Here is a 55,774-nt window from a genome sequence, read left to right on the forward strand (position 1 = left end):
CTGGGTCGCCGTCGTGCCGGAGTGCAGCGCGCCGAGGATGAACCACACCGGGCGGCTGCCCCCGTGCTCGGCGAGCGCCCTGTCGAACGCGCGTGTGACGCGCTGCACCGTGTGCCAGAGCACCGCTGCCACGGGGAGGTTCGCGCCCGGTTCCATGGTCCGAGCGTACGGGTTACGACTCAACCGTAGACATCTAATGATTCGATGCCTAAGGTTGTGGACACCGGCAGGACGGCCAGACGGAGGCAGCGATGACCACGATCGATCGAGCAACCCACGAGCTGGAGAAGACCTTCGGGGGGCGGCTGCACCTCGCGGGCAGCGAGGGGTTCGAGGAGCGGGCGGCGGTGACGTTCGCCGGCCCCGCGCGCACGCCGGCCGCCGTCGTGCGGCCTGTCGACGCCGGCGAGGTCGCCGCGGCGCTCGCCGTGGCGGCTGAGCACGGCCTGCCCGTCGCGGTGCGCGCAGGGGGCCACAGCTACGCCCGGCACAGCGTCGTCGACGGCGGGCTGGTGCTCGACCTGCGGCTCATGGACGCCGTGACGATCGACCCCGGGACCGGGGTCGGGACCGCCCAGGGCGGGGTGCTGGCGGGCGCCTACACGGACGCCGCCGCGGCGTACGGGCTCGCCAGCCCGTTCGGCGACACCGGGTCGGTCGGCATCGCCGGCCTCGTGCTCGGCGGCGGCATCGGCTTCCTCGGGCGGCGCGACGGCCTGACCGTCGACAACCTGCTGGCGGCCGAGGTCGTCCTGGCGGACGGGACGCAGGTCCGGGCGGACGCCGAGGAGCACCCGGAGCTGTTCTGGGCGCTGCGCGGAGGCGGTGGCAACTTCGGCGTCGTCACCAAGCTCGAGCTCCGGCTCCGAGAGACGCCGGTGGTCACCGGCGGGATGCTCGTCCTCGCCGCGACGCCCGCGGTCGTCGCCGGGGCGCTCGCCGCGGCGTCGTCGGCGCCCGACGAGCTGAGCGGGATGATCAACGTGATGAAAGCGCCGCCCATGCCCTTCTTCCCGCCGGAGGTCCACGGCACGCCGGTCGTGATGATGATCCTGTGCCACTCCGGCGCCCCGGCCGACGGCGAGGCGGCGATCGCGCCGTTCCGCGCCCTCGGCACCCCGGTCGCGGACACGGTCGCGCAGCAGCCGTACCCCGCGCTGTTCGCCGGCGGGGGGCCGCAGCTGGCCGGGATGTTCGCGGAGACCCGCACGGGGTTCGTCGATCTGCCGGACGAGGAGTGGGCCGCCACGGCGCTCGGCCGCGTGCTGGAGAACGTCCCGGCGTCGACCGTGCTCAACCTGCGCACCATGGGCGGCGCCATCGGACGGGTCGCGTCGGACGCGACCGCGTTCGCCCACCGCGGCTACGGGCACATGCTGACGATCGCCTCGATGTGGCCGGACCCGGCGGCCGCGGCGTCGGCGCGGGCCTGGTTGGGAGGCACGGCCAGGGACCTCGGCCTCGGGGACGCCGGCTACGTGAACTTCATGTCCGGGGCTGAGCGGGCGAACGTCCGCGCCGCGTACCCGGAGGCGGTGCTCGCCCGGCTCGCCCGGGTCAAGGGGGACTACGACCCGGCGAACGTGTTCCGGTCGAACCACAACGTGCTGCCAGGGTGACGGGAGCGTCCTCGGCGGGCGGATCGACGTTGCGCAAACTCTCAGAATGAGGCCGGCAACGAGATCTCGCCCGCTGGGGGCGCAACTTCACCCGAAATCTGGACAACGTTTCTGGCACCGCATGCGTCAATATGGTCGTGAGCAGCGACGTCACTCCAGGCTATGCGCCTGGCAGGCCCCCAGTCCACGCCATCATCCTCGGTGGCGACTCCGGTGCGTACAGTCTCGCCCGGGCGTTCCACGAGGAGTTCGGTGTCAGGTCGTCCGTGGTGACGATCCGACCCACCCGCAACGTGCAGTTCTCGACGATCCTGACGAACGTGGTGGAGCCCGGGCTCGACGATCCTGACGTGATGGTGGCGACGATCCGCCGTCTCGCGGAGTCGGGCCCCGGACCCGCCATCGTGGTCACGTGCGTCGACTGGCACGTCCGGGCGCTCTCCGAGCACCGTGCGCGCCTCGAGGACCTCGTGGTGGTGCCGTACACCTCGGTGGACCTCCTCGACCGGGTGATGGACAAGCAGCGCTTCTCGGAGCTCTGCGCCGAGGTCGGCGTGCCGCACCCGAGGACCGCGACGCGGCTCGGCGGTGAGCAGGTCGGCGACCTCGACCTGCAGTTCCCCGTCATCGCCAAGCCGGGCGACAACGTGGCCTGGCACCACACCCAGTTCTCGGGCAAGCGCAAGGTGCACCTCCTGACCGATCGCAGCCAGCTCCAGTGGCTGCTGTCGGCCGCGGGGGACGCGGGGTACGGGGGCGTGTTCATCGTCCAGGAGTACGTCCCGGGCGACGACTCCCAGATGCGCATCATGACCACGTACTCCGACCGGGCCGGCGAGGTGCAGATGGCGTGGGGCGGGCAGGTGCTCCTCGAGGAGCACACGCCCGGGACGCTCGGCAACCCGGCGGCGATCCTCACCCGGGCGCTGCCCCAGGTCGAGGCGGACGCGCGGCGGCTGGTGGAGCACCTCGGCTGGACGGGCTTCGCCAACTTCGACATCAAGGTGGACCCGCGCACCGGCGTCGGCTACTTCTTCGAGCTCAACCCGCGGACGGGCCGCTCCAACTACTACCTGACCGCGAGCGGCATCAACCCTGCCGCGTTCTGGGTGGGGGAGCACCTCGAGGGCGGTGTGTACCCGGTGGTGGAGCCCATGTCGGTGCTGTACCGGATCGTGCCGTCGTTCCTGCTGGACCAGTACGTCACCAGCCCCGCCGACCGCGCCGCGGTCAAGATGGTCCGCAAGGTGGTCCACCCGCTCAAGTACGACCGGGACCGCTCGCCGAAGCGCGACGTGTGGGTCCGGGCGGCCGAGCTGAACCAGGTGCGGAAGTTCGCCCAGCACTACCCCCAGGCGGCCGAGGCAGCCAGTGCCTGAGGCCTCCGAGGTCGCGGCAGAGGCCGCGGCCGGTCCGGTCGACGATCCGCCCGTCGGTGTCATCGGGGGAGTGGGGCCGCTGGCCACCGCGTACTTCCTCGAGCTCGTGGTGCGCCTCACGGAGGCGGAGCGCGACCAGGACCACGTGGACCTCGTGGTGCTCAACCACGCGACGATCCCGGACCGGACGGACTTCGTGCTCGGGCGGTCCACGCTGGACCCCGGACCGGTGCTCGCGCGGGACGCCCGCCGCCTCGAGGCGTTCGGCGTGTCCTTCCTCGTGATGCCGTGCAACACGGCGCACTACTTCACGCGGCACGTGACCGACGCCGTCTCGGTCCCGTTCGTCTCGATCGTCGAGGCGGTCGTCGAGGCGGCCTGCGACCGGGTACCCGGGCTGTCGACAGTTGGGGTCCTCGCGACGGAGGGCACGGTCGCGTCGGGCGTGTACGCGGACGCCTTCGCCCGGAGCCGCGTGAAGGTCCTGGAACCGGACGTGGCCGACCAGCAGATCGTCTCCGCCGTCATCTACGACCAGGTCAAGGCAGGGCGTCCCGTGGACGTGGACGCCCTGCGCGGGGTCGCCGGGCGCCTCGCCGCCCGCGGCGCCGCCGTGGTGGTCCTCGGCTGCACCGAGCTCTCGGTGGTGGCCGCCGACCACGGGCTGCTCGACGACCCGCTCTACCTGGACTCCCTCGACGTGCTCGCGCGCGAGACCATCACACGAGCAGGTCGGCGGGTTCGGGGTCGGGCTCAGGTTCCTGCTGCTTCCGGGCCGCGCGCCGCAGGGCGCTGAACGCCGCCCAGGTCACGGCGGAGAGCGGCACGGCCACGACCGCGCCGAGCAGGCCGAAGAGCACCGTGCCCGTGGTGACCACCAGCGCCATCACCACCGGGTGGAGGGACACCTGCTTGCCGGTGATGAGCGGCTGGAGGACGTTCGCGTCGATCTGGGCGATCGCGACCATCCCGATCGCGACGATGAGCGCGGTCCCGGGCCCGTCGGCGGCGAGCGCCACGACCGAGCTGATGACGATCGCGGCGACGGGTCCGACCATGGGCACGAACGCGGCCATGAAGACCACCACCGACAGGGGCAGCGCGAGCGGCACCCCGACGATGGTCAGGAAGATCCCCGCCAGGACGGCGTCGGTCAGAGCCACGAACGAGATGCCGCGCGTGTAGCCGGAGAACGTGGCCCACCCGGCGCTGCCGGCGGTCCGCCAGCGCTCGCGCCCCGCGGCGGGGAGCTGGCCGAGGAACCAGCCCCACATCGCGCCGCCCGTGGACAGGAAGAACACGGTGCAGAACACGGCGAGGACCACGGCGGTGACCCCCTCCGTGACGGAGCCGGCGCTCGCCAGGGCGCTGCCCATGAGGGTGTCGCTGTTCTCCTGGACCCAGTCTCCACCGTTGGACAGCCAGTCCTGGGGGTCGCCGAGCTGTTCGGCGAAGGGCAGGCCCTGCACGAGCGGGACCAGCTCCTCGATGCCTGAGCCGAGCTCGTCGACGAGGTCGTCCCAGCGGCCCACAATCGAGGTGACGACGTACGTCCCCAGACCGCCGACCACCACGATCGCGGTCAGGAGCGACGCGAGCGTGGCGAGCCCGCGGGGCATCGCCCGGTCGTAGAGGTTGCCCAGCGGCATGAGGACCGCCGTCAGCATGAACGCCAGGAAGACGGCGACGAAGACGAGCCGCACCAGCCCCACGACGTAGAAGACGGCGGCGAGGGCCGCCAGGATGCCGAGCAGCCTCCAGGCCAGGTCTCCCGTCGTCCGGAGCCATGCCGTGCTGTTCCCGGGTGTCGGCGATTCAGTCGCCATGCCCCACTCCCCACGCTGGTCTGCCGCCACTTTGGCGGACCGGACCCTAGCGGTCGGACGTCCCCGCCACAAACGCTGTCCGACCTGCGGCGTCACGGATCGTCGCGTCGGTCGCCTGTCGCGGGGCCGGTCGATCTACCGACCGACCCCGCGACAACCGACCGACCCCGCGATCGGGGCCCCTGAAGCCTGGCGGGCGGCCGGCTCAGGCGCTCTCGGCCTGCGTGGCGGGCGGCGCGAACAGCACCCCGGCCAGCGCCAGGCCGACGGCGCCGCCCACGAGCTGCGCCCCGACGAACGGGACAACCGACTCCGGGGAGATCCCCGCGAAGGTGTCGGAGAAGACCCGCCCGACAGTCACCGCCGGGTTCGCGAACGACGTCGACGACGTGAACCAGTACGCCGCGCCGATGTAGGCGCCGACCGCCGGGGCGGCCAGCGACGCCCGGCCCGTGCGCACCAGGCCCAGGATCACGAGGACCAGCCCGGCCGTCGCGACCACCTCGGCGAGCAGCGTGCCGGCGCTGACGCGCTCGGTGGTGGCGAACGTCGTCGGCGCGGCGAACATGGCGTTCGCCAGCACGGCGCCGCCGATCCCGCCGAGGACCTGGGCGCCGACGTACGTGGCCGCGCCCGCGGGGAGCGGGCGTGCGGGGTCGCGCCGACGGGCCAGGAGCGAGTCGGCGAGGTCGACGAGCGTCACGACCGGGTTGAGGTGGGCGCCGCTCACGGGTCCGAGCACCGCGATCAGGACCGCGAGACCGAGCGTCGTGGCGAGGCTGTTCTCCAGGAGCTGCAGCCCGACGTCGCCGGGGGAGAGCCGCTGGGCGGCGATCCCCGAGCCCACGACGATCGCGACGAGCAGGCCGGTACCCAGGGCCTCGGCCACGGCCCGGCGCCAGAGGTCCGGGCGGGCGGGGGCGTCCGTCGTCGGGCCGACGACGGGCTCCGGTGCGGTCGCGCTCATCAGGCGACCGGCTCCACGCCGAGCTCCGAGAGCAGCACGCGGACGCGCTTCTCGATCTCGTCCCGGATGGGACGGACCGCCTCGATGCCCTGGCCCGCCGGGTCCTCCAGGGCCCAGTCCTCGTAGCGCTTGCCCGGGAAGATCGGGCAGGCGTCGCCGCAGCCCATGGTGACCACGACGTCGGACGCCTGCACGGCCTCGGTGGTGAGGACCTTCGGCTGCTCGGCGCGGATGTCGATGCCCTTCTCGAGCATCGCCTCGACGGCGGTCGGGTTGATCTGCTCGGCGGGCATCGACCCGGCGGAGCGGACCTCGACGGCGCCGCCCGACAGCTCACGCAGGAAGCCCGCGGCCATCTGGGAGCGGCCCGCGTTGTGGACGCAGACGAAGAGGGCGGACGGGGCGGTGCTCATGGTTCTCCTCGAGGTTCTTCCGGGACTAGTTCTTGGCAGGCAGCAGGTCGGCGACCAGCGCGCGGACCCGGGCGTCGAGCTCGTCTCGGATCGCCGCGACCCCGGCCGGGGAGGCGAGGGCCGGGTCACCGACCGCCCAGTCCTCGTAGCGCTTGCCCGGCAGCACGGGGCAGGCGTCGCCACAGCCCATCGTCACGACGACGTCCGCCGCGCGGACCGCGTCGTCGGTGATGGGCTTGGGGTAGAAGCGGGTCACGTCGTCCACGAGGTCCGCCGCGCCGGGATCGCCCACCTGCTCGAGGATGGCGCGCACGCTCGCGTGGATCTCGGCAGCCGGCGCGGAGCCCGCGGAGCGGACGACTACCTGGTCGCCGGCGTAGTGCTGCATCAGGGCGGCGGCCAGCTGCGAGCGGCCCGCGTTCGCGACGCACACGAAGAGGACCTGCGGCTTGTGCTCGGTGGGGTCGCCCTCCGCGGACTCCAGGGCCTCGGCCTTGGCCGCGTCGACGATGCGCTGGCGGGCGAAGTGCTCGGTCAGCGCCACCAGGTAGGTCTCCGCGCCGCCGCGCCGGGCCAGCGCCGTGTACGACTCGCGCACCACCCGCAGGCACTCGCTCGCCGGGGTGCCGGGGAAGCGGCCCGCCAGCGACGAGGCGAGCCGGCGGAGCGCGGGCTCGGCGTTCGACAGGCCCGTCATCCGCGGTGCCTGGTGCACGTCCACCGCTGCCGGTGCGAAGCGCTCCAGCAGAGTGTTCACCGCACCGCGGTATGCCGGGTCGATGCGGTACCAGACCCACGTGCCGCGCCGGTCCGACGTGAGCAGCCCGATCTCCCGCAGCACCCGCAGGTGGTGCGAGACCGTGGGCTGCGAGACGTCCGTGAGGGTCGCGAGCTCGCCCACCGTCGACTCGCCGCTGGCGCTCGCCGCGATGGCGGAGAGCATGCGGAGCCGGAGGGGATCGGCGAGGGCCTTGAGGGTCGCCGCGATGGTGGCCGCGGCGTCCTGGCCGATCGCGTGCGACTCGGCCGACGAGACGCCGGTCTGCGAGCTGTCTTGCATCGACATGTCTCTATGTTGACACACGTCGATGCAGCGGCGCTACCGAGCCGGGTTGCGCGCCCCCGTCGCACGTCAGGCCCTGCTAGCCTCACCGCATGCCCGCGCCCAGGATGCCTCGGCACCACGCGCTTGATCCTGCCTCGCTGCGGGCGTATGCCCGGCACGCGGCCGGTTCACCGTCGGACGGCGGAGCGCGGCACGCCAGGACGCTCCCGCGGGCCTCGGTCGGAGTGGTCGCCGTCGCCGCCGTCCTGCTGAGCCTCCCTACGGGCGCCTCCGTCGCCGCCATCACGGGCGGGATCACGCCTGAGCAGGCGGGACCGTTCGGCCCCGTGGTCGCTGCCCTCCCCGTGCTCGGCGAGGGCGGCGTCGTCGGCATCACCCTGCGGGACAGGACAGACCCCGTCGGGGAGCCGGGCGTCGTCGGCGCCTCGGGTACGGACGAGCCGGCGGTGCCCGACGCCGCGGCGAGCCCCGCGTCCGTGGACCCCGCGGCGGAGTGGGCCGGGGAGGTGGGCGCCCCCGTGATGGCGGTGCCGGCCGCGCCGTCGCCCAGCCCGAGCGTGTCCGCGACCCCGCAACCGTCGGTGTCGCCGCAGCCCGGGGCGCCGGCGCCGACGGCGAGCGCTCCGGCGGGCGAGACCGGTCCGGGGGTCCTCACGGCCGCGGCCGCGGCCGTCGTCGACCTGACGAACGCCGAGCGGGCTGCGGCGGGCTGCCCGCCGCTGACCGTCGACGAGCGGCTCACCGCCGCGGCGCGGCTGCACAGCGAGGACATGGCGGCACAGGACTACTTCGACCACACGAGCCTCGACGGGCGTTCTCCGTGGGACCGCGCCAAGGCGCAGGGGTACACGAACCCGTCGGGCGAGAACATCGCGGCGGGGCAGGACAGCGCCGAGGCGGTCGTCAAGGCGTGGATGGACTCGCCGGGACACCGCGCGAACATCCTGAACTGCGACTTCCGCGAGATCGGCGTCGGCGAGGTCGATCGCATCTGGACCCAGATGTTCGGCTGGGGCTGACCGGCGGGGAGCCTCCCGGGCCGAGAAGCGCTTCTCGTGCGAGCGCCCCGCCCCGGGCGGATGGTGAGGCGGAGACCGGTCCGTAGCAGAGGGGCCGGCAGCCTTCACGGAGGAGTCCGTCGTGCGAGCATCCCTGCAGCCCCGTTCGTCCCTCTCTCACCGGCCCGGCACCGCCGCGCTCGTGGCCGGAACCCTGGCCTCCGCCGTCGTCCTGGCGGGCTGTGCCACGGGAACCCGGTCCGACGCCGACGCCGACGTCGACTTCGGTGCCTCGCCCTCCGCGGGCGCCGCGCTCCAGGTCATGGGTTTCGGCACGGGCGACGAGATCGGCAAGGTGCGCCACGACCGTGCGGTCGAAGCCGTCGGCGTCGACGTGACCCTCGCGGAGGGCGCCCTCGACCCGCAGGCGTTCCTGTCCGCAGCCGCGTCGGGCAACCCGCCCGACCTCATCTACGGCGAGCGGGACCAGATCGGCACGTTCGCCTCGCGGGGCGCGATCCTGCCGCTCTCCGAGTGCGTCGAGGAGCAGGACATCGACACCGACGCGTTCGTCGACCCGGCGCTGGAGCAGGTCACCTTCGCCGAGGAGCTGTACGGCATCCCCGAGTTCAACGCCGTGCAGATCACGATGGCCAACGCGGACCTGCTCTCCGCGGCGGGGCTCGAGCTGGAGGACGTGGACGGCTCCGACCCCGAGGCGGTCCTGGCGGCGACCGAGGCGATGATGCGCAACGACGGCGGCAGGCTCTCCGTCATCGGCTACGACTCCAAGCTTCCCGAGTTCCTGCCCCTGTGGGCCAAGGGTCGCGGCGTCGACCTCCTGTCCGAGGACGGTCGCACCGCCCAGCTCGACGACCCCGAGGTCGTCACGGCGCTCGAGCAGGCCGTCGCGGTCTACGACGCCCAGGGCGGGTTCCCCGCGGTGAAGACCTTCCGCGACTCCACCGACTTCTTCGGTGCGGGGAACCAGTTCGCCACGGGTCAGCTCGGGGCGATGCCGATGGAGCAGTGGTACGTCAACGTGCTCAACGAGAACTCGCCGGACGCGCCCCTGGCGTTCGGGCCGGTCAAGGGGGCCGACGGCGAGGTGCACGCCTATGCGACGGGCTCCGCCTGGGCGATCCCGGCCGGAGCGAGCAGCCCCGCGGCAGCCTGCGCCTACATCGCCCGGATGACCGAGACGGACGCGTGGACGGCGGCCGCGGAGGCCCGGGCCGACGCCCGGGAGACCGAGGGCCTCGTCTTCACCGGGGTGCTCACCGGGAACGAGGAGGCGGACGAGGAGATCCGCGACGAGCTCGTCCCCGACGACCCGCCGGCCCCGTGGGGCGACGCGATCGAGGCGATGTACGAGGCGAACGACAACACGTTCGCGCTGCCCGCCAACCCTGCCGACGCCGAGTTCGAGCAGGCCTGGCAGGACGCGGTCAACCGGGTGCTGAACGGCCAGGAGGAGCCGGCCGCGGCCCTGGCCAAGGCCCAGGAGGAGGCACAGGCGGCGCTCGACGATGCGTGGGCGAAGTGGGACGACCAGCAGTGACAGCGGCTGCGCCCACCGCCCTCGGCGGGAGGGAGCCGCGCCCGAGCGCCCGCGCACGGCGCGAGCGCAACGCGGGCCTTGCGTTCATCAGCCCGTGGATCGTGGGCTTCCTGGTCTTCACCCTCTGGCCCATCCTCTACAGCGCCTACCTGTCGCTGACCGACTACGACGTGCTCAACGACCCGACGTTCGTCGGCCTCGAGAACTACCAGCGCATGGCCGAGGACCCGCAGGTGCGCCTCGCCCTGTGGAACACGTTCCAGTACACGGTGCTGCAGGTGCCGTTGTACGTCGTCGTCGCGCTCGCGCTCGCCCTCCTGCTGCAGCAGGCCGGCCGAGCCTCCGGCTTCTTCCGGACGGCGTTCTTCGTTCCCAAGATGACGCCACCCGTGGCCGTCGGCGTCCTGCTGCTGCTCCTGTTCAACGGCGAGTACGGCCTCGTCAACGAGGCCCTCGGCGCCGTCGGGATCGACGGACCCAGCTGGACCACCGACCCCGCCTGGATCAAGCCGGGGCTCGCGCTCGTCAGCCTCTGGGGCGTCGGCGCCGCCGTCGTGATCCTCCTGGCCGCGCTGCAGGACGTGCCGGTCGAGCTGTACGACGCCGCCCGGGTCGACGGCGCCGGGTGGTGGCGCCGCACCCGCACCATCACGCTGCCCATGATCAGCGGCGCGCTCTTCTTCGTGACGGTGGTCAACACCATCGCCGCCTTCCAGATGTTCACGGAGGCGTACTCGGCCTACTTCGGCGCCGGCAGCTCCACCTACGCGAACGACGCCGCCCTGTTCTACGTGATCTACCTGTTCCGGGAGGGTTTCGCGGAGCTCCACATGGGCTACGCCTCCGCCCTGGCGTGGCTGCTGTTCCTCGTGATCATGGCCGTCACGGCGGTGCAGCTGCTCGTCTCGCGCCGGCTCGTCTACTACGAGGGGGAGCAGCGATGACGGCCGCGGACGCCGTCCGGGGCGCGATCCCGGCCGCCGTGACCGGAGGCCAGGGGCTCGCCGGCGACCTGAGCGCCGCGCCGCTGCAGATCGACCGGGGCGAGGCGCGCCGTCGTCGGCGGTGGGTGCGATGGATCGTGGTGGCCGCCCTCACCGTCCTGGCCGTCGTGTTCGTCTACCCGCTGATCTGGCTGCTCTCGGCGTCGTTCAAGCCCCGGGCCGAGGTGTTCGACAACCGGCTGGTCCCGTTGCACCCCACGGTCGAGAACTACCTGACCGTCTGGGAGGCGGCGCCGCTCGCGCTCTGGCTGCTCAACACGCTCGTGGTCACGGCGCTCGCCGCCACCACGGTGACGCTCTCCAGCGCGCTCGTGGCCTGGGGCTTCGCGCACTACCGGTTCCGCGGCCGCGGGCCGCTCTTCGGGTTGGTGCTGGCGACGATGATGCTGCCGGGCGCCGTCACGCTCATCCCGACGTACCTCATCTGGTTCCGGCTCGGCTTCGTGGGCACGAACGTGCCGCTCTGGGCGGGCAACCTGTTCGCCAGCGCGTTCTACGTCTTCCTGCTGCGGCAGTTCTTCCTCGGGCTGCCCCGCGAGCCGTTCGAGGCGGCCCGGATCGACGGCGCGAGCGAGTGGACCCTGTTCTGGCGCATCGCGGTGCCGCTGTGCCGCCCGGCGCTGGTGATCACGTTCCTCTTCGAGGCGCAGGCGTCGTGGACGGACCTGATGCGCCCGCTCGTCTATCTGCAGGACACCGCCACGTTCACCGTGCCCCGCGGGCTCAAGGCGGTCGTGGACCAGTTCGGGCCGGGCGGGGAGTCGCAGTGGGAGGTGGTGGTCACGGCGTCGGTCATCACGACGGTGCCGATGATCCTGCTGTTCTTCCTGGGGCAGCGGTACTTCGTCCAGGGCATCTCGACGACCGGCTCGAAGGGCTGACGCCCGTCAGGGGGCGGGCTCCGGCTCGTCGAGCGGGTCGACGTCGAAGGCAGGCAGCCCGTCGATGCTCGACAGGTTCTTGCGCCGCCGGTACTCCCGCTGCCCCGCCTCGCCCTTGCGCTCGAAGAACGGCGCGAGCAGGTCGCGCTCGCCCTCGTACGCCATGAGCGGCACGCCCCAGCCGCAGCTGTCGGAGACGCGCACGACGTCGACGACGACGACCGCCCGGGCGCCGGGGACGTCGGCGAACCGGCTCGCGAGGGCGGGGTACTCGTCGTCGTACAGCGTGACGACCCGGCCCGTGCCGTGGAACCGGACGATGTTGGGCGGGCCCTCGAACGCGCAGAACATCACGGTGATCCGGCCGTTCTCCCGCAGGTGGGCGACCGTCTCGCTCCCGCTTCCCGTCCCGTCGAGCCACGCGAAGGTGTGGTCGTCGAGCACGGCGAAGGTGCCCGGGATGCCCCGTGGCGACACGTTGACGTGCCCGTCCGCGGAGAGGGGCGCCGTGGCCACGAAGAAGACGGGCTGCCGCTCGACGAACTCGCGCAGCCGGTCGTCGATCCGCTCGTGCAGGTTCATGCGGACATGCTGCCAAAGGACGTCGTCGCTGGTCACCGGGTGACCAGCACGCGGACCCGCACCGGAGCGCCCTGCCCTCGTGCGACCGGGTGGAGGCAGGTGTCGACTGGAAAGCGGGGGAAAGGAGTGGCTGTGCTGACATCCGTGCAGACCTGGCTGGACCGGCGGACCTCGGCCGGCGACCGGTGGGATCGTCACCGGCTGGTCGAGGCCAAGGGTGCGTCGCGCGTGAGCGTGGTGCTCCCGGCCAGGGACGAGGAGGCGACGGTCGGCGCGATCGTCACGACGTTGCGCCGGGAGCTCGTCGAGGCCGTCCCGCTGGTCGACGAGCTGGTCGTGATCGACTCGAGGAGTGTCGACCGCACGGCCGCGGAGGCCGAGCACGCCGGCGCCCGGGTGTTCCGGCAGACCGACGTGCTGCCTCGGCTCGGCGACGTGGCGGGCAAGGGTGAGGCGCTGTGGAAGTCGCTGTACGTCACCGACGGCGACATCGTGGTCTTCGTCGACGCCGACCTGCGGGACTTCGACGAGCAGTTCGTGGTGGGGCTGCTGGGCCCGCTGCTCACGGACCCCGGGATCGGCTTCGTGAAGGCGTACTACGACCGCCCGCTGGAGAACGGTGAGCAGGTCCTGCCTGCCGGCGGGGGACGGGTCACCGAGCTCGTCGCCCGGCCCTTGCTCAACCTGTACTGGCCGGCGCTGGCCGGGTTCGTCCAGCCGCTCGCGGGCGAGTACGCCGGGCGCCGGAGCCTGCTGGAACGGGTCCCCTTCCTCTCGGGCTACGGCGTCGAGATCGGCATGCTCGTCGACGTCGCGGAGGACGCGGGCCTGGACGCGATGGCCCAGGTGGACCTCGGGCGGCGCGCGCACCGCAACTCCACCGACGGTGAGCTGGGCCGGATGGCCGCCGAGGTGCAGCTGGCGGTGCTCGCGCGCCTGCGCCGGTACGGCCGCGCGTTCCTGACGAGCGCCACCGAGATGACCCTCACGCAGTTCACGCGGGACGGTGCCGCCTTCGTGGCCGAGACCCACCACGTCCGGGTGACGGAACGGCCCGCGATGGCCGACGTCCCCGAGTACCGGCAGCGGCGTGTGCTGGTGCGTCGATGAGGCTGAAGGTCCTGGTCGACGCCGGCCCGTGGCTGCCCGTGCCCCCGCCCGGGTACGGCGGGATCGAGACGGTCGTGGCCACGCTCGTGCCCGAGCTGCGACGTGCCGGGGTCCAGGTGGTCCTGGCCACGGTGGGTCCCAGCACCCTCGAGGCGGACGGGTACGTCCGCCCCCTGGCGGAACCTCGGTTCCGCTCGATCGCCGCTCCGTACAACCAGGTCTCCGGCGTCGCCCACGCGCACATGCAGGGCGTCCGCGCGGCCCTGGAGGACGACCCGTCGATCGACCTGGTCCACGACCACCTCGAGGTGGTCGGTCCCGCCGTGCTGGCGGCGATGGGCGACCGTGCCCCGCCCACCCTGCAGACGCTCCACTGGGACCTGCGCAAGCACGCCGACTTCTACTCCACGTTCGACGGCCGGGGGCGGGTCGCCTTCGCGGCGGTCTCGCGGTCGCAGCTCGACCGCGCCCCCGGACGGCTGCGCGAGCAGACCCTGGGGGTGGTGCCGCTGGCCGTACCGCCGCCACCGGACATGGACGTCGAGCAAGGCGACCACGCGCTCGTCCTCGCGCGGATCACCGCCGACAAGGCCCAGGACGTGGCTGCGCGGGCCTGCCGACGAGCAGGCGTCCCGCTCGTGCTGGCCGGGCCGGTGGCGGGGATCGACGAGCCGGGCGAGCTCGAACGCCGGCTCGCCGAGGGTGAGCCGGCGTGCGAGCAGCATCCCGACGTCCGGTTCTTCCTCGACCAGGTCGCGCCGCTCCTCGACGGTGACGCCGTGCGGTGGGTCGGCGGCGTGAAGGGACCGGTGAAGGAGCGGCTGCTGCAGGGCGCCCGGGTCGTGCTGGCGCCGAACAGGTGGGCCGAACCCGGCGCCACCGGCGTGGTCGAGGCGCTGGCCCGCGGGGTACCGGTGATCGCCACCCCGCTCGGGGTCCTGCCGTCCCTGGTCGAGCACGGGGTGACCGGCTACCTCGTCGCGGACGAGGACGACCTGGCCGCCCACCTGGGCAGGATCGACGCGCTGGACCGGGCGGCGTGCCGCGCGGCCGTGGCGGGCTGGACCCCGGCCGCGATGGCCGCCCGGTACATCGAGCTGTACGACCGACTGCTGAGGAGGTTCGCATGACCACCCGCGTAGCCCTGATCGGTGCCGGCTCGGTGGCCCGGCGACACGCCGAGGTGCTCGCCGGCCTCGAGGACGTCGAGATCGTGGCGGTGGCCGACCCGGTCCCGGAGGCTGCCGCGTCGCTGGCCGCGCAGTGCGACGCGGCCGCCTACCCGGCTGCTGACCAGGCGCTGGACCACGACCGGGTCGACGCCGTGTACATCTGCGTCCCGCCCTTCGCGCACGGTGCGCCGGAGGAGGCCGCGCTTGCGCGCCGGCTGCCGATGTTCGTGGAGAAGCCCGTCGCCGCCGACCTGGCGACGGCCGAGCGCCTGGCCGGGCTGGTGGCCGCGGCGGACGTGGTCACCGGCACCGGCTACCACTGGCGCTGCCTGGACCTGGTGCCCGAGGCGCAGAAGCTGCTCGCCGAGTCGCCGGCCTACCTCGCGAGCGGCTACTGGCTCGACAAGCGGCCTCCTGTGTCCTGGTGGGCGCAGACGTCGCGCTCGGGCGGGCAGGTGATCGAGCAGCTCACGCACGTGCTGGACCTCGCTCGCGTCCTGCTCGGCGAGGCGGTGGAGGTCTTCGCCGCGGGCGTCCGCCGGCCGTCCCCGCCGGGGCTGCCGGCCGTCGGCGACATCGACGACGCCACAGCCGCCACCGTGCGCTTCGCCTCCGGCACGGTCGCCACCCTGGCCGCCACGTCCTTGCTGGACGTCAAGCACCGTGCGGCCCTGCACACGTTCAGCCCCGGCCTGGTGCTGGAGGTCTCGGAGACGAGCATGGTCGTGGACGACGGCAGCCTGCGCCTGGACCGCCCGGTCTGGGACGACCCGAAGGTCGTCGTCGACCGGGAGTTCATCCAGGCGGTGCGCGGCGAGCGCGAGCAGACCCGTGCGCCGTACGACGAGGCCGTGCGCACCCATCGCCTCGGCTGCGCCGTCGCCGAGGCGGCCCGCACCGGCCGTCCGGTCGCGTTGTCAGAAGCTCCCCGGTCTGTCGACGGGGGAACTTCTGACAACTCGATCCGTGCGGGTGGGCGAGCCGGGGCGCGGCCGTGAGGCGGCGAAACCTCGTCGTCCTCGAGCCGGGGCGGGTCGAGCTCGTCGAGGAGGACCTGCCGCCTGTCCCGGAGGGCGGGCTGCTGCTGCAGACGGTGATGACCGGCCTGTCGGCCGGCACCGAGCTCACCTACGTCAAGGGCGACCACCCGGGCCTGCAGGCCGCGCTCGACCCGGAGCTGGCCCTGTTCCTCCCGAGCGACGGGTCGCGGTACCCGGTCCGCCGGCTGGGATACATGGAGGTAGCGCGCGTCGCGGAGGCCCGCACCCCGGCGTTCGCCGTCGGCGACCTGGTCGCGGCCGCCTACGGCCATGCCACGGCGCACGTCCTCGACCCGCTCCACGAGCACGTGGTCCCGCTCCCGGCCGACCTCGACCCGCTCCTCGGTGTCTACGTCGCACACCTGGGGCCGATCTGTGCCAACGGCCTCCTGCACGCCGCGGCCGACACGGTGCGGCCCGTGACGTCGCTCGGGCAGGGCGTGGGCGGACGACGGGTGCTCGTCACCGGCGGGGGCCTGGTCGGGCTCCTCATCGCGCTCTTCGCGGCCGAGCAGGGCGCCGACGAGGTCGCCGTCGTCGAGGCCGACCCCAGGCGGCGTGCGGTGGCGCGGGCGCTCGGGTTCTGGGCGCTCGGAGCCGACGACGACCCGGCGCTCACCGTCAAGACGCGGTGGCGGCACGGCCCGCGCGACCACGGCGCCGACGTCGTCTTCCAGTGCCGCGGGCGGCCGCACGCCCTGGCGACCGCCCTCCGGGCCGTCCGCCCGCAGGGGACCGTCGTGGACCTCGCCTTCTACACCGACGGGGCGGACGCCGTGCGGCTCGGGGAAGAGTTCCACCACAACGGCCTGAGCCTGCGGTCGGCCCAGATCGGCCGGGTCCCGCGCGGCCTCGCCTCCGACTGGGACCGACGACGTCTCTCGGCCGAGACCGTGCGCCTGCTGCGTGCGCGCGGTGCGGACATCCGACGCCACCTCGTCACCGACGTCGTGGACCTGGCCCAGGCGCCGGCCCTGCTGGCCGACGTGGCGGCCAGGAGGCGGCACGTGCTGTCGGCGGTCTTCACGGTCGACGCGCCATCGGGATGACGCCGAGGCGACACCATGGCGACGCCTGCGTGACAGCAGAACGGTTCTCCAAGGCTTGACGTGACACCACTGTGGTGCCAAGATGGTGCCACGGACTTCGCAGGGCAGGTGGCCTGCGGGGACGGATCACCGATCACGCCCTAGGGAGAACCATGCCTGTCTACGAGACCCCCGAAGTTCTCTCCGTCGTCCTCGACCTCGGCGTCGGTGACGTACGGATCACCGCGAGCGACCGGACCGGCACCGTCGTCGACGTCAGCCCGAGCAACGCCTCCGACGAGTCCGACGTGAAGGCTGCGCAGCAGGTCAGCGTGGAGTGCGCCGACGGCGTCCTGCGCGTCACGGGCCCCAAGGTGCCCGCTCTGGACTTCTCGAAGAAGTCACGGTCGGTCGCTCTGTCGATCCAGCTCCCCAGCGGCGCCCAGGTGGGCGCGACGCTGCAGATGGGCGACGTGCACGTGGTGGGCCGGCTCGGGGAGTGCCGTCTGAAGACCTCCGCCGGGAACCTCCAGGTCGAGCGGACGGGCGCCCTGCACCTCGACACGTCGGCCGGCCACATCACCGTCGGTGGTGTCATCGGTGACGTCGAGATCTCGACCGGCTCGGGCAAGGTCCGGGTCGGCGAGGTCGAGGGCGCCGCGTCGGTCAGGAACGCCAACGGCGCCACCACGATCGACGTGGTGACCGGCGACCTGCGGGTGCGGTCGGCCAACGGCGACATCTCGGTCGAGCGGGTGGGTTCCGACGTGGACGTGAAGACGTCCAACGGGGCCGTCCGCGTCGGCGAGGTCGTGCGGGGCGTGGCCGTGCTCGAGAGCGGCCTGGGCGACCTGGAGGTCGGGATCGCCGAGGGCGCCGCCGCCTGGCTGGACGTCAAGACCGGGTTCGGGCACGTCGACAACCAGCTCGAGGAGACCGCCGGCCCCGACGGGGCCGGCCGGACCGTCGAGGTGCGGGGGCGCACCTCCTACGGCGACATCGCCGTCCGTCGTGCCTGAGCCGGAGCCATCGAGACCGGAGCCATCGAACATGACCGTCACGAGAGAAGGAACGGATATGACCACCCCACAGGTCCAGGAACCCGCCATCCACGTGCGGGGCCTGGAGAAGTCGTTCAAGGAGCTGAAGGTCCTGCGCGGCGTCGACCTCGCCGTGGCGCGGGGGAGCATCTTCGCGCTGCTCGGCTCGAACGGCGCGGGCAAGACCACCGTCGTGCGGATCCTGTCCACGCTGCTCCAGGCGGACGGGGGCACCGCGACCGTGCACGGCTTCGACGTTGCCACGCAGGCCGAGCGGGTGCGGGAGTCGATCAGCCTCACCGGCCAGTTCGCCGCCGTCGATGGGGTCCTGACCGGGCGGGAGAACCTGGTGCTGGTCGCCCGGCTGCGTCATCTGAAGGATCCGGGCCGGATCGCGGACGACCTGCTCGAGCGCTTCTCCCTGACCGACGCCGGCGGGCGCAAGGCGGCAACCTACTCGGGCGGCATGCGCCGTCGGCTGGACATCTCGATGAGCCTCATCGGCAACCCGCCGGTCATCTTCCTCGACGAGCCGACGACGGGCCTGGACCCCCAGGCGCGCATCGAGGTGTGGGCGGCCGTCAAGGAGCTCGCCCGGAACGGCACGACGGTGCTGCTGACCACGCAGTACCTGGAGGAGGCGGAGCACCTCGCCGACCGGATCGCGATCCTCCACGAGGGCCGCATCATCGTCGACGGCACGCTCGGCGAGCTCAAGGCGCTGCTGCCGCCGGTCAAGGTCGAGTACGTCGAGAAGCAGCCGAGCCTCGAGGACGTCTTCTTCTCCATCGTCGGTACGAACAGCGTCGGCACGGACAGTGTCGCCACGGACAGTGAGGGAAAGCGATGAACAAGCATTTCTTCGGCGACACCGCCGTCCTGACGGGGCGGTCCCTGAGCCACATCATGCGCAGCATGGACACGATCATCACCACGGCGGTCACGCCGATCGCGCTGATGCTGCTGTTCGTGTACGTGCTCGGTGGTGCGATCAACACCGGCACCGGCAGCTACGTGAACTACCTCCTGCCGGGCATCCTGCTCATCACGATCGCCTCGGGCATCGCCTACACGGCGTACCGGCTCTTCCTCGACATGCAGGGCGGGATCTTCGAGCGGTTCCAGTCGATGCCGATCGCCCGCTCCTCGGTGCTGTGGGCGCACGTGCTGACGTCGCTGGTCGCCAACCTCGTCTCGGTCGTGATCGTGGTGCTCGTCGCCCTGCTCATGGGGTTCCGCTCGGGCGCCGGGGTGCTGTCCTGGCTCGCCGTCGCCGGCATGCTGGTCCTGTTCACCCTGGCACTGACCTGGCTCGCGGTCATCGCGGGACTGTCGGCCAAGACCGTGGACGGCGCGAGCGCCTTCTCCTACCCGCTCATCTTCCTGCCGTTCATCAGCTCGGCCTTCGTGCCGACGGACACCATGCCGGGCCCGGTGCGGTGGTTCGCCGAGAACCAGCCCGTCACGTCCATCGTCAACTCGATCCGCGACCTGCTCGCCCAGCAGCCGGTCGGCACCGAGATCTGGGTCGCCCTCGCCTGGTGCGTCGGCATCCTCGCCGCCGCGTACGTGTTCGCGATGGCCGCCTACCGCCGCAAGGTGTCCTAGCGGGAAGAGGCGTCGATAGGCGTATAACGGGGTGGTGTTCTCCATCGGCGACTTTGCTCGGCACGGTCAGGTGTCGGTCAGGATGCTGCGGCACTACGACAACCTCGGGTTGCTGCCTCCCGCCCGGGTCGACCCAGCCACGGGCTACCGGTCCTACGAGGCCGGTCAGCTGGGCACGCTGAATCGGATCGTCGCGTTGAAGGGCCTCGGGCTGACCCTCCAGCAGGTCGGCAGGATCCTGGCCGACGACGTCGGTGCGGGGGAGCTGCGCGACCTGCTGCGGGTGCGCCAGGCGGAGCTGGCCGCTCAGATCGAGGCGGACACGTCCCGGCTGGCTCAGGTGGAGAGCCGCTTGCGAACCATCGAGTCCGAGGGGGCCATGCCGGCTGTCGAGGTGGTTGTCCGCTCGGTGGCGCCCGTGCGAGTCGCCGAGATCAGCGCCCGCGCAGCCGGGTTTGATCCCGGGTCGATCACCCCGGTGATCCGGCCCCTGTACGGGCGGCTGACCGCGCGCCTGTCCGCGGCGGCCGTCTCGGTGGTCGGCCCGGCGATCGCCTACTACGACCACCACGACGACGGCTCGGTGACCGTGCATGCGGCGGTGCCGGTCAACGCGTCGCCGACAGGCGCGGACCACTTCGACATCCGCGACCTTCCCGGGGTCGACGCCGCGGCGACCCTCGTGCACCGAGGACCCATGGAGGACGTCCTGTCCTCGGTGCAGCAGCTCGCGCGATGGGTGGACGGCCACGGGTTCCGGTCCGCGGGCCCATCGCGCGAGGTGTACCTCGAAGCCTCCTCGGACCTCAGCGAGTTCGTCACCGAGCTGCAGGAGCCGATCGTCGCTCCCTGAGCCCCTGCCCTGCAGGCCGGGCGCTGGACCGTGACACCGTGTCAGGGTCTACAACGGCTGACATGACCGCCGACATCGCCTTCACGAGCGCCCGAGCGCTCGCCGCACGCATAGCCGCTCGCGAGGTCAGCGCCGTCGAGGTGCTCGACGCCCGGCTGACTCGCATCAGGGACCTCAACCCGGGTCTCAACGCCGTCGTCTCGCTCGACCCGGACGCCGCGACGGACGCCGCGCGTCGTGCCGACGACGCCCTCGCGCGCGGCATCGACGTCGGACCGCTCCACGGAGTCCCCATCACCCTCAAGGACGGCCATGACGTCGCCGGGATGCGCACCACGATCGGCACTCCGGTGTTCGACCGGGTCCCAGACCGCGACGGGACGGTCGCCGCCCGCCTGCGCGCGGCGGGCGCGATCATCGTCGGGCACACGAACGTCCCGCCGTTCCTCGGGGACTACATCGCGGAGAACCCGATCTTCGGCCGCACCAGCAACCCGTGGGACACCCAGCGCACCGCCGGTGGATCCAGCGGCGGTGCCGCGTCGGCCCTCGCCTCCGGACTGACCCCGGTGGAGGTCGGGTCCGACCTCGCCGGCTCGCTCCGGGTGCCGACGCACTTCTGCGGCGTGTACGGCCTGAAGGCCACGGAGCACCGCATCCCCATCACCGGGTTCTTCCGGCCGGTCGACGGTACGGCCCAGTCGGTCCGCATCATGACCAGCCTCGGGCCGATGGCACGCGACCTCGACGACCTCGAGCTGATGCTGCGGCTGATGGCGGGCCCCGACGGTCTCGACTCCGACGTCCCTCCGGTGGCGCTGCCCGCCCGGCGCAAGCGCTCGCCGGGATCGCTGCGGCTGGCCTGGGCGCCGGAGCTTCCCGGCGCACCCGTCACCGACGAGCTGCGTGCTGAGGTGGAGCGCGTCGCTGGGGAGGCGGCCGCTGCGGGCGCCGTCGTCCATCAGCGACTTCCCGGCCTCGACTGGTCAGGGCAGCGGGTGTTCGGCGAGCTCATGAGCCTGACCGAGGTGTACGCGCCCGGCGCGGAACAGACGACTCTCGACTGGTACTTCCACGCGCTGGAACGCCGCGACCGATGGGTGAGCGCGTGGGAGCGGTTCTTCGACGACTACGACGCTCTCATCCTTCCGCCGGCGGCCTCGGTCGCCTTCCTGCACGGCGCGACCGGGACGGACGAGCAAGGGCGGAGCTGTGTGTTCGCCAACCTTGCTGGTCTGCCCGCGCTGACCCTTCCCGCGGGCATGAGCGCCGGGCGCCTGCCGATCGGCGTGCAGATCGTCGGCCCGAGATGGTCGGAGATCCAGCTGCTGGAGGTCGCGGCCTGTCTCGAGGACCGGGGGATCCTCCCGGGGTTCGTGCCACCGTACTGATCTTCTGCACCGCCCGAACCCCTCGTGCGAGACTGCTGGCCATGTCCCAGCTGCCCCTGCCGCGGATCGTGATCGCGCTCGTGGCGCTCGCCGTCCTCCTGGGCGGCGGCGTCGCGTACGGCGTGGCTCAGGTGAGCGCCCAGCAGGCCGCGGCCGAGCGCGCCGCCGTGGAGCAGGCGGCGGGGGAGCGGGCCGCCGAGGAGCGGCTCGCCGTCGCGCAGGCCGCCGTCGGGCAGATCCTTGCTCAGGCGAGCGAGGCCCAGGCGGGCCTCTCCGCCCAGGTGGCGACGGCGGAGGAGGTCTTGGCCACCTCCGACGGCAAGGTGGCCGACGACGCCGTCCGGGTCGCCCTCGCGGACCAGGTCGCCACCGCGAAGGCGGCGGCCGCGGCCGGGCCGCCAGAGGTGGCCGACGACGCGACGCTCGCCGAGGTCGAGGCTGCGGAGACCGCCGCGACCGGGTGGGCCACCACCCTGCGGGAGGCGGCGGAGGCGCTCGCCGGTCGCACCGAGGAGGTGCGCGCCGCCCAGGGCGCCTGGGAGACGGCGCAGGCTGAGGCCGCGGCCGCCGCCGCGGATCTCCCGGCCGCGAAGGCGGCACTCGAGCACGTCACCTACCAGCTCGGGATCTCGGTGCGGGACTCCGGATACACGATCGAGTGGACCCGGGGAGACGGTGCTCCGGCGTCGGCCCTCGACCTGTTGACCGGTCATCGCGCCGAGGGCCAGGCGGCGCTCGCCGCGGCCGTGGACGTCGCCGACCTCGGGTCGGTGCGGGCCGCCGCCGAGCGGCGGGAGGCGGCGCGCGTCGCGATCGAGGCGGCCGCGTGGGACGCCCGCGCCACGGTCGCGGACGGGACGAACGGCAAGCTCCCGATCGGCGACCTGTGCCCGATGGGCGTCGGCCCGGAGGGGCAGGACCAGTACCTGCGGTGCGACGCCGCAGCCGCGTGGGAGCGCCTCGGCGCGGAGTTCGAGGCGCAGTTCGGCAAGCCTCTGCGCGTGGAGTACGGCTACCGGCCGTACGACTGGCAGCTCCAGGTGCTCGACGAGTTCGGGGGAGGTCTTGCCGCCCGGCCGGGCACGTCGAACCACGGCCTGGCGGTCGCGGCGGACGTGCCCGTCGACGACGGGTTCCAGTTCGGCCGGCCGGAGTTCGCCTGGCTCGCGGCCAACGGCCCGCGCCACGGCTGGGTCCATCCCGACTGGGCGCGGCAGGGCGGCGGGCGCGAGGAGTCCTGGCACTTCGAGTACGTGGGGTGAAGCAGCCCGGTCCTGGTCGAGCACGGTCCTGGTCGAGCACGGCCGGGGTCGGGCGGGGTGCAGGAGGACCCAGGACGGGGGCACGGTCGGATCGACCGTGCCCCCGCCATGGATGCTCAGCGCTCCTGTGCGATCAGCTCACAGAGCCGTGCACGTCGCGGTCAGGCCGGAGGCCGAGCCGCTGCCGATGTAGCCGGCCGTGGCAGTACCGCCGGGGGCGAGGCTGCCGTTCCAGCCCACGTTGGTGAGCTGGTTGCCGCCGGACAGCGTCGCGTTCCAGGCCTGCGTGATCGTGGCTCCGCCCACGGTGACCCGCCAGCCGCGCAGGGCTGCCGAGCCGGCCGTGACGCGCACGTCGGCCTGGTAGCCGCCGCTCCATGAGTTCACGACCGCGACCTGGGCCGTGCAGCTGCCCGTCCCGGGCGTCGGGGTCGGCGTGGGCGTGGGGGTCGGGGTGGGCGTCGGGGTGGGAACCGGCGTGGGGGTGGGCGTCGGGGTCGGCGTGCTGGTGCCGCCGCCGATGTTCACGTCCGAGCACAGGTAGTACGACTGGTCCAGGTGGCTCGCCTGCCAGATCGTGTAGATCACCGCGCGACCGCTGCGGCCGGCCAGGTTGAGGTCCGCCTGGTACAGGCCGGTCGGGCCGTGGCGCCCGGTCTGCGTGACCAGGTCGAGGTCCTCCCAGCCGAGCGCCTCGGTCGTCGGGTCGAAGCCGGGCTTCGACACGTAGATCTTCAGGTAGTCGGCGCCATGGCTCGAGGGGTCCGTCAGCGTGAGCCGGGCCTGCTGCGAGATCGACTTGGCGGTCCAGGCACCCGGCGTGTCGAGGTAGTTGTACACGCCGCTCGCCGTACGGCCCGCCGAGCAGAGCTGGCCGCTCGGGATCGCCTGCTCGTGGCGGCCGGCCACGTTCTCGCGGAAGACTCCGTTCCAGTTCCACATGGCGCCGGCGTTGGCCTGCCAGGCGCCCCAGCACATCGGGTCGGTCTGCTGCATCTGCGGGTTGGTGTGGTTGCCCGACCACCGCTCGTAGCAGCCGTAGTTGCGGGCCGGCGGGTCGGTCACGGACCCGTGGGCGGCGGCCGGTGCGGCCGTCGTCGTGACGACGGCGACGGCTCCGAGGGGCGCCATCACCGCCAGACAGAGAGCCGCGGCAAGACGGCGTAGTCGCACTCGCGTGGACATGTTTCCTCCAGGTGCTCAAAAGGCTGCAGCGGCGCAGCCATGGCGCGCTCACGATGCCTGGGCGCCGGTGGCACCGCCAGGAGCCCAACCGATTAACACCGGCCGGCGAGACGCCTCGCCGCCTCGCCACGCCGTCTCGCGCGACCACATCTCGAAACGATTCGACACTGGCCTCTCGACGGTTCTAGGCTCTGGCGTTGAGATGATCAGAGACCTCACCACCGGGCCACCCACCCGCCTCATCGTCACGTTCGCCGTCCCGCTGCTCCTCGGCAACCTCTTCCAGCAGCTCTACCACTTCACCGACGCCGTCGTCGTCGGGCGGCTCGTCGGAGTCGACGCGCTCGCCGCCGTCGGTGCGACCTGGTCCGTCACCTTCCTCCTCCTCGGCCTGTCCTGGGGGTCGTCCGCGGGGCTCGCCATCCCCGTCGCGCGAGCCTTCGGCGCCGGCGACCAGCCCGCGCTGCGCCGGGCGTTCGCCGCGGGCGCCCTGATCTCGGCGGGTCTCGCCCTGCTCATCACCCTCGTCGGCACCCTGGGGGCGCGACCCTTCATGGTGCTGCTCGGCACGCCGCCCGAGCTCGTCGACGACGCCACGACCTTCCTGGTGGTGACCTTCGCCGGGGCGGCCGCGATGGTGTCGTTCAACTTCCTGTCCTCCGTGATCCGGGCGCTGGGCGACAGCCGCACGCCGCTCGTCTTCCTCGTGGTCGCGTGCGTGCTGAACGCCGGCCTGGTCGTGGCCTTCGTGGGCGGGCTCGGGCTGGGCGTGGGCGGCGCGGCGCTCGCCACCGTCGTGGCGCAGCTCGTGTCGGTGGCCCTGTGCCTCCTCCTGGTGCAGCGCCGGATGCCGGTGCTGCACCTGCGTCGCGAGGACTGGCTGCTCGCCCGTGCGGACTTCGCCGAGCCGCTGCGCCTCGGGATGTCGATGGGGTTCCAGATGGCCGTCATCGCCGTCGGGGCGATGGTCCTGCAGACCGCGATCAACGGGCTCGGGGCCGAGGCCGTGACCGCGTTCACCGTGGCCTCGCGCGTGGACCAGCTTGCCGTGGCCCCCCTGAACTCGTTCGGGATCGCCCTCGCGACCTACGTCGCGCAGAACCGCGGCGCGCTCGCCTGGACCCGCGTGCGCCAGGGGGTGCTCCGGACCACAGGGGTCTCCGCCGTCGCGGCCGTGGTCCTGGGCGTTCTCGTCGTGGTCCTGGGGGAGCCGATCGTCCGCCTCTTCGTCGGCGGCGGCGAGGCGCAGGTCGTGGCGCTCGCCCACCAGTACCTCGTCGTCAGCGGCTGCCTCTACGTGTTCCTCGCCCTGCTGTTCGTGTACCGCAACGCCGTGCAGGGGATGGGCCGCGCCACGTCGCCCGCCGTGTCCGGCTTCGCCGAGCTGGTGCTGCGGGCGGCGGCGGGGATCGTCCTGGTCCGGTACTTCGGGTTCCTGGGGGTGTGCCTCGCGGCCCCCCTCGCCTGGATCGGCGGCCTGGTGCCGGTGGCCGTTTCGTGGTTCGCCGAACGACGTCGGCTCGTGGACAACGAGCGGTACGCGCCACCACTGCGGGACGCGCCGCTGCCGGACGCTGCGCTTCCGGACGCTGCGCTTCCGGACGCTGCGCTTCCGGACGCTGCGCTTCCGGACGCGCCGCGAGACCTGGAAGCCGTGCTGTCCTAGAGTCCTTCGTCATGAGCACCGCCGCCCTCACCGACCTGTTCGACGTCGAGTCGGAGCTCGCTCCGCACGAGCGCGAGACGAGGGACACGGTGCGCGCCTTCGTCGACGTGGAGATCCGCCCCCACATCGCCCGCTGGTTCGCCGACGCGTACTTCCCCCGCGAGATCGTGCCCGCGATGGCCGGTCTCGGCCTGCTCGGCATGCACCTCGAGGGCTACGGGTGCGCGGGCCGCTCCGCCGTCGAGTACGGGCTCGCGATGCAGGAGATCGAGGCGGGCGACTCCGGCCTGCGCACCTTCGTGTCCGTGCAGGGGTCGCTCGCCATGACGGCGATCGCGAAGAACGGGTCCGAGGAGCAGAGGCAGCGCTGGCTGCCGGGCATGGCCGCGGGCGAGATCATCGGCTGCTTCGGCCTGACGGAGCCCACCGCGGGCTCGGACCCGGGCACCATGGCCACCACCGCCGTCCTGACCGGCGGCGAGTGGGTGCTCAACGGCGCCAAGCGGTGGATCGGGCTCGCCTCGATCGCGGACGTCGCCGTCATCTGGGCCAAGGCCCTGTCCGACGACGGCACGCCGCAGGTCCGCGGGTTCCTCGTCCCGACCGCGACACCCGGGTTCACGGCGACGCCCATCGAGCCAAAGCTCTCGATGCGTGCCTCGATCCAGTGCGACATCGAGCTCACGGACGTGCGGCTCCCCGAGGACGCGATCCTGCCCCACAACCCCGGGCTGCGCGGTCCCTTCGCCTGCCTCAACGAGGCCCGTTACGGCATCGTCTGGGGCGCCCTCGGCGCCGCGCGCGACAGCCTCGAGGCCGCCCTCGCGTACTCCGCCGAACGGCTGCAGTTCGGCAAGCCGCTCGCCGCCTACCAGCTCACGCAGGAGAAGCTGGCGAACATGGCGCTCGCCGTGGCCCAGGCGCAGCTCGTCGCGCTCCGCCTGGGCCGGCTGAAGGACGAGGGGCGGCTCGACCGGCACATGATCTCGGCGGGCAAGCTCAACAGCTGCCGGGTGGCGATCGAGGTGGCGCGGCAGGCCAGGACGATCCTGGGCGGCAACGGCATCACGCTCGACCACTCACCGCTGCGGCATGCGAACAACCTGGAGTCGGTCCGGACCTATGAGGGCACCGACGAGGTCCACACGCTCGTGCTCGGCCAGCACCTGACAGGCATCGCGGCGTTCCGCTGAGTCGCTCGCCCGGTGGTCTCGCCCTCGGACGGGGCGGGACGGGACGGGTGCGCAGAGGCGCCGTGGGCGTCTCTGCGCACCCGTCGTCGATCAGCGTGCGGCGCAGGTGGCCGAGCTGGGTGGGTTTCCGCTGCCGATGAAGCCGGCGGTGGTGCTGGCTCCGGCGCTGAGGCTGCCGTTCCAGGTGGCGTTGGTCAGCGTGGAGCCGGAGAGCGTGGCGCTCCAGGCCTGGGTGATGGTGGCGCCGGCGACGTTGGCGGACCAGCCGGTGATGGCTGCTGTGCCTGCCTTGACGACGAGCTCGGCCTGGTAGCCGCCGCTCCAGGAGTTGACGACCCGGACGGTGGCGGTGCAGGCGCCGCCGGGCGGCGGCGGGCTGACCGGCGGCGGGCTGACGGGCGGCGGGCTGACCGGCGGCGGGCTGACGGGCGGCGGGCTGGACGGCGGCGGGGTCCTCGGCGGGATCGACGGTGTCGGGTTGCCCGGGCCAGGGACGATGTCCCCGCCACCGATGTTGATGTCCGAGCAGAAGAAGTACGCCTGGTCGGAGTGTGACGCCTGCCAGATGGTGAAGAGGACAGCCCTGCCGGAGCGGCCCGCGAGGTTCACGTCGGTGACGTACGGGTCCGACGTCGGGTAGCGGCCCGTCTGCTTGACCAGGTCGAGGTTGCCCCATCCGACGGCCTGCGTCGTCGGGTCGAAACCGGGCTTGGTCACGTAGATCCGCAGGAAGTCGGCGCCGTGGTCGGAGCCGTCGGTCAGGGTGAGCGTGAAGTTCGCCGGGACGCCCTTGGCGTACCAGCGGCCCGGACGGTCCATGGCGTCGTACAGGCCGTTCTGGGTGTGCCCACCGGAGCAGAGCGCCCCGCTCGGGATCCGCGACTCGAACTGACCGCCCAGGCCGTTCTGGTAGAGACCGTTCCAGTTCCACATGGCGCTGGGGCTCGATTGCCAGGCCTGGGCGCACATCGGGTCGGCCGTGGCCATGGCCGGGTCGAGGTGGTTGCCGCTCCAGCGCTCGTAGCAGCCGTAGGTGCGCGACGGCGGGTTGGTGACCGACCCGTGCGCCGCGGCAGGCGGTGCGGTGGCCGCCTGGATCGCCACCACCCCCACCGAGAGGATCATCGCGAGGGCGGCCAGCACGACCGCGGCCCTCGCCCGGACGGATTTCACGACGAGCATGAGTTCCTCCTTGAGCTCGAGAGAACCACCACCGTGCAGCGATCCGGACAGAGTGGGCCAGGGTGCGAATCCTTTAGCCAGTGCGATCAGGGCCGCGGGTCCCGGCGCGTCCAGGGCTTCTCGTCCCGGCGTACGCCCAGGGCGGCCGCGCACCTCCGGCAGACGCCCGTCACCCGGTCGGCGTAGCCGCCGGTCGCAGGCTGGACGTCGGCCCAGGTGATGTGCGGGAAGCGCCGCAGTCCCTCGCGTGCCAGCGCGAGGCCGCAGGCCGTCTGGTTGGTGCCGCGAAACCACGCATGGACCTCACCCGCCGGCGCTCGGACGTGGTCGTCCGGGTCGGTCCACTCCTCAGGTGCGGCCACGGAGGCGTTCTTGACGCGGTTCGGCACGGCGCTTCCTCCAGGTCGGTCGGTGCCTCGTCGGTCGACAGCGTAGTTCCCGGACGACGACGACCCGGATCCAGGAGGATCCGGGCCGCCGGGTCAGACGTTCAGGAGGTTCAGAGGTTCACCGTGGTGCCTCCGATGGTCACCACCAGGCGGCCGTCGGCGGCGAAGGACCAGCTGAGGGAGCCCGAGTACTGCGAGCAGCGAGAGCCGTTGGAACCGGACCACCACTGGTTCCCGCCGGCGTCGTTGCCGATGATCCGGTCGGCCGAGCCGCTGGAGCAGGAGGTGTTGTTTCGGAACGTCGAGGTACCGGCGTCGAAGGTGAAGTTGCGCTCCGTGTTGCCGATGCTCAGGTTGTTCTCGATGGTCATCGACCCGGGGTTGCTGTTGTACGTGAACCCGTGCTTGCCGTTGTCGAAGGCGATGCTGCGCTTCACGGTGTGGTTGACCTTGATTCCCTCGCCGCCCAGCTTGTAGCCGTTGCGGTCGCCGGCCCCGGCCTGGGAGCCGTCCGTCAGGGTCCCGTTCTCGTACGCGAGCGAGTCCTCGATGGTGACCGTCCCGATCGGGCCGGTGTCCGGCTTGGTGTAGAGGTCCCAGCCGTCGTCGATGTTGTTGTGGGCCACGGTGTACCGGAACACGTTCCCGGGACCGACGGTGAGCTTCGGCGCGAACCCGTCCGCGTCCTCGCCGTCGGAGTCGGCGTTGTCGTGGGAGACCGAGGACACGACGAGGTTGTTCGACGGCCACTCGCTGGAGGGCGCCCCCGCGGTGTACCGGGAGAGCTGGAGCCCGGAGTCGCGGTTGAATCGCGTGATCACGCGCTCGACGATGTTGTTGCTCCCGCCGAGGAGGATCCCGTTGTCGCCGGCCCGCTCGACGACGATGCCGCGCAGGTGCCACCAGTCGCCGCCGATGGCGAGCCCGCGGTTGGCCGAGTTCTCGGTCTGGGTCGAGAAGTTCAGGACCGGCGTCTCACCGGGGTAGGCGAAGAGCTTGGTGCGGTTGCCCGAGAGCCCGTCCTTGCCCGGCTCGATGTGGATCGTCTGCGTGTACCGGTAGGTGCCGCCGCGCAGGTAGATCGTGCCGCCGGGTGCGATCCGGCTGATGGCGGAGGCGAGCGTCGTGGGGGCCGCCTGGGTCCCTGCGGCGCTGTCGCTGCCGGTCGGTGCGACGTACAGGGCGTCCGCGGTCGGCGGCACGGACGGCGTCGGTGTCGGGGTGGGCGTCGGCGTCGGCGTGGGGGTGGGCGTCGGCGTCGGGTCGCCGCCGCCGGTCGAGCCGGCGTAGGTCTCGAACTCGGCCACGCGCGGCGTGCTGCTGGAGCTGGTGATGACGAAGCTGATCTTGCTCAGCGAGGTCGCGGGGAAGGCGATGGCGTCGGTGGTGACGCCGGTGCCGGAGGCCAGGACGGCGCCCGTGCTGTGGTTGGTCAGGCGCCAGGCGCCGATCCGGCCGGTGGCACCGGCCGCCTCACGGATGACCACCGCGGAGATCGTCTTGGCCGATCCCCACTTGACCGAGATGGTGCCCGTCGTGCTGCTCGGCGACCAGTAGGTGCTGGTCGAGCCGTCGATCACGTTGCCGTAGCTCGTCCCGGAGGCCTTGCTCGAGCCGTCGGCACCGGCGCCGAGGCTCAGGTTGGGTCCGGTGGGCACCGCTGCCTGAGCGTCGGGGGCCGTGGCCAGGCTGGAGATGCCGATCGTGGCGGCCAGGGCCAGCGTGGCCCCCGCCGCGAGGACGCGTAGTCCGACTCTTGTTCTCATGTCCTGCCTCACTCTTCGTCGAATGCGGAGTTGTGGTTGCGCTTCCATGCGTGTCTCGGCGGACGGGCGCCGCGCAGTCCTCCCCGGGGGGCGTCCGACGACAGCGGCCGTACGGGGGTGTCCGCCCCGGCGCTGGAGCGATGCACACAGATGAGACAAATAACCCGGGTAACCGGTTTCTCAGACGCTAGCAACCGCTTTCCCAGTTGACAAGCCCTCACGGAGACCGGATCCGTGGGTCACGGCAGCGGGAGCTCCGGACCTGCGTGTCAGAGGCTCGGCGTAGCGTCGGCGGCTATGAGGCACATCAACGGTGAGGACTGGCGCGGGGCCGACATCCGCCACGCTGACCTGAGCGGTGCTCAGTTTCGCGAGGTCGGCCTGAACGGCGTACGGATGCGCGGGGTGGAGCTGGCCGGCGCTGACATCGACGGCTACATCCACGGCCTGCGCATCAACGGGGTCGAGGTGCAGCCCCTGGTCGAAGCGGAGCTGAACAAGCGATACCCGGAGCGCGCGCTGCTCCGGGACCGCACAGTGTCCGGGCTGCGCGCGGCCGCGGAGGCCTTCGACCGCATGTGGGAGGCCACCTACGAACGCGTCGCCTCGATGGCTCCGGGCACGGTGGACGTCTCGGTCGACGAAGAGTGGTCGTTCGCCCAGACCTTGCGTCATCTGGTGCTCTGCACCGACGGCTGGCTGCGCTGGGGCGCGCAGGGCCGGCGTGAGGACGTGTTCTGGCCTGCCGGAGTACCGCACTCCGCGTTGGCCGCCGAGGCGCCGGGGATCGGGATCGATCCGGACGCGGCGCCGTCGTACGACGAGGTGCTCGGGGTCCGCAGGGGCCGGATGCGTGAGGTGCGTGACTTCCTTGCCACGGTCACACCCGAGCAGGCGGGCAGTCCAGCCGCACCGCCGCCGTGGATGGACCAGTCCGAGCCCTTCGTCGTCGCGCAGTGCGTGTGGGTGGTGCTCACCGAGGAGTGGCACCACCACTCGTACGCCACCCGGGACCTGGACCTCATCGCCGCAGGCAGCGGCTCGTCCACGTGAACGACGTCGGCCCGGATGCGTACCCTCGCGCGGCGGTGCAGCATCAAGGAGAGCGCACGACGAGGGGAGCGGACGTGACCGAGTTCTCGGGGCCCGAGGGCCCGATCCGCGACGTCACCGAGGGGATGAGGGTCGTCGACGCCGACGGCGAGACCGTGGGGACCGTCGACGAGGTGCGGATGGCCGACGCCGGCGCGGACACCAGCGCCGGCCAGTCGTCCGGAGGGCCGCGCAACGTTCTCGAGTGGGTCGCCGAGGTGTTCGGAGGCGAGAGCGGCCTGAGTCCGCAGGCCCAGGAGCGCCTCGCGCGTCTCGGCTTCGTGCGGGTCGACGGCCGCGGCCTGTTCTCGGGACGCCGGTACGTCGAGGCGGACCAGATCGCCTCGGTCGCCGGCGACGAGGTGCGGCTCTCCGTCACCGAGGACCAGCTCTTCAGGTAGGCGGCTCGACACCGTCGTCGCAGGCCACTGAGCCCGTCCGGCGCCATGTCGCCGTGCCGCGTTCTGCCAGGATGAGGCGGTGCGCACCCCACTCTCGTCCCGATGGTTCGTGTCCGTCCTGTCGCTGATGCTGGTCGCCGTCCCTGCGGCGGTCGTCCACGCCGCGGCCCCGGCGGACGAGGCGACCGGGGACCGCATCGACGCGTACGTGAGTGCCTACCTGGACCGTCACGCGCTGCCCGGCGCCGCCGTGACGGTGGTCCAGGACGCCGAGGTGGTGCACGAGGGCGGCTACGGTCACGACTCCGGCGGCGGGGCGATCACCACCACCACGCCGTTCCGGGCACAGTCGATCTCCAAGTCGTTCACCGCGTTCGCCGTCCTGCAGCTCGTCGACGCGGGCGCGGTCGTTCGTCGCGGAGCTCAAGACCCTGTCCGACTACGAGATCGTGGACCTGCCGACGGGCCACTGGCCCATGTTCACCAAGCCGGAGGAGCTGGGCCGGGCGATCTGCGCGGCGGTGCGCTGACGGCGTCGGGGCCGTCGACGGGATCGGCCGCTCACCGCTACGGACGTGGCCGACGATCTGCCTGCCTTGCTCCGAGTCAGTCAGTCGGCTGGTGCTCGTCGCGTCGGATGATCGTCTGCACGGCGTCGGCAAGAACTGGCCCCGCGATGGAGCACCAATAGTCCACCTCGTCGCGGTCTGGCAGGGGGTAGAACATGTCGTTCCTCCCGAGCCGTTCCCGTACGGCCTCCGGGCTGTAGAGGATCGCGAACTCCTCGTCGTACGGTGGCTGGCCGGCGACCCACGACTGGACGACGGCGGACGCGCGGCGGTGCATCTGGTTCCGGACGTCGTCCGTGAGGAGTTCGGGCGTCATCCGGGTTCCGAACCGCGAGCTGGCGACGGCCCAGGAGTCATAGCTGTAGGTGGGGGCGAAGCCGACATCCGCCCGGACGCTGATCGCCTTGGAGACAGGCCCGTCCACGATGAGTGAGTGGGCCCGGGATGGCCGGGCGTACTGGAACCAGACCCGCGCGGCGGACAGGCCGCTCGAGAGGACGCGCTGCCAGCCGTCGCGATCAGAGACCGGCACCATCCCGAGCGGCTCGAGGTGGGGAGCCAGACCGCTGCGCACGGCACGCTTGACGGAGCGCAGATCGAGGAAGTCAGGCATGACGTCATCTTGCCTGTCATCGGTGATGGACCTCGCCCCGGGGCTAACGGTGGCCTGTCCTCGGCTGGTTGCTGAACGCGGAGCGAGCTCCACGGCGAGTATGGCTAGACTGCCGCCCGCGTCCAGAATGCCGGTTTGATCCCACGCCTGAATGCCCCCTTGCCGGCGACGGCGCTCGCGATCGTCGAGCCATCGATCCGATCGCACGGTGAGAGGACTTCGCATGCTCGGTCTGGACGGCAAGCCGGCTCCTGTGGCGGGAGCCCCGACAGCACGCAGTGCCGTAGCGGGAAGCGGTCCCGCGGCGGGCGACCACGTCCCGTCGTCGGCCCGGTCGCCGGTGCGCCTGTACGAACCGGCGCAGGTTCCGCTGCTCGCAGACGTGCTCTCAGCGCGTGACGTCACCGCCGCCTGGTCCGGGCTGCGAGAGGGGTGGGGAGACGTCGCCCCGGTCGAGCTGGGGCCGGGGGCGCGTGCGTGGCTGGTGACCGGGTACCAGACCATCGTCATGCTCGCCAGGAACTCCGGCATGGTCACGGCCGAGACCAGCGCCTGGAACGGTGAGCCACGCGGGCCGTTGCCCGCACCCCTGCGCTCGTCGTTCCGGACGTGGGCCGGTTCGAGCGTGGAGGCGGAGGACGGGCAGGCCCACGCTCGGCTGCGCGTCCCCTTGGACGAGGTGCTCGACGCGGTCGACGCGGCCGAGGTCGACCAGGTTGCTCGGGCCGTGTGCGACCGGCTGGCCGACCGGCTGAGCGGCCTGGAGACGGCAGACCTGATGCGCGAGTACGTGGCACCCGTGGCGCACCTCGTCTTCGGCACGGTCCTCGGCCTGGACCGTGAGACCGGCCAGCAGGTGTTCGAGCTCGCGGACGCGCTGGCGCGCGGTGAGGGCGATGCCTCGAGCATCGACGAGCTGAGCTTTCTGCTCGGTGGGCAGGCGATGGGCCGGGGCGCGGACGGCGGTCTCACGCCCGTCGGCCTGCTCGCGCGGCATCGGGCCTACGAGGTCGCCGACGAGGCGGTGCTCGGCATGCTGTCCCTGGTGACGGGCGCGAGCCTGGGCCTTCAGGCGTGGCTGGGGCAGGCCCTGCTCCTCGCCCTGACCGACCAACGGTTCTTCCAGCGGCTGACCGGCGGGCGGCTCGGGATCGACGAGGCGCTCGACGAGGTGTTGTGGGACGCGTCCCCGGTGACGGCCTTGGCGCCTCGGTTTGCTCTCAAGGAGGGCCACCTGCTCGGCGAGGACACCTACGTCGAGCGCGGGGACGCGGTCCTGCTCGCGGTCGGGGCGGTCGCCTCGGACCCACGGATCCGTGGCGACGGCTCGTGGGACGGGCTCGACAACCGGGCTCATCTGGCGTGGGGCGTGGGTTCGCACCGGTGCCCCGCGTCGCGGCAGGCCCGCCTGATCGTCCGGACCGCCGTCGAGACCCTGCTCCGCCAGGTGGAACCCGTGCTCGCCACGAGCGCCGAGGAGATCCGCTGGGCCCCCGACCTGCGGTTCCGCCGCCCGGAGTCGCTGCCCGTCACCCTCCGCCCCACCGGCGCAGGCACCTGATCCTTCCCGCCCTGCCGTCCCTGGCGGCCCGTTCTGCGCGACCGAGCGCAGTGACCAGTACCGACAAAGGAGAACGATGAGCCACACACCCCGCATCACCCGCGCGCTGAACACGGTGCTGGGCCCGGTCATCAAGGGCTATGAGGATCCGGTGAGATCCTGGGCGAAGGCTGTAGCGCAGATCGAGAAGAAGGCGGGTGCCGAGGACCGCGAGTTCGCCGACGGGCTCGGCAGGGTCGTCCAGGGCGCGGCCGAGATTCCTCAGCTGTCGCCGGTCGGCTGGTTCCTCATCACCGCCGACATCAAGGGCAGGTACGTCAACCGGCTGCGGGTCAACCGGGTGCTGGCCGAGCACCCGGAGGTCGCCGACGAACCGATCACCGCCCCGGTGGTCGTGTGCGGGCTGCCGCGGACCGCCACCACCCTGGCCCACCGGGTCGTGTCCGCCTCGCCCGAGCACCGGGCGCCGCTGCTGTGGGAGATGCAGAGCACCGGGCTGGAGGATCCGCAGGCGGCTCGGAAGATCATCAAGCAGCTCGAGCAGGGCGTGTCGCTGACGGAGAAGCTTGCGCCCGACATCTCGGACATGCACCCGATCACCGTCGACAAGCCCGAGGAGTCGATGGTCGTGCTGCCGCACGGGTTCCACTGGGAGATCATCCACGGCCTGATGCCGTCCTACCGCGAGTGGCTTGCGGGTCACGACACGACGGCGGACTACGTGTACCTCAAGCAGTGCCTGCAGGTCCTCCAGCACGGGCGCGAGCGCAAGCGGTGGGTCCTCAAGTATCCGGGGCACCTGGCGGACATGGACACGATGCGGACCGTGTTCCCCGACGCCACGTTCGTGTGGACGCACCGCGACCCGGTCACGGTCATCGGCTCCACCTGCAGCCTCACCGAGACTCTCTGGAGGGTGTACCAGCACGACGTCGACCGGCAGGAGATCGGCCGGTTCGTCCTGGACCTCCTGGTCGCCCAGGTCGAGCGCGGCCTGGAGCTGCGCAGGCAGCTGCCGCCGTCGTCGATCGTGGACGTGCCCTATCACAAGCTCAGCGCCGACCCGTTCACCGAGGTGCCCCGGCTGTACGCCGCGATCGGTGCTGCCTGGACCACGCGGGACCAGGAGAACCTGGCCGACGTGATCGCCCGACCCCGCGGGTCGGCCCCGCACCAGTACGACCTGTCCCTCTACCTCGACCCGGCCGAGGTCGAGGAGACCTTCGCGCCGTACAACCGGCTGCTGGACCGCCTCGACCTGCGCGATGCGGAGCCGGCCGTGGAGCTGTGACGGCTAGCTCGTTGGCCGGACGTAATCCCGGAAGCGTGCGTAGTAGCGGTCCTGGTACGTCCGAAAGGTATCGCGGAGGAAGCCCTTCTCGTTCGGGTACTCCGCCAGACCCCGGTAATAGAAGTACTTGTCCTCGTCGAGGACGATGAACGGCATGATCCCGGCCCCGAGGCACTGCTCGAAGAGGATGATCCGGCCGATCCTCCCGTTGCCGTCCTGGAACGGGTGGATCGCCTCGAAGCGGTGGTGGAAGTTGCAGACGTCCTCGAACGTCATCGCCTCGGGGTCGGGATAGTGGGCAAGGAGCTCCGCGACGGCGCCGTCGACCTCATCGGGCGGAGTTGTCTCCAGGTCGCCCACCATGTTGGGCAGACGTTTCCAGCCTCCGACGACGAACCATTGCCGGTCGGAGTCGGCCGTCGCCTGCTTGAGTATGCGGTGGTACTCCTTGATGCGGTCCGCTGTGAGAGGAGTACTCACCGCATCGAGCATGCGGTCGAAGAGGCGGAAGTGGTTCGTCATCTCGACGACGTCGTCCACGCTCGCCACGCCCTCGACGGTGCGGGTCTCGTAGAGGTAGCGCGTCTGCTCCTCGGAGAGGCGACTGCCTTCGATCCGGTTGGAGTTGTACGCCATCAGGACCTGGTTGAGGTGGTACAGGCCTCCGGGCAGCCGGGACGCTCGCTGCTCGAGCAGCGTTTCCCGGAACTGCGTCGCGTCGATCGCATACTCTTCGGCCATCGAAGAGGATCCTTCCCGGATAAGGAAAGAGCCTCCTGTCGAGGACAGAAGGCTTTCCAGGCTTGATGCCCAAAGCTCCCGCGGTAGGACTTGAACCTACGACCGTCCGATTAACAGTCGGATGCTCTGCCAGCTGAGCTACGCGGGAAGGCGTCCACTCGTCCGATTCCGGTCGAGCGGCCGGAAGAAACTCTAGCAGGTTCAGGCGGGTAGTCCGGACGCATCTCGGACACGTGCTTCAGCGGCGTCGATCACACGCGCGACCGTCGGGTCGTCGAGGTCCACACCGGGTCCGGCGACGGCCTGCGAGAACAGCTCGCCGCCCGCAGTGCGCCGCACGGCGACCCGTGCGGTGCGGCCGCCGGAGAGCGCGACGGGCTCAGCGTGCACCACTGACCACTGCACCCGCTCCCGCACCACCTGCGGCAGGGAGGTGCGCTGGTCCGCCACGAGCGGGAGCTCGAGCGGGGGAGCGGCGTCCACCCACTCCACGGTCAGGACCGACGCCTCCGGGTCGAACGCCGCCCGGTCCACGTCGCACCACGCCCGCTGGACGACGACGTCCCGCTCGCCCTGGTCGCCCGGCTCACCTGCGGCGACGATCACCAGAGCAGCTCGGGTGGCCACGGCCCAGAGCCCGTCGGTGGTCTCCGCCTGGGCGAGCGGGGTGTCGGCGCCTGCCGAACGGAGGGTGCGTCGGACGGCGTCGGGCAGGCGGGGACGGGCGAACCACGGCATGGCGTCACCGTACCCGGGACGGGCGGGACGCGACCGCGGAGCCGACACGCCGGAGGGCTCGCCGAATCGATTCAGCCGGGCCGGACAACCTCCGCATTCGAGTCGAACCTGGCCGTCCGTTGTGTCACGATCGTCGCATGCCGCCAGCCGGAGGAACGCAGGAGGCGGCCCGGGCCTGGGTGGTCGGGATCGACCTCGGAGGCACGGGCTCGCGGGCCCTCGCCGTGCATCTCGGCGGGAAGTACGCGACGGCGGCAGGCCGGGCCCACGCAGGTGGCCGGGGGCCGGAGCGACGCGATCGACGTGGTGACGGACCTCTGCCGCCACCTCGTGAGCGGGCTGGCCGCCGCCCGGCCGCGCGACCCGCAGATCGTCGCCGCCGCGGTGGGCATGCGCGGCATGAAGGCTCTGACCACCGCGAAGACGCTGGACGTGCGTGCCCTCCATGAGGCGCTGGCCCACGAGCTGGGCACGAGACGGACGGCGGTCGCGAGCGACGCGGTCACGGCGCACGTCGGCGCGCTGGGCGGGCTCGGCGGTGCGGTGGTCGCCGTCGGCTCGGGTGCTGTCGCCGTCTCGAACGACACGGACGGGCGCTGGTTCCTCACCGACGGCCTGGGCCACCTCGCGGGCGACGAGGGCAGCGGCCGGTGGATCGGCGAGCAAGGGCTCAAGGCGGCCCGGCGTGCTCACGAGGGCCAGAAGAACGGCGCCCACTACTCGCTCGTGCGGGCGGCGCTGCACCACTTCGGGCCCGACGAGCACTGGGGCGCCCTCGGGCAGCGTACCGACCAGCAGAGCCTCCTCGCGGGGTTCGCCCGCGACGTCGTGACCGCCGCGCGCGACGGCGACCCCGCCTGCCAGGGGATCCTCGACGACGCTGCCCGCCTCCTGGCAGGCAGCCTGCTCGCGGCCCTCGACCGGGGCCAGGTGGTGCCGCGCGTGGCGACCACCGGCAAGCTCATGGACCTCGTCCCGGAGCTGCGGGCCGAGGTCCTGGCCCACGTGCTCCGCGCGCGGCCCGACGTCGCGGTGCAGCCGACCGTGGGAACGCCGCTCGACGGCGCGCTCGACCTGGCGCGGCGGCTCGCCGGGGACGGCGACACGGTCCCGCCGACCAGCCCGTACCTCAACGTGCGCGTCGGGCCCACGCAGGACACGGAGACAGCGCGGGCCCTGGTGCCGACGGGCGTGGACCCGGCGACGCTGCGCGACGTCGTCGAGACCCACGACGACACCACCGCCGCGCGCACTGTCCCGGCCCGGGCAGGGACCGTCTGGAACGTCGAGGTCTGGACCGACGACGAGTGGGCGGAGAGCCAGAAGGCCGGCTACGCCCACCAGGTGGCGCCGCCCGCGGGGTTGCGCGGCACGTTCCGGCTCGCGCCGGGCACAGTGACCGTGGGCCGGGTGACGGCGGGCGGCGAACCCGGCTCATCGCCCGACGTCGCCTGCGACGACGAGGGCGTGTCCCGCAGGCACTGCGAGATCCTCGAGGACGGCGACGGGCTCTGGGTCCTCGACACAGGATCGCGGAACGGCACGTTCCTCGCCCCGCCCGGGCAGGTCCCCGGGGCGGGCAGGCTCCCCCTGGGGGAGAAGATCCCCGTCGCCGACGGTGCCAGCGTCTTCCTCGGCGCGTGGACCCGGCTGGACCTCCGGGCCGAGCTGGCGTCGTAGGCTCTCGGCGGTGCGGGACGGCCGACGCCTCCCGCACGCCACCGGCACGGCCCAGGAAAGGCGGCGCGATGCGCGCAGTGATCTTCGACGCCATCGGCGCGACCCCCGAGGTGCGGGACGTCCCCGAGCCCGTCGCGCCCGACGGCGGTGTCGTCGTCCAGGTCGCCGCGACCGGGCTCTGCCGCAGCGACTGGCACGGCTGGGCCGGCCACGACGAGATCACCCTGCCGCACGTGCCCGGCCACGAGCTCGCCGGCGTCATCGCCGAGGTCGGCGCAGGGGTCACGCGGTGGTCCGTGGGCGACCGGGTGACCGTGCCGTTCGTCTGCGGCTGCGGTCGCTGCGAGTGGTGCGCCCGGGGCGACGCCCAGGTGTGCCCCGAGCAGCAGCAGCCCGGCTTCACGCACTGGGGCTCGTTCGCCGAGCGGGTCGCGCTCCACGCGGCGGACGCGAACCTCGTCGCGATCCCCGGGTCCGTGAGCTTCGAGGCGGCCGCCGCCCTGGGCTGCCGGTTCGCCACCGCCTACCGCGGGCTCGTCGGCCGCGCGCGGCTGTCCGCGGGGGAGTGGGTGACCGTCGTGGGCGCCGGGGGCGTGGGCCTCAGCGCCGTCATGATCGCCGTCGCGCTCGGCGCTCGCGTCGTCGCCGTCGACCGGAACCCTGAGGCGCTCGCGGTCGCGACGTCGCTGGGTGCGGAGGCGGTCGTCGTCGCGGACGGGAGCACGGACGTGGCCGCTCGCGTGCACGAGCTGACCGGCGGCGCCCACGTCGCCGTCGACGCCGTGGGCAGCGAGCAGACCTGCGCCGACGCGATCCTCAGCCTCCGTCGGCGCGGCCGTCACGTGCAGATCGGGCTCCTGCCGCCCGTCGTCGGGCACCCGCGGGTGCCGATGGCGCGCGTCATCGGGTGGGAGCTCGACGTGCTCGGCAGCCACGGGATGGCCGCCGCCGACTACCCGGGGATGCTCGCGCTCGTCGAGGACGGCCGCCTGCGGCCGCACGACCTGGTCGAGCGGATCATCGGGCTGGAGGAGGCCGCGGAGCTGCTGCCCGCGTTCGACCGCGCGACGGTCGCGGGCATGACGATGATCCGGCCGAGCGCGTGAGCGCGCCTCACCTGGCGTACCGCGCCACCAGCTCCGTGCCGATCTGTGCCAGCTCGGCTCGCACCTCTGCCGGCTCGACCACCTCGACCGCGTCGCCCCATCCGGCCAGGCGCTCCGCGATCGACCGGTGGAGGTGCGCTGCGACCCGCACGCGCACGCGGCCGTCGTCCGCCGGCCCCTCGACGTGGCAGTGCTGCCCGAACTGACGACGCAGGACGTGCACCACGTCCTCCCTGATGAGCACGGTCGCGCTGACGACCGCCCGGCGCTGCTCCGTCTCGGCGACCACCTGCCGCCAGACCTCCTCCAGGGCGAGGTCGTCCGGGCGGTGGGCGGGCTCGTCGGTCACCTCCGCCGCGACGACCCGGTCCACGCGGAAGGTCCGTCGTCCGCCTTCCGTCCCGGCGACGAGGTACCAGACGCCGCCCTTGTCGGCGAGCCCCCAGGGGTCGACGAGCCGCCGGGTCGTCTCCCCGGAACGGCCGGCGTAGGTCAGCCGGACCTGGCGTCGCCGCACCACGGCGTCCTCGAGGGCGTCCGCGTGGGCCGGCCGCAGCGCGCGTCCCGCCGCTCCCCACCCGGCCGGGTCGACGACGACGGCGTCCGCCGCGGCCTCGGCGTCGGCCCGGAACGGACCGGGGAGGGCGCGGACGAGCTTGCGCAGCGCGGAGCGGACCGCCGGTGTGCCGGACGGCCCGGCGAGGAGGAACAGCGCCCGCGCCTCCGCCGACGTGAGCCCGGAGAGGTCGGTGCGCGCGCCGCCCACCAGCGACCACCCGCCGCCGCGGCCCGCCTGCGGGTAGACAGGCACGCCCGCGGCGGAGAGCGCCTCGAGGTCGCGGCGGGCGGTCGCCACGGAGACCTCCAGGTCGGCGGCCAGCTCCGCGGCGGTGACCCGGCCGCGGGACTGCATCAGCAGGAGGGTGGCGATGAGCCGGTCGGCGCGCATGCCGAAAGTCTGTCAGGAAAAGTGCTCAGTGGATGAGCACTTTGAGCGAGAAGGTGGAGTCATCGCCCGGCAACCGGCCGGACGGACGAACCAGGGGAGGACCCACCATGCTGCGCGGACTCACGACCGTCTCGATCTTCGCCGACGACCTGAACGCGGCCGCCGCCTGGTACACGGAGCTGCTGGGCGTCGAGCCCTACTTCGAGGTGCCGGACGCGTACTACGAGTTCCGGATCGGCGACTACCAGCACGAGCTGGGGATCATCGACCGGCGTCACGCCCCGGCCGGGGCGGGCGGACCGCAGGGGCAGGTCGTCTACTGGCACGTCGACGACCTGGACGAGACCCTCGGACGGCTGCGGGAGCTCGGCGCCACGATCCACGAGGACGTGCGCGACCGCGGCCACGGCTTCGTCACGGCGACCGTCGCCGACCCGTTCGGGAACCTGCTGGGAGTCATGACGAACCCGCACTACCTGGAGGTGCTGCGGTCCCGCGGGTGATCGGCAGCTCGGTGCATGATCGGCAGCTCGAACTGCCGATCATGCACCGAGCTGCCGATCACACGGGGTCCTCTCAGCCCTGGGCGTCCGCCGCAGAGTCCGCCACGGCGAGCCAGCTCAGGACGGGCGCCTCGTTGCCGCCGTCGTTCGCCACGGAGTAGGTGACCACCGCGGCCTCGGGCAGCGTGAACGTCCCGGAGATCACCGCGGACCGGCCGCTGCTCCCGCTCGGGAAGGCCGCCGTACCCACGGGAACGGTCGTGACAGCCCCGTCCGCGGCGGTCCACGAGACCGTCGTAGCCATGCGCCGCGACCGGCCCGAGCCCGTGGTCCACCACTCGGTGTGCCCGGACGAGACGGTGTAGGTACCCGCGGGCAGCGTCAGCCGGTACTGGATCGGCGTGCCCGTCCCGGACGTGTACCAGCCGGTCTCGCGCATCTTGTCGTAGGGGTTCGTGTTGAGCAGCCCCTTCGCGCTGTACGACGCCGCCCGGCCCCAGCCGCGCTCGGCCGACCACGCGGCGTCCGACTCGCCGTTGAGCAGCGGCCGGCCCTGGGCGTCCGCCCAGGCGCTCACCGCGGGGTGCGCGACGGCGTTCGGCGCGGCCGGAGCGTTCGCGTCCACGAAGTAGCGGAGCCCGGCGGGCACCACCTCGACGTACGTCGACAGCCGGAGCGACGGGTCCTTCACGAACGTCCCGTCGATCCGGGCGAGCGCGTACGGGGTGCCGAACGCGCCCTCAGGCACGAACCACGACACCTCCGCGTCGATCGTGGTCCCGGCCGCGGAGACGGCCCGGACGGTCCGGGGCAGCTCCGGCGCCTGCCCGACGGAGGTCGCCGTCCGGACCGGTGCCTCCAGCACGGTGACCGGGCGCTCGGCCGGGTCGGCCTGCCGCACCTTGGCACCGCCCGTCAGCGCGTCCACGCCGTCGAGCGTGTACGTCCCGCTGACCACCCGGACGGTCACGCTGTGCTCACGCTGCTGCAGGCCGCGCAGCCAGTACGACGTCTGCCGCGTGCCCGTGGCCCCGACCTGCTCGGTCCGGGGGGTGCCGCCGTCGACCGTCACCTCGAGGGTCGCGGCGCCCGTGGCCCCGAACAGGTTCAGCCCCGTGCCGGTGAAGTCGATCCCCACCGACTGGCCGGCGCGCAGCACGTGCTGGGTCCGGTTGAAGTGCGCGAAGCCGGCCTGCGCGAACGTGAACCCGTCCGGGTAGGAGAGACGCGGGTCGGAGTCGTCGATCTTCTCCGACGCCCACGCGTACCCCTTGACCGGGGTCACCGCGAGGTTGTCGTACCGGGTGTTGTAGAACCCGCTCACCAGCGAGATCCGCCCCGCGAGCACGGGGTCGGCAGACGGGTCGACGTGCTGCACGAGCCGCACCCCGTCGAGCGTCGCCGTGATGACGTTCTCCCGCGCCCCCACGGCGAGCGTGTGCCACGCGCCGCCGTCGAACCCGGCCACCGTGCCGGACGCGACCACGCTGTCGAGCCGGCGCAGCTGCCACCGGCCGTCCTCGTGCACGCGCACCGCGTACGTGGCCTGGTCGCCGCCGCGCGCGTGCGTCTGGCGAACGCCCAGCCCGGCGAAGTTCTCCAGGCTCGCGTTCCGGTCCACCGTGTCGAGCTGGAAGTCCACCGTCGCCGTGTAGTCGGCCCAGCGATGGTCGCCCAGCACCGTCACCGGCGCCGCCGTCTGCAGCATGTCCTGGCGGCCGTTGCCCCACACGTTCCAGGTGAAGCCACGGTTGTCGCCGTGCATCTGCTGCTGCAGCACGTTGCGGTGCGCGGCGTCGTCACTCGCGACCACCTCGAAGGCGCCGTCCTGGTCCGCCGTGTAGCGCGGCGTGCCGCCCCGGCGCTCCACGTACGTCATCTCTCGGCCACCGACCGTCGTCACCGGGTAGTCGTCGTACTCGAAGTTGTCGCGGTACGGCAGCTCGAGGATCGTGTCCTCGGCGTCAGGCGCGAAGTCTCCCGGCGCGTACTCCGCCGTCGTGCCGTGCACGCCGTCCTCGAGCGTCGACAGGGTGACGATCGAGTACGCCGGAACCTTCACGCGGTACACGGCGTGCTCCACGCCGCCGACGCTCTCCGTCCGGACCCGCGCGTAGAAGCCCGCCTTCTGGAAGTAGTTCGCGTCGTACGCCTCGCCGGTGCCCGGGCCGCGCGTCTCCCACGCGTACAGCGGACGGTCCGCGGCCCCCAGGTCGGCCACCTTGACCTCGAAGTACCGGTCCGTGCGCGTGTTGTTGGCGTGCACCTGCGACCACTGCGGGTCGCCGTCGGCGCTCGCGGGGGTGCGGGCGGTCAGGACGGTGCGGGTGGAGGTGTCCACGTTGGTGCCGCCGTCGCCCTTGGTGCCGTCGCCGCCCGAGGCGCCCTCGACGTACTCCCAGCCGTCCTCGACGAACTGGTGGAAGTGCCGCACGGCGACCAGGCCGACGTCGCCCTCCCAGTAGCCGGACCACGGGTCGGACGCGCGGACCAGGTGCTTGGGGGAGTACTGCGTGCCCTCGTACATGGCGCTGACCGCGGGCTGGAACAGGAACGTCGTCATGTGCGCCGGGTCGTTGCCCGCACCGCTCCAGCGGTAGGCGTTGATGAACCGGTCGGCGATGTCGGCGGCGCCCACGGTGCCGCCGATGCCGCCCCGCGTTGGGTCCGCCGCGACCCGGTACTGCGGGTCGATCATCGGGGCCACGCCCTCGGAGTACAGGATCTCTTTGCCGAACTCCTTGTTGAGCCGCGTGACGTTCGGGCCGCCCACGATGTCGTAGTGGTAGCCGAGGGCGTCCACCTGCTCGAGCGCGGCCGGGTCCGCGAGGATGCGGCCCGCGATCGCGTCGCCCTCGCGGTAGGAGTCCAGGGCCACGACCTTGATCTTCGAGTAGTCGTAGCGGGCGCCTGGCGCGACGGCGTCGCGCTCCAGCCACTGCGCGAACTGGACCGTCCAGGCCAGCTCCGCCGCCTGGTAGGTGGCGCCGCGCACCTCGTTCTGCGAGGGGCTCATCCAGTCGAACTCGACGCCGAACGTGTCGTACGCGGCGTCGATCGTCTCCTTGTACCACTGGTACCGCTTCACCGGGTCGTTCCCCGTCCAGGACGGCTCGCCCCAGCGCAGGGCCTCGACCTCGATGTGGGGGTTGATCGACAGCGCGTCCGAGATGAAGTGGAAGCCGGCGCCGCGCAGCACGTTCGCGGGCTCGTCGGCGCTCCGCTTGGTGGCCGGCTCGGCGCCCGACGAGCTGTTGCTGTCCGCGCCCATCTCGACCTTGATGTGCTTGAGGCCGGCGCCGGTCTCGGTGTCGAACAGCATCCGCATGATCGCCCAGTAGGCGTCCGGGTTCTCCTCCTTGTAGTCGAGGAGGAGGTTCGACGTGTTGTTGCACGAGACGGAGCCGAAGCCGCCGAAGGTGTTGTACGGGGTCCCGTCCGCGCGGCGCTCGACGTCGTCGCCGTCGACGAGGAGCTCGCGCCACGTGATCGACGGGTCGTCGAGGCGGAGCTCGGGGAGGGGGGTGGTGGTGCTCGTGGTGGTGCTGGTGGCGGCTTGCGCGCCGGCCGGGGCCGGTGCCGCGCTCGCCGGTGCCATCAGGCTCCCGGCTGCGAGGGTGAGGACCGCGGCCGTCGCGGCCCCGGCGGCCGCGAGGCGGTGTGTACGTGGCATGGGGAACTCTCCGTCGTCATTGACTGTGCCAGCAGGGAGAGCGGTGATCGAACCTGATCACTTGTGACCGGATCAAGGCGCCCGGAGGTGCTCTCTGGGCTTGAACGTACGGCGTGTCGTCTTGAAACGTCAATAACGTGATCGATAGTGATCGAATCGGAGAGTGGTCGCGAGGGGTCGGGCCAGGGCAGCGTGATCGGTAGTTCGTTGCATGATCGGCAGTCCGGACTGCCGATCATGCAACGAACTACCGATCACAGGGGCCCGACCTACAGCCGCACGTCCGTCCAGACCAGACGGTGGTCGCTGCTCGGGAACGGCCACACGCCGGTCAGGCGGGAGAGCGGGTCGGCCGCCGTCGGCCAGAAGACCCCCGCGCCCACCGGGCGCAGGTCGCGTGACGGGAGCACGTAGTCCGCCCGGAGGTTGCCCGGGGCGGTGTCGGCGAAGTCCGCCGTGTCGAGGGCGGGGTCGCCCTCGTGCGTGAGGTTCGCGCCGCCCTGGAGGGCGGAGGCCTCGGCCCCGCCCGCCGACGTCGGCGCCGGGTCCACGATGCGGCGGTGCCCGAGCAGCTGGTCGATCGCCGCGTCGACGGAGTCGCCGTCGAGCGGGTCGGCGTTGTAGTCGCCCACGATCACGAACGACTCGCCGGGCTTCAGCCCGCCGCGCCGGCCCTCGTCGTCGTATGCGTAACCGCCGCGGCCCGGGGCGACGTAGTCGGCCCAGAACCGGATCTCGTCGTGGTTGCGCGTGCCGTTGCGGTCCTCGGGGCCGTCGAACGTGGGCGGGGTCGGGTGCGCGGCGAGCACGTGCACCGTCTCGCGGCCGACGCGGACCGGAACGTCCCAGTGCGACTTCGACGAGAGGGGCAGCACGGCGAGCTCCTCGGCGGAGTACCAGTCGGCGGCCGCAGGGGTGGCCGGGTCGTCGGGGAGGAGGGCGCCCGGCATGTCCTTCCAGAGGAAGTTCTGGAACGTGCGCACCTGCTCGTGCTGGATCGGGTACTTCGACAGCACGAGCATGCCGTACTGACCCGGGAAGAGGCCGAAGCCGAGCGCGTCGTCGCCGCCGCTCACGACCCCGTTGTTGTTGAGGTCGAAGCCGCTCGGGATGCCGGTGTTCGACGGGGCCACGAACGCGTACGGGTACTCGACCGCCTCGGCCGTGCCCTGGGGCACCTCGAGGTAGTTCTCGCGGAACAGGTCGGCGGCCGCGTACGGGTCCGCGTCGCCGGAGTAGTCGAACTCGTTCAGCAGCACCACGTCGGGGTTCGCGTGCTGGATCACCTCGGCGACGGTGGCGGCCTGGACGTCGTCGGGCGTCGACAGGTCGGCGACGAGCTCGCCCTCCACCGCGCGGTTCAGCGACAGGTTGTAGGTCGCGACGCGCAGCTCCTTCGGCGTGGGGCGGTGCTGCCCGACGGCGGCCGGGCCCAGGTGCACCGCGGCGCCGTCGGCGGTGGTCGTGGCGGCCGTCGCCGCGGTGGCGGTCGTGGTGGCGTGCGCGGCGACGCCGCCGCTGCTCACCAGGGCGGCGGCGATCAGCGCGCCGGCGAGGCGTGAGGGGTTCGGGACGGGCATTGCTGCTCCTTCGTGGGACGGACAGTGCTGCCTGGCCACGGTAGGTCCGCGGGCGCTCCGGCGGGTGAACGGGCGGTGAACTCGCGGGCCGTCGTCCGCCCGGCCGGCAGGGGCGCGGGTAGGGTCGGGACCGGCGAGCCCGCTCGTCGGCCGGAGTGCTCCGATGACTCGAGAGGGAGACCATGCGCCGCACAGCCGCACTGTTTGCCGTCCTCCTGGCCGGAGCCGCCGCGCTCACCGGGTGCGCCGGGGACGGGGTCGAGCCGCCCGAGGTGGCCGGCGCCGCTGAGATCGACGCCTGCTACGACGGCGACTGCGAGGTGGCCGTCGAAGCGGAAACCACGATCCCGCTGGACCCGGCGTTCGGCCTCGATGAGCTCGTGATCGAGGGCGTGGGGCCCGAGCGCGTGTTCGTGACGCACGAGGGCGGCGACTTCAACATGAGGGTGGGCAACAGCGTGTCTCCCCTCTTCGAGGACGCGGACCTCGGGGTCTCGTGCACCCTCGTGTCCCTGACCGACGGCGTGGCGGTCCTCCGCCTGGAGCCCGTCGAGTAGGGCGGGCTCCAGGCGGAGGTCACGGGGGAGGTCACGTCGTGCGGTCGGCCCGGTGTGCCTTGAGCACCGCGTCGACCACCGCGACGGCCCCGCCCGCGACCATCAGGACGGCGAGGAACAGGGCGACCGCGCCGCCGGCGTCGAGCAGCGGCGCCAGACCGTCCCAGCCGGCGTGCTCGAGGAACGGCTCGTAGAACAGCCGGCCCTCGACGAGGAGCGCGACGAACGGCACCACGAACGCGACGCTGAGCAGGGAGTAGGCGGCTGCGAACCCCCACGTCCAGCGGCCGCGCCGCAGCAGGAGCCCGAGCACGACGAGCTCCACGGCGAGCACGGCGAGCAGGAACCACCGGAGCGACGTCCACGAGGTGGGGTCGAACACGGGGACCACGTCGCCCGTGGCGTCCCGGTACGGGAGGAAGCGCTCGTGGAGCAGGATCGCGAGTCCGGTCGCGACCACGAGCACCGCGCTGGCGATCAGGTCGACGCGCAGCGACGACTCCTTCTCGGCACCGGCGGGCAGCAGGTCGGGCGTCCACTCCACCAGGGCCTCGTCGCCGGTGTTCCGCTCGACGAGGACGAACACGAGCGTGGTCCAGAAGACCAGGTGGATCGCCACGGTGATGAGCGTGACCGCCGTCGAACCCACGATGTGGCCGAACGGCTCGCCGGCCAGCGACTGCACGAGCGGGAGCCCGACGGCGACCGCCGGCAGCACCGACGCCAGCAGGACCTTGAGCAGGCGCTGCCACACGAGGTAGTAGCGGGGGCCGACGAGGTGCAGCGGCCGGTCGAGGTACGTGGCCGCCACGGCACCCGGGTCGCCGAGGGCGGTCAGGGCCTGGCGCTCCGCCTCGGCGGGCGTGGCGCCGGCCTCGACCCGAGCGTCGACGTCGTCCCCGATGCGCTCGGCGAGCTCGCGACGAATCTCGTCGCGCTGCTGCGCGGGCACGCTGCGGGCCGCGGCCCAGAGGTAGCGGTCGGTGAGAGTGGTCATGGTGTCCCTCCTCGGGAGTCGGTGTCTGTGGTGGCGTTGGCGTTGGCGTTGGCGTTCGTGCCGGGGCCGGGGCCGGGGCCGGGGCCGGCCCCGGCGCCCGTGCGTGCGATGCCGCGGATCGCCCCGTCGAGGCGCTCCCAGTCCTCGATGAGGACCTGTGCGACGGCGTCTCCCGCCGCGCTCGTCCGGTAGAACTTGCGCGGCCGTGCCTCGTCGGTGTTCCACTCGCTGATCAGCAGGCCCTGCTTCTCGAGGCGGCGGAGCAGGGGATAGAGCGTGTTGGCGTCCGTGGAGACGCCGACATCCTCGAGGGACTCGAGGAGCGCGTAGCCGTAGTCCGGGCGACGGAGCCGCACCAGGCAGGCGAGCACCACGGTTCCGCGGCGCAGTTCCTGGAGGTGCCCGGCGATGAACTCGTCGCCCGATGGTGCGTTCATGTCTCACACCATACAGTGTGTCGCACAGTATCGCTAGAGGCACATGGTTGTGTGCCCCGTCGGACGTGCATACTGCTCACCACGGGCTGGGACTGCCGAGCGAGGACTTCGGAGCGAGCACACCGGAGCGAGGACTCCCGAGCAAGGAGGGCGCGATGGACGGGGCTGAACCGGACCGCTGGTCCGACGTCGCCGACGAGTGGGCGCGACTCTGGGGTGGCTTCGCGGAGCCGGCCTGGGACGTCGTCGTCGCCGCCAGCGGGGTGGGCGCGGGAGCGCGAGTGCTCGACGTGGGCTGCGGCAGCGGCGACCTCCTCGCGTACCTCGACCGGCGTGGGATGTCCGTCGCCGGCATCGACCCCGCGCCCGGCATGGTGTCCCTCGCGCGCGCTCGCGTCCCCGCTGCCGAGGTGCGGCAGGGCGACGCGGAGCACCTGCCGTGGGGGGACGCCGCCTTCGACCTGGTGACCTCGGTCAACGCCCTCCAGTTCGCCGACGACGTCGATGACGCCCTCGCCGAGCTGGTCCGCGTCGTCGGCCCGGGCGGTCAGGTTGCCGTAGCCAACTGGGCGGAGGGCCGCCACAACGACCTCGATGTCATCGAGCAGGCTGTCGCCCGCGCTCGCGAGGAGGAACCCCTGCCCGACGGCGATCTCCGCGAGCCGGGCGGGCTCGAGGAGCTGTTCGCGGACGGGGGACTGGAGGTGGTGGCGTCCGGCCTGGTCGAGGTCCCGTGGCGCGTGCCCGGCGACGACGCCCTCGTCCGGGGCGTGCTGCTCGGCGAGGAGGCCGACGTCGTCGCGGAGCTCGCGCCGGTCGTGCTGGCGGCGAGCGCGCGATTCCTCGCCGCTGACGGTGGCTATGTGCTGCGCAACCACTTTCGGTACGCGGTGGGGCGCGCCGCGGGCTGACTACCCTCGCCTGGAACGCCAGGCGATGCCACCCTGGCGTTATGTCCTCCTGGCAATGGCACACGACTGAGGGCGACCCCGCGAGGGTCGCGACGCTGCTCCCCGGCTCGGGCTACACGACGGCCGGGCCGCTCCTCCATTACGCGCGCGTCGCGCTGTCGCAGCAGGGATGGACCGTGCGGGCGCTCGACTGGCTGGAGCGCCCCGACACGGCCACGGCCCGCTCGGTCTACAACATCGCGGTGTCCGACGGCGGCGGGTCGGCCCTCCCTGGCGCCCGCCACCTGGTGGTGGCCAAGTCGCTCGGTACGCTCGCGCTGCCCGCGGCCGCGCGGCTGGGGGTGCCTGGAGTGTGGTTGACGCCAGTCCTGACCGGCGCGTCGGCGGCGGAGGTCCGGACCGCGGTGATCGAGCTCGGGCCGGACCACCTGCTGGTCGGCGGTACGGCGGACCCGCTGTGGGACGGTGCGGTCGCGTCGACGTCGGCCGCACAGGCGCTGGAGATCCAGGGCGCGGACCACAGCCTCGAGATCGAGGGCGGGTGGCAAGAGTCCTTGGCGGTCCTGGAGCGGGTGACGGCGGCGATCGAGGAGTTCGCGCGGGCCGCGGGTGCGGACCGGGCTCCGGGAGCGGATCAGGCGTAGAGGGCGGCGGTGACTCGGGCTTTCGGCCGCCTCTGACCGTGGCGACGACAGCCCAAGCAGTTGCTGTCACGTCGAACGGGCCGTCCGGGAGCAGCTCCCTGCAGCGGGCCTCGACCGCTTGGCGGGCTTCGGGATCCAGTCCGGCGACGTAGTCCCCGGCAGGGCCGACCCCCAGCGTGTACGGCTCCCACCAGTCCGCGAAGCCGTTGTACGACGACTCGACCGTGAGCTCCGTCGACCGTGCTCCGGCGAGTCCGGCTTCGCGAAAGAGTCCCGCCAGATGCCCGTCGCGGGCGCCCGCGAGCGTGGACTCGTCCACGGCGGCGGGGTCGAGGTCCCGGGCGGCGCGCCAGAAGGTCGACAGCGGCGCTCGGCCGCCACCGAAGTCCCACACGCTCGCGCCGACCTGCCCGCCCTGCCTTGTCACCCGTGCCATCTCCCGCAGCCCGGCCACGGGGTCGGTCATGAAGTGGACCACGAGCTGCGCGAGCGTCAGGTCCATGGCGCCGTCGTCGAACGGCAGGGACTCCGCCACTCCCTGGCGGACGTCGACACGGGGGCATCGCGCGCGGGCGGCCTGGACGAACGGCGGTGACGGGTCGACGGCGGACACTGCGGTGACGCCCAGCCGGCGTGCCAGCTGCTCGGTCACGGCGCCCGGTCCGCACCCGACGTCCAGCGCACGCTGCCCGGGCCGTGCGCCGACGAGGTCGACGAACCCGTCGGCCAGCGGCTCGGCGAACCTGCCCATGAACCGCGCGTAGGCGTCGGCCGCGACGTCGAAGGCCATGGCTCGACTGTACGGCTCCGGCCGGTCGTTGTGTCGGGCGCGATGGTCCGCGTCAGTGGTACTCCGCGACGACCTCGATCTGCCCGACGATGTTCTGGTTGAGCTGGTCGAGGTCCTCCGCGGGGATCCAGTACTCGAGGATCGTCCGGCCGCCTGCCTGCTGGATGTCGTACTGGTCGAGGAACTCCTTCGCGACCTCGAACCGGGTCACGTATCCGACACCACTGGCCTTGACGTTCCAGTCGCGCGCGATGCGGGTGGCGTAGTCCTCGTTCAGCACCGGGTAGAAGATCGGCTGGTCCGGGAGGCGCGGCGGCCAGGCACGCCAACCCGACTCCTCGACGAGAGCCAGCTCCTCCGGCCCGGTCGGCCGCCACAGCGTCACAGTCTCCATGCGGGCATTGTCGCGTAGCTCGCGAGGGCCGCCGAGGTGATTTCGGGCGGGCGCATCTGTCGTGTTGACGGTGTTGTGCGGGTGGGAGGCCGACCACACCAGGTGGGATCAAGAAGTTGTGCACAGATTCTTCAACGAGCAAGCCGTGAGAACGCGTGTTCGATAGAGTCGGGAGGGTCAGGAACGGCCGGATAGCGCGGGTTGGGAGGGGGTGCGGGATGGCAGAACTCGTGGCGTCGCCCCTGCCCGCCGTGCCTGGCGTGCCCGCCGTGCCTGGCGTGTCCGCCGTGCCTGGCGTGGCTGCCGCGCCCGTGCCCGCCGGGCCAGCGGTGACTGCTGTGGCGGGGACCGTGGCCGGTCCTGGCTCGGTGCCCGCGGCGCGGTCGTTGGAGGTCGTGCTCGCGGACCTGGAAGCGGTCGCGGGCGAGCTGATCACCGTGGCCGGGCCCGGCGCGCTGGACGTGCTGGACGCGACGGGCGGGCTGGTCGTGTCCCGGCTGACCGGTGCCGGTGCCCGCCTGCGGGCGGTGACCGGGCGGCTGGACGTGTTGCGCCTGTCGTTCCTGCCCCGCGTCGAGGCCGACGGCCGGTGGGGCATCGGCCCCGGCGCCGGCGCCAGGTCGTTCGCGACCTGGCACGCGATGGCCTCGAACATCACCCCAGCCACCGCCCGACGCGAGGTCCGCACCGCCCGCGTCCTGGACCAGGACCTACCCGCCACCCAGGCCGCGGCCCTGGCCGGGACCATCGGCCCCGACCACCTCACCATGCTCGTCAACGGCGCCCCCACCAGCCCGGCCCGCAAGACCGCCCTGACAGAGCCCGTCCCCGGCTCCGACGGCACGCACGACCCGGACGAGGGCGAGGGCGTTGACCTGGACGCGGACGCGGGTGACGCGGGTGACGCGGGCGGGCCGGTCACCGGGGAGGTGTTCCTCCTGACCCAGGCCGCCGCCCACCGCCCCGACCAGTTCCGGCGCCTGGTCGCCCGGTTCGCCACCCTCACCGACCCCGACGCCGACGAACGCGGCTACACCCACGCCCGTGACCGCGAGCACCTGGAGGTGTCCAAGACGATCGGCGGGTACCACCTGAGCGGGTTCCTCACCGACGAGCACGGCCTGACCCTGACCACCGCCCTGAACTCCGTCATGGCACCCCCGACCCCCGGTGGCGGGCGCACCACCACCCAGAGGCGCGCCCAAGCCCTCGCCGACCTCGCCCGGGTCGTCCTGGACAACGCCCACACCGGCACCGGCGCAGCCGTGCGCCCCCACCTGACCGTCACCGTCTCCTGGACCGAGCTGACAGCCCTCGCCACCCGGGCGGGCGCCACCCCCACCCAGATCGCCGGGATCCTCACCACAACGACCAGCGGGACCAGCGCGACCAGCGGAGTGGGCGGGATGGGCGGGACCGGCGGGACCGTCGGGACCGGCACGTCCGGTGGGGCGGTGTTTACCGAGACCGGCACCCCGATACCCCACACCCTGCTCACCAAGATCGCCTGCGACTCCCAGGTCACCCGCGTCGTCTTCGGACCCGACTCCCAAGTCCTGGACGTCGGGCGCACCAAGCGAACCATCACCGGCGAGCTACGCCGCGCCGTCATCGCCCGCGACACACACTGCACCTGGCCCGGCTGCGACCAACCACCCTCACGCTGCGAAGTCCACCACGCGATACGTCACTGGGCCGCCGGAGGAGAAACCTCCGTCGCCAACAGCGCCCTGCTCTGCTGGCACCACCACGACCACGTCGACACCAACAACATCACCATGACCCGAACCAACGGCCAATGGACCTTCACCGACCCCCACGGCAACCCCATCACCGACACACCGGCCTGGAGGCGGGATGTTGCCGCACCCTGACGGCAGGCGTAATGGCCAGGACGGCCCGGCGTCGCACAAACGGCCGGGCCGACCATCGGCCCTCCGGTCAGCTCCTGTCCGGCGGGGGCATCGGCTGCGTGCGGGCGTTCTCGTCGTACTCCGAGAGCTCCTCGGACCGGGTCGTTTGGATGTCGCTCTCCGGATCGATGCCTTCGCCGCCGAGGCCGCCGGCGTTCCCGCCCGGTCCGCCCGTCGACTCCTGCATGCTCTCGGGTCCCATCCCTTCCCGTCCGCCCGACTGCAGCGCCTCGGGCGTCTCCTGCTGGTCCGCGTTCTCGGTCATCTCGACTCCTCGCTACGTACCTGGACGCCGGCTCCGCCGGCTGTTCCTGGGCGTGTGCGCCCGCAGGAAACGTACGTCGCGCGGTCTGCGCTCGCCATGTGTCTGCAAGGCTCAGGCGACCGGTGCGTCCGCGAGGGGCGTCAGGACCGTCAGTGGGGCATGAGCGGGTCGCCGGCTCGGCGTGCCGCATCGATCAACACCGTGTGGCGACGCTCGCTCTAGGCTCGGCGGCATGGTCACCGACAGGGAACTGATCGCCCAGGCAGCGAGCGTGCTGAACCCCCGGATCGTCGACGACCGGTTGTTCGGTGACGTCGGCTCGGCGCTCCTCACCGACGTCGGCAACCTGTACCGGGGCGTGTGCATCGACACGCCGTCGGGCACGGGATTCTGTGCCGAGCACGCCGCGATCGCGGCGATGGTCACCGCGGGGGAGTACCGCATCGAGCGGATCGTCGCAGTCTGGCGGGACGACGACGGCGCGCTGCACGTCGCGCCACCGTGCGGAAGGTGTCGTCTGTTCATCGGCCAGATCGACCCCGGCAACCGCGACACGGTCGTGATACTCGGCCCTCACGAGCGCCGCCCCTTGCACGCGCTGCTGCCGACGACCGACTGGCCGGTCGTGCCCGGTCTCTGAGGCCGGCTGGACGACCCCACGCTGCCCGGACCGCTGCGGACGCCCGGGCAGACGCGCGAGGGCAGATGAACAGCAGGTGACGACCTGCCGCCCGGCTTGCCCGGCTGCATCGAACCCTGTCAACATAGAAGCACGTCGATGCAGTCTGACCGCACGACGCCCGCGGCACCGGCCGCAACTCACCGAGCAGACCCGAGGAATCCGTGATGAGCCCGTCGTCCCCGCTGAAGATCGTTGTCGTCGGCTCGGTCGCCGCCGGTACCTCGGCCGCGGCCAAGGCCCGCCGCAACACCGAGACGGCGCAGATCACCGTCTACGAGCGGGACCACGACATCTCGTACTCCGGTTGCGGCCTGCCCTACTTCGTCGGCGGCGAGGTCGCTGACATCGAGGAGCTCACGCCCCGGGACGCTGCCTGGTTCAAGGCCCGGTACGACGTCGACGTGCTCACCGGCCATGAGGTGATCGCCGTCGAACCCGGCGCTCGCACCGTCACGGTGCGCGAGCTCGCCACGGACCGCACCTTCGTCGACACGTACGACGAGCTCGTGCTCGCGACCGGGGTCCGCGCGGTCGTACCGCCGATCCCCGGCATCGATGCTCCGGGTGTCTTCACCGTGCGCACGCCGAGTGACGCCACCGCGATCCGCTCGTGGATCGAGTCCACCGGGGCCACGCGCGCCCTCGTCGTCGGGGCCGGGTACATCGGCCTCGAGATGACGGAGCAGCTCGTGGCGCGTGGCGTCCAGGTGACGGTGGTCGAGGCGCTCGACCACGCGATGCCTCGGATGGACCCCGACATGTCGGCGCGGGTGGACGCCGAGCTCCGCAAGCACGGGGTAGACCTCCGCCTGGCCACCAAGGTGGTCGGCATCGACGCGGACGACGACGGCGTGGCGGGCGTCGAGGTCCAGGGCACCACCGACGCCACGGGCGGCACCGAGCGCGTCGAGTGCGACCTCGTGATCGTCTCGGTCGGTGTGCGGCCCGCGGTGGACCTGGCGGTGCAGGCCGGCGCGAGGATCGGCGTGACGGGGGCCGTCGCCGTCGACCGACGCCAGCGCACGAGCGTGGAGCGCGTGTGGGCGGTCGGCGACGTCGCGGAGTCGTTCCACGTCGTGACCGGCGAGCCGGTCTGGGTGCCACTGGGCTCCACCGCGAACAAGACCGGCCGCATCGCCGGCGACGCCATGACCGGCGGACCGCTGGAGCACCGGGGCATCCTCGGGACGTCGATCGTCCGGGTCTTCGACCTGGGCGTGGCCCAGACCGGTCTGACCGAGGTCCAGGCCCGGGAGGCCGGCTATGACATCGAGGTGCTGCACAACATCAAGCCCGACCGTCCCGAGTACCTCGGCGGCAAGCCCCTGGTCCTCAAGGCGGTCGCCGACCGCGCGAGCGGTCGGCTCCTGGGGGCCCAGGCGATCGGTGCGTCCGGGGCGGACAAGCGCATCGACGTGCTGGCCACGGCGATCACCTACGGGGCGGACGTCGCAGACCTGTTCCACCTCGACCTGGCCTACTCGCCCACGTACGCCACGACCAAGG

At 72.3% G+C, this 55,774-nt stretch carries 52 protein-coding genes, 1 tRNA gene and 2 pseudogenes (2 of these 55 cut by a window edge); 33 read left to right on the forward strand and 22 right to left on the reverse strand.

What is annotated here, in order from left to right; genetic code table 11:
- A protein-coding gene (locus D1350_RS16350; RefSeq protein WP_125777096.1) for a MarR family winged helix-turn-helix transcriptional regulator crosses the window boundary here: on the reverse strand, positions 1-156 show its start. It extends 303 nt beyond the left edge of the window; 156 of the gene's 459 nt are visible here — the first part of the coding sequence; the start codon lies at positions 154-156; its stop codon lies beyond the left edge, outside the window.
- Positions 157-251: 95 nt separating this feature from the next.
- On the opposite strand from D1350_RS16350, the gene D1350_RS16355 reads away from it, so the two are divergent.
- The 3 genes from D1350_RS16355 to cuyB all read left to right on the forward strand — a co-directional run bounded on the left by D1350_RS16355 (position 252) and on the right by cuyB (position 3,794).
- Positions 252-1,619 carry an FAD-binding oxidoreductase gene (locus D1350_RS16355; protein WP_125777097.1) on the forward strand — a complete coding sequence of 456 codons (1,368 nt, stop codon included), beginning with the start codon at positions 252-254 and terminating at the stop codon, positions 1,617-1,619.
- Positions 1,620-1,888: 269 nt separating this feature from the next.
- The gene (locus D1350_RS16360; RefSeq protein ID WP_240644158.1) at positions 1,889-2,998 is read left to right on the forward strand and encodes a carboxylate--amine ligase; all 1,110 of its coding nucleotides are present in this window, start codon (positions 1,889-1,891) and stop codon (positions 2,996-2,998) included.
- Entirely contained in the window at positions 2,991-3,794 is an 804-nt protein-coding gene (gene cuyB / locus D1350_RS16365) for a cysteate racemase (protein ID WP_125777098.1), read from the forward strand. The genes D1350_RS16360 and cuyB overlap by 8 nt, the downstream gene beginning before the upstream one ends.
- Here cuyB and D1350_RS16370 read toward each other — a convergent pair.
- From D1350_RS16370 to D1350_RS16385, 4 genes are all read right to left on the reverse strand, one after another.
- Positions 3,718-4,824, reverse strand: coding sequence for an AI-2E family transporter (locus tag D1350_RS16370; RefSeq protein WP_240644159.1), 1,107 nt, complete (start codon positions 4,822-4,824; stop codon positions 3,718-3,720). The genes cuyB and D1350_RS16370 overlap by 77 nt on opposite strands.
- Positions 4,825-5,029: 205 nt before the next feature.
- Positions 5,030-5,791 carry an aquaporin gene (locus D1350_RS16375; RefSeq protein ID WP_125777099.1) on the reverse strand — a complete coding sequence of 254 codons (762 nt, stop codon included), beginning with the start codon at positions 5,789-5,791 and terminating at the stop codon, positions 5,030-5,032.
- A complete protein-coding gene (locus D1350_RS16380; protein WP_125777100.1) occupies positions 5,791-6,204 on the reverse strand; it encodes an arsenate reductase ArsC in 414 nt (137 codons plus the stop codon). Before D1350_RS16380 ends, D1350_RS16375 begins: the two co-directional genes overlap by 1 nt.
- A gap of 25 nt (positions 6,205-6,229) precedes the next feature.
- Positions 6,230-7,270, reverse strand: a complete 1,041-nt coding sequence (locus D1350_RS16385) for a metalloregulator ArsR/SmtB family transcription factor (protein ID WP_240644160.1) — start codon at positions 7,268-7,270, stop codon at positions 6,230-6,232.
- Positions 7,271-7,359: 89 nt separating this feature from the next.
- Here D1350_RS16385 and D1350_RS16390 point away from each other — a divergent pair, with 89 nt between their 5' ends.
- The 4 genes from D1350_RS16390 to D1350_RS16405 all read left to right on the forward strand — a co-directional run bounded on the left by D1350_RS16390 (position 7,360) and on the right by D1350_RS16405 (position 11,714).
- On the forward strand, positions 7,360-8,289 hold the full coding sequence (locus tag D1350_RS16390) for a CAP domain-containing protein (protein ID WP_125777101.1): 930 nt from the start codon (positions 7,360-7,362) through the stop codon (positions 8,287-8,289).
- A gap of 121 nt (positions 8,290-8,410) precedes the next feature.
- Positions 8,411-9,829: an ABC transporter substrate-binding protein gene (locus D1350_RS16395; protein WP_240644161.1), complete on the forward strand. Its 1,419-nt coding sequence runs from the start codon at positions 8,411-8,413 to the stop codon at positions 9,827-9,829.
- The gene (locus D1350_RS16400; protein WP_164545194.1) at positions 9,826-10,773 is read left to right on the forward strand and encodes a carbohydrate ABC transporter permease; all 948 of its coding nucleotides are present in this window, start codon (positions 9,826-9,828) and stop codon (positions 10,771-10,773) included. The genes D1350_RS16395 and D1350_RS16400 overlap by 4 nt, the downstream gene beginning before the upstream one ends.
- A complete protein-coding gene (locus D1350_RS16405; protein ID WP_125777103.1) occupies positions 10,770-11,714 on the forward strand; it encodes a carbohydrate ABC transporter permease in 945 nt (314 codons plus the stop codon). The genes D1350_RS16400 and D1350_RS16405 overlap by 4 nt, the downstream gene beginning before the upstream one ends.
- Positions 11,715-11,720: 6 nt before the next feature.
- Here the strand turns inward: D1350_RS16405 and D1350_RS16410 are convergent, their stop codons facing one another.
- Positions 11,721-12,296 carry a pyridoxamine 5'-phosphate oxidase family protein gene (locus tag D1350_RS16410; RefSeq protein WP_125777104.1) on the reverse strand — a complete coding sequence of 192 codons (576 nt, stop codon included), beginning with the start codon at positions 12,294-12,296 and terminating at the stop codon, positions 11,721-11,723.
- A gap of 132 nt (positions 12,297-12,428) precedes the next feature.
- Here D1350_RS16410 and D1350_RS16415 point away from each other — a divergent pair, with 132 nt between their 5' ends.
- From D1350_RS16415 to D1350_RS16460, 10 genes are all read left to right on the forward strand, one after another.
- Positions 12,429-13,406 carry a glucosyl-3-phosphoglycerate synthase gene (locus D1350_RS16415; protein WP_206074569.1) on the forward strand — a complete coding sequence of 326 codons (978 nt, stop codon included), beginning with the start codon at positions 12,429-12,431 and terminating at the stop codon, positions 13,404-13,406.
- Positions 13,403-14,536 (forward strand): glycosyltransferase, encoded by a 1,134-nt coding sequence (locus D1350_RS16420; protein WP_125777106.1) that lies wholly within the window; start codon positions 13,403-13,405, stop codon positions 14,534-14,536. The genes D1350_RS16415 and D1350_RS16420 overlap by 4 nt, the downstream gene beginning before the upstream one ends.
- On the forward strand, positions 14,533-15,576 hold the full coding sequence (locus D1350_RS16425) for a Gfo/Idh/MocA family protein (RefSeq protein WP_125777107.1): 1,044 nt from the start codon (positions 14,533-14,535) through the stop codon (positions 15,574-15,576). The genes D1350_RS16420 and D1350_RS16425 overlap by 4 nt, the downstream gene beginning before the upstream one ends.
- Positions 15,573-16,667, forward strand: coding sequence for a zinc-dependent alcohol dehydrogenase (locus tag D1350_RS16430; RefSeq protein ID WP_125777108.1), 1,095 nt, complete (start codon positions 15,573-15,575; stop codon positions 16,665-16,667). The genes D1350_RS16425 and D1350_RS16430 overlap by 4 nt, the downstream gene beginning before the upstream one ends.
- Positions 16,668-16,819: 152 nt before the next feature.
- A complete protein-coding gene (locus D1350_RS16435) occupies positions 16,820-17,665 on the forward strand; it encodes a DUF4097 family beta strand repeat-containing protein (protein ID WP_125777109.1) in 846 nt (281 codons plus the stop codon).
- A 58-nt stretch (positions 17,666-17,723) separates the two neighbouring features.
- Positions 17,724-18,536 carry an ABC transporter ATP-binding protein gene (locus D1350_RS16440; protein WP_125777110.1) on the forward strand — a complete coding sequence of 271 codons (813 nt, stop codon included), beginning with the start codon at positions 17,724-17,726 and terminating at the stop codon, positions 18,534-18,536.
- Positions 18,533-19,294: an ABC transporter permease gene (locus tag D1350_RS16445; RefSeq protein ID WP_125777111.1), complete on the forward strand. Its 762-nt coding sequence runs from the start codon at positions 18,533-18,535 to the stop codon at positions 19,292-19,294. The genes D1350_RS16440 and D1350_RS16445 overlap by 4 nt, the downstream gene beginning before the upstream one ends.
- Positions 19,295-19,328: 34 nt before the next feature.
- Positions 19,329-20,147: a MerR family transcriptional regulator gene (locus tag D1350_RS16450; protein ID WP_125777112.1), complete on the forward strand. Its 819-nt coding sequence runs from the start codon at positions 19,329-19,331 to the stop codon at positions 20,145-20,147.
- A 62-nt stretch (positions 20,148-20,209) separates the two neighbouring features.
- On the forward strand, positions 20,210-21,538 hold the full coding sequence (locus D1350_RS16455) for an amidase (protein WP_125777113.1): 1,329 nt from the start codon (positions 20,210-20,212) through the stop codon (positions 21,536-21,538).
- 41 nt (positions 21,539-21,579) lie between these two features.
- Entirely contained in the window at positions 21,580-22,800 is a 1,221-nt protein-coding gene (locus D1350_RS16460) for a M15 family metallopeptidase (protein ID WP_164545195.1), read from the forward strand.
- 138 nt (positions 22,801-22,938) lie between these two features.
- Here the strand turns inward: D1350_RS16460 and D1350_RS16465 are convergent, their stop codons facing one another.
- Complete coding sequence (locus D1350_RS16465; RefSeq protein ID WP_125777115.1) at positions 22,939-23,985, reverse strand: lytic polysaccharide monooxygenase; 1,047 nt, start codon at positions 23,983-23,985, stop codon at positions 22,939-22,941.
- Between the two features lie 202 nt (positions 23,986-24,187).
- Between D1350_RS16465 and D1350_RS16470 the strand changes: the two genes are divergently transcribed.
- The gene (locus D1350_RS16470; RefSeq protein ID WP_125777116.1) at positions 24,188-25,651 is read left to right on the forward strand and encodes an MATE family efflux transporter; all 1,464 of its coding nucleotides are present in this window, start codon (positions 24,188-24,190) and stop codon (positions 25,649-25,651) included.
- 11 nt (positions 25,652-25,662) lie between these two features.
- Positions 25,663-26,844, forward strand: a complete 1,182-nt coding sequence (locus D1350_RS16475; RefSeq protein WP_125777117.1) for an acyl-CoA dehydrogenase family protein — start codon at positions 25,663-25,665, stop codon at positions 26,842-26,844.
- A gap of 90 nt (positions 26,845-26,934) precedes the next feature.
- Here D1350_RS16475 and D1350_RS16480 read toward each other — a convergent pair whose 3' ends face one another.
- The 3 genes from D1350_RS16480 to D1350_RS16490 form a co-directional block, all read right to left on the reverse strand.
- Complete coding sequence (locus tag D1350_RS16480) at positions 26,935-28,026, reverse strand: lytic polysaccharide monooxygenase (RefSeq protein WP_206074570.1); 1,092 nt, start codon at positions 28,024-28,026, stop codon at positions 26,935-26,937.
- A gap of 86 nt (positions 28,027-28,112) precedes the next feature.
- Positions 28,113-28,415 carry a hypothetical protein gene (locus D1350_RS16485; protein WP_125777118.1) on the reverse strand — a complete coding sequence of 101 codons (303 nt, stop codon included), beginning with the start codon at positions 28,413-28,415 and terminating at the stop codon, positions 28,113-28,115.
- Positions 28,416-28,525: 110 nt separating this feature from the next.
- Complete coding sequence (locus D1350_RS16490; protein WP_125777119.1) at positions 28,526-30,181, reverse strand: right-handed parallel beta-helix repeat-containing protein; 1,656 nt, start codon at positions 30,179-30,181, stop codon at positions 28,526-28,528.
- A gap of 297 nt (positions 30,182-30,478) precedes the next feature.
- Here D1350_RS16490 and D1350_RS16495 point away from each other — a divergent pair, with 297 nt between their 5' ends.
- The 3 genes from D1350_RS16495 to D1350_RS24935 all read left to right on the forward strand — a co-directional run bounded on the left by D1350_RS16495 (position 30,479) and on the right by D1350_RS24935 (position 32,365).
- Positions 30,479-31,234: a DinB family protein gene (locus tag D1350_RS16495; protein ID WP_125777120.1), complete on the forward strand. Its 756-nt coding sequence runs from the start codon at positions 30,479-30,481 to the stop codon at positions 31,232-31,234.
- A 74-nt stretch (positions 31,235-31,308) separates the two neighbouring features.
- A complete protein-coding gene (locus D1350_RS16500; RefSeq protein ID WP_125777121.1) occupies positions 31,309-31,674 on the forward strand; it encodes a DUF2171 domain-containing protein in 366 nt (121 codons plus the stop codon).
- Positions 31,675-31,753: 79 nt separating this feature from the next.
- Positions 31,754-32,365: a serine hydrolase gene (locus tag D1350_RS24935; protein ID WP_125777122.1), complete on the forward strand. Its 612-nt coding sequence runs from the start codon at positions 31,754-31,756 to the stop codon at positions 32,363-32,365.
- Here the strand turns inward: D1350_RS24935 and D1350_RS16510 are convergent.
- Complete coding sequence (locus D1350_RS16510) at positions 32,281-32,856, reverse strand: hypothetical protein (protein ID WP_125777123.1); 576 nt, start codon at positions 32,854-32,856, stop codon at positions 32,281-32,283. The genes D1350_RS24935 and D1350_RS16510 overlap by 85 nt on opposite strands.
- 223 nt (positions 32,857-33,079) lie before the next feature.
- On the opposite strand from D1350_RS16510, the gene D1350_RS16515 reads away from it, so the two are divergent.
- Positions 33,080-34,417, forward strand: coding sequence for a cytochrome P450 family protein (locus D1350_RS16515; RefSeq protein ID WP_125777124.1), 1,338 nt, complete (start codon positions 33,080-33,082; stop codon positions 34,415-34,417).
- A gap of 76 nt (positions 34,418-34,493) precedes the next feature.
- Positions 34,494-35,708 (forward strand): sulfotransferase family protein, encoded by a 1,215-nt coding sequence (locus D1350_RS16520; RefSeq protein WP_164545196.1) that lies wholly within the window; start codon positions 34,494-34,496, stop codon positions 35,706-35,708.
- A gap of 3 nt (positions 35,709-35,711) precedes the next feature.
- Here the strand turns inward: D1350_RS16520 and D1350_RS16525 are convergent, their stop codons facing one another.
- The 3 genes from D1350_RS16525 to D1350_RS16535 form a co-directional block, all read right to left on the reverse strand.
- The gene (locus D1350_RS16525; RefSeq protein WP_125777125.1) at positions 35,712-36,449 is read right to left on the reverse strand and encodes a Fic family protein; all 738 of its coding nucleotides are present in this window, start codon (positions 36,447-36,449) and stop codon (positions 35,712-35,714) included.
- 75 nt (positions 36,450-36,524) lie between these two features.
- Positions 36,525-36,597, reverse strand: a tRNA-Asn gene (locus D1350_RS16530).
- 53 nt (positions 36,598-36,650) lie between these two features.
- Positions 36,651-37,187, reverse strand: a complete 537-nt coding sequence (locus D1350_RS16535; protein ID WP_125777126.1) for a hypothetical protein — start codon at positions 37,185-37,187, stop codon at positions 36,651-36,653.
- A gap of 303 nt (positions 37,188-37,490) precedes the next feature.
- Here D1350_RS16535 and D1350_RS16540 point away from each other — a divergent pair, with 303 nt between their 5' ends.
- Both D1350_RS16540 and D1350_RS16545 read left to right on the forward strand, forming a co-directional pair.
- Positions 37,491-38,867, forward strand: a complete 1,377-nt coding sequence (locus D1350_RS16540) for a BadF/BadG/BcrA/BcrD ATPase family protein (protein WP_125777127.1) — start codon at positions 37,491-37,493, stop codon at positions 38,865-38,867.
- A gap of 68 nt (positions 38,868-38,935) precedes the next feature.
- The gene (locus D1350_RS16545; RefSeq protein WP_125777128.1) at positions 38,936-39,973 is read left to right on the forward strand and encodes a zinc-dependent alcohol dehydrogenase family protein; all 1,038 of its coding nucleotides are present in this window, start codon (positions 38,936-38,938) and stop codon (positions 39,971-39,973) included.
- A 7-nt stretch (positions 39,974-39,980) separates the two neighbouring features.
- On the opposite strand, the gene D1350_RS16550 is transcribed toward D1350_RS16545, so the two are convergent.
- The gene (locus D1350_RS16550) at positions 39,981-40,922 is read right to left on the reverse strand and encodes a helix-turn-helix transcriptional regulator (RefSeq protein WP_125777129.1); all 942 of its coding nucleotides are present in this window, start codon (positions 40,920-40,922) and stop codon (positions 39,981-39,983) included.
- A 107-nt stretch (positions 40,923-41,029) separates the two neighbouring features.
- On the opposite strand from D1350_RS16550, the gene D1350_RS16555 reads away from it, so the two are divergent.
- Entirely contained in the window at positions 41,030-41,425 is a 396-nt protein-coding gene (locus tag D1350_RS16555) for a VOC family protein (protein WP_125777130.1), read from the forward strand.
- A 73-nt stretch (positions 41,426-41,498) separates the two neighbouring features.
- Here the strand turns inward: D1350_RS16555 and D1350_RS16560 are convergent, their stop codons facing one another.
- Complete coding sequence (locus D1350_RS16560) at positions 41,499-45,098, reverse strand: glycoside hydrolase family 30 protein (protein WP_240644162.1); 3,600 nt, start codon at positions 45,096-45,098, stop codon at positions 41,499-41,501.
- Positions 45,099-45,367: 269 nt separating this feature from the next.
- Complete coding sequence (locus tag D1350_RS16565; RefSeq protein ID WP_206074572.1) at positions 45,368-46,678, reverse strand: endonuclease/exonuclease/phosphatase family protein; 1,311 nt, start codon at positions 46,676-46,678, stop codon at positions 45,368-45,370.
- Between the two features lie 182 nt (positions 46,679-46,860).
- Here D1350_RS16565 and D1350_RS16570 point away from each other — a divergent pair, with 182 nt between their 5' ends.
- The gene (locus tag D1350_RS16570) at positions 46,861-47,235 is read left to right on the forward strand and encodes a hypothetical protein (RefSeq protein ID WP_125777131.1); all 375 of its coding nucleotides are present in this window, start codon (positions 46,861-46,863) and stop codon (positions 47,233-47,235) included.
- 31 nt (positions 47,236-47,266) lie between these two features.
- On the opposite strand, the gene D1350_RS16575 is transcribed toward D1350_RS16570, so the two are convergent.
- Both D1350_RS16575 and D1350_RS16580 read right to left on the reverse strand, forming a co-directional pair.
- Positions 47,267-48,232: a permease prefix domain 1-containing protein gene (locus D1350_RS16575; protein ID WP_125777132.1), complete on the reverse strand. Its 966-nt coding sequence runs from the start codon at positions 48,230-48,232 to the stop codon at positions 47,267-47,269.
- Positions 48,233-48,339: 107 nt separating this feature from the next.
- Positions 48,340-48,669, reverse strand: a pseudogene (locus D1350_RS16580) (PadR family transcriptional regulator); the annotation flags it as partial.
- Positions 48,670-48,824: 155 nt separating this feature from the next.
- Between D1350_RS16580 and D1350_RS16585 the strand changes: the two are divergent.
- Positions 48,825-49,580 (forward strand): class I SAM-dependent methyltransferase, encoded by a 756-nt coding sequence (locus D1350_RS16585; protein ID WP_125777134.1) that lies wholly within the window; start codon positions 48,825-48,827, stop codon positions 49,578-49,580.
- Positions 49,581-49,621: 41 nt separating this feature from the next.
- The gene (locus tag D1350_RS24505) at positions 49,622-50,224 is read left to right on the forward strand and encodes an alpha/beta hydrolase (RefSeq protein ID WP_125777135.1); all 603 of its coding nucleotides are present in this window, start codon (positions 49,622-49,624) and stop codon (positions 50,222-50,224) included.
- 415 nt (positions 50,225-50,639) lie between these two features.
- Here D1350_RS24505 and D1350_RS24510 read toward each other — a convergent pair.
- Together D1350_RS24510 and D1350_RS16600 are read right to left on the reverse strand one after the other, a co-directional pair.
- Positions 50,640-51,014, reverse strand: a pseudogene (locus tag D1350_RS24510) (class I SAM-dependent methyltransferase); the annotation flags it as partial.
- A 52-nt stretch (positions 51,015-51,066) separates the two neighbouring features.
- On the reverse strand, positions 51,067-51,408 hold the full coding sequence (locus D1350_RS16600) for a hypothetical protein (protein WP_125777136.1): 342 nt from the start codon (positions 51,406-51,408) through the stop codon (positions 51,067-51,069).
- A 218-nt stretch (positions 51,409-51,626) separates the two neighbouring features.
- Between D1350_RS16600 and D1350_RS16605 the strand changes: the two genes are divergently transcribed.
- Complete coding sequence (locus tag D1350_RS16605) at positions 51,627-53,282, forward strand: HNH endonuclease signature motif containing protein (protein WP_125777137.1); 1,656 nt, start codon at positions 51,627-51,629, stop codon at positions 53,280-53,282.
- A gap of 67 nt (positions 53,283-53,349) precedes the next feature.
- Here the strand turns inward: D1350_RS16605 and D1350_RS16610 are convergent, their stop codons facing one another.
- Positions 53,350-53,586, reverse strand: coding sequence for a hypothetical protein (locus D1350_RS16610; protein WP_125777138.1), 237 nt, complete (start codon positions 53,584-53,586; stop codon positions 53,350-53,352).
- A gap of 232 nt (positions 53,587-53,818) precedes the next feature.
- On the opposite strand from D1350_RS16610, the gene D1350_RS16615 reads away from it, so the two are divergent.
- Both D1350_RS16615 and D1350_RS16620 read left to right on the forward strand, forming a co-directional pair.
- A complete protein-coding gene (locus tag D1350_RS16615) occupies positions 53,819-54,226 on the forward strand; it encodes a cytidine deaminase family protein (protein WP_206074573.1) in 408 nt (135 codons plus the stop codon).
- 206 nt (positions 54,227-54,432) lie between these two features.
- Positions 54,433-55,774: the 5' portion of an FAD-dependent oxidoreductase gene (locus D1350_RS16620; protein WP_206074574.1), read on the forward strand. It continues 359 nt past the right edge of the window; the window shows 1,342 of its 1,701 coding nt (coding positions 1-1,342); the start codon lies at positions 54,433-54,435; its stop codon lies beyond the right edge, outside the window.

This window comes from Antribacter gilvus, from assembly GCF_003946865.1.
Taxonomy (GTDB): domain Bacteria; phylum Actinomycetota; class Actinomycetes; order Actinomycetales; family Cellulomonadaceae; genus Antribacter; species Antribacter gilvus.

Bases quoted from the DNA above. Each gene is read 5' to 3' on its own strand.
- D1350_RS16355 (WP_125777097.1), top strand. From the start codon at position 252: ATGACCACGATCGATCGAGCAACCCACGAGCTGGAGAAGACCTTCGGG.
- D1350_RS16370 (WP_240644159.1), bottom strand. From the start codon at position 4,824: ATGGCGACTGAATCGCCGACACCCGGGAACAGCACGGCATGGCTCCGG.
- D1350_RS16375 (WP_125777099.1), bottom strand. From the start codon at position 5,791: ATGAGCGCGACCGCACCGGAGCCCGTCGTCGGCCCGACGACGGACGCC.
- D1350_RS16380 (WP_125777100.1), bottom strand. From the start codon at position 6,204: ATGAGCACCGCCCCGTCCGCCCTCTTCGTCTGCGTCCACAACGCGGGC.
- D1350_RS16385 (WP_240644160.1), bottom strand. From the start codon at position 7,270: ATGTCGATGCAAGACAGCTCGCAGACCGGCGTCTCGTCGGCCGAGTCG.
- D1350_RS16390 (WP_125777101.1), top strand. From the start codon at position 7,360: ATGCCCGCGCCCAGGATGCCTCGGCACCACGCGCTTGATCCTGCCTCG.
- D1350_RS16405 (WP_125777103.1), top strand. From the start codon at position 10,770: ATGACGGCCGCGGACGCCGTCCGGGGCGCGATCCCGGCCGCCGTGACC.
- D1350_RS16410 (WP_125777104.1), bottom strand. From the start codon at position 12,296: ATGAACCTGCACGAGCGGATCGACGACCGGCTGCGCGAGTTCGTCGAG.
- D1350_RS16420 (WP_125777106.1), top strand. From the start codon at position 13,403: ATGAGGCTGAAGGTCCTGGTCGACGCCGGCCCGTGGCTGCCCGTGCCC.
- D1350_RS16425 (WP_125777107.1), top strand. From the start codon at position 14,533: ATGACCACCCGCGTAGCCCTGATCGGTGCCGGCTCGGTGGCCCGGCGA.
- D1350_RS16435 (WP_125777109.1), top strand. From the start codon at position 16,820: ATGCCTGTCTACGAGACCCCCGAAGTTCTCTCCGTCGTCCTCGACCTC.
- D1350_RS16440 (WP_125777110.1), top strand. From the start codon at position 17,724: ATGACCACCCCACAGGTCCAGGAACCCGCCATCCACGTGCGGGGCCTG.
- D1350_RS16445 (WP_125777111.1), top strand. From the start codon at position 18,533: ATGAACAAGCATTTCTTCGGCGACACCGCCGTCCTGACGGGGCGGTCC.
- D1350_RS16455 (WP_125777113.1), top strand. From the start codon at position 20,210: ATGACCGCCGACATCGCCTTCACGAGCGCCCGAGCGCTCGCCGCACGC.
- D1350_RS16460 (WP_164545195.1), top strand. From the start codon at position 21,580: ATGTCCCAGCTGCCCCTGCCGCGGATCGTGATCGCGCTCGTGGCGCTC.
- D1350_RS16465 (WP_125777115.1), bottom strand. From the start codon at position 23,985: ATGTCCACGCGAGTGCGACTACGCCGTCTTGCCGCGGCTCTCTGTCTG.
- D1350_RS16470 (WP_125777116.1), top strand. From the start codon at position 24,188: ATGATCAGAGACCTCACCACCGGGCCACCCACCCGCCTCATCGTCACG.
- D1350_RS16475 (WP_125777117.1), top strand. From the start codon at position 25,663: ATGAGCACCGCCGCCCTCACCGACCTGTTCGACGTCGAGTCGGAGCTC.
- D1350_RS16480 (WP_206074570.1), bottom strand. From the start codon at position 28,026: ATGCTCGTCGTGAAATCCGTCCGGGCGAGGGCCGCGGTCGTGCTGGCC.
- D1350_RS16490 (WP_125777119.1), bottom strand. From the start codon at position 30,181: ATGAGAACAAGAGTCGGACTACGCGTCCTCGCGGCGGGGGCCACGCTG.
- D1350_RS16495 (WP_125777120.1), top strand. From the start codon at position 30,479: ATGAGGCACATCAACGGTGAGGACTGGCGCGGGGCCGACATCCGCCAC.
- D1350_RS16510 (WP_125777123.1), bottom strand. From the start codon at position 32,856: ATGCCTGACTTCCTCGATCTGCGCTCCGTCAAGCGTGCCGTGCGCAGC.
- D1350_RS16515 (WP_125777124.1), top strand. From the start codon at position 33,080: ATGCTCGGTCTGGACGGCAAGCCGGCTCCTGTGGCGGGAGCCCCGACA.
- D1350_RS16520 (WP_164545196.1), top strand. From the start codon at position 34,494: ATGAGCCACACACCCCGCATCACCCGCGCGCTGAACACGGTGCTGGGC.
- D1350_RS16525 (WP_125777125.1), bottom strand. From the start codon at position 36,449: ATGGCCGAAGAGTATGCGATCGACGCGACGCAGTTCCGGGAAACGCTG.
- D1350_RS16535 (WP_125777126.1), bottom strand. From the start codon at position 37,187: ATGCCGTGGTTCGCCCGTCCCCGCCTGCCCGACGCCGTCCGACGCACC.
- D1350_RS16545 (WP_125777128.1), top strand. From the start codon at position 38,936: ATGCGCGCAGTGATCTTCGACGCCATCGGCGCGACCCCCGAGGTGCGG.
- D1350_RS16550 (WP_125777129.1), bottom strand. From the start codon at position 40,922: ATGCGCGCCGACCGGCTCATCGCCACCCTCCTGCTGATGCAGTCCCGC.
- D1350_RS16555 (WP_125777130.1), top strand. From the start codon at position 41,030: ATGCTGCGCGGACTCACGACCGTCTCGATCTTCGCCGACGACCTGAAC.
- D1350_RS16560 (WP_240644162.1), bottom strand. From the start codon at position 45,098: ATGCCACGTACACACCGCCTCGCGGCCGCCGGGGCCGCGACGGCCGCG.
- D1350_RS16565 (WP_206074572.1), bottom strand. From the start codon at position 46,678: ATGCCCGTCCCGAACCCCTCACGCCTCGCCGGCGCGCTGATCGCCGCC.
- D1350_RS16570 (WP_125777131.1), top strand. From the start codon at position 46,861: ATGCGCCGCACAGCCGCACTGTTTGCCGTCCTCCTGGCCGGAGCCGCC.
- D1350_RS16575 (WP_125777132.1), bottom strand. From the start codon at position 48,232: ATGACCACTCTCACCGACCGCTACCTCTGGGCCGCGGCCCGCAGCGTG.
- D1350_RS16585 (WP_125777134.1), top strand. From the start codon at position 48,825: ATGGACGGGGCTGAACCGGACCGCTGGTCCGACGTCGCCGACGAGTGG.
- D1350_RS24505 (WP_125777135.1), top strand. From the start codon at position 49,622: ATGTCCTCCTGGCAATGGCACACGACTGAGGGCGACCCCGCGAGGGTC.
- D1350_RS16600 (WP_125777136.1), bottom strand. From the start codon at position 51,408: ATGGAGACTGTGACGCTGTGGCGGCCGACCGGGCCGGAGGAGCTGGCT.
- D1350_RS16605 (WP_125777137.1), top strand. From the start codon at position 51,627: ATGGCAGAACTCGTGGCGTCGCCCCTGCCCGCCGTGCCTGGCGTGCCC.
- D1350_RS16610 (WP_125777138.1), bottom strand. From the start codon at position 53,586: ATGACCGAGAACGCGGACCAGCAGGAGACGCCCGAGGCGCTGCAGTCG.
- D1350_RS16615 (WP_206074573.1), top strand. From the start codon at position 53,819: ATGGTCACCGACAGGGAACTGATCGCCCAGGCAGCGAGCGTGCTGAAC.